The sequence below is a fragment of the Solidesulfovibrio carbinoliphilus subsp. oakridgensis genome, from assembly GCF_000177215.2.
Lineage (GTDB): Bacteria > Desulfobacterota > Desulfovibrionia > Desulfovibrionales > Desulfovibrionaceae > Solidesulfovibrio > Solidesulfovibrio carbinoliphilus.
In genome coordinates this window covers 455617-511953 of the sequence record NZ_CM001368.1, presented here as the reverse complement: position 1 = coordinate 511953, position 56337 = coordinate 455617, and the positions used below count along the sequence as shown (strand labels likewise).

Annotated in this window: 55 protein-coding genes (2 of these 55 cut by a window edge); 31 read left to right on the top strand and 24 right to left on the bottom strand. The window is 67.5% G+C overall.

The features are described 5' to 3' along the window. From DFW101_RS02215 to DFW101_RS02170, 10 genes are all read left to right on the top strand, one after another. A protein-coding gene (locus tag DFW101_RS02215; RefSeq protein WP_009179905.1) for a hemolysin family protein crosses the window boundary here: on the top strand, positions 1-47 show its end. The gene continues 769 nt to the left of window position 1, outside the view; the window shows 47 of its 816 coding nt (coding positions 770-816); its start codon lies beyond the left edge, outside the window; it ends in the stop codon at positions 45-47. A gap of 93 nt (positions 48-140) precedes the next feature. Then, entirely contained in the window at positions 141-1667 is a 1527-nt protein-coding gene (lnt, locus tag DFW101_RS02210; protein WP_043642625.1) for an apolipoprotein N-acyltransferase, read from the top strand. Positions 1668-1679: 12 nt separating this feature from the next. Then, a protein-coding gene (gene prfB / locus DFW101_RS02205; protein ID WP_009179903.1) for a peptide chain release factor 2 occupies positions 1680-2781 on the top strand; the annotation gives its coding sequence in 2 pieces (ribosomal slippage) (positions 1680-1754 and positions 1756-2781; 1101 coding nt in all). After that, the gene (locus DFW101_RS02200) at positions 2778-3644 is read left to right on the top strand and encodes a GGDEF domain-containing protein (RefSeq protein WP_009179902.1); all 867 of its coding nucleotides are present in this window, start codon (positions 2778-2780) and stop codon (positions 3642-3644) included. Before prfB ends, DFW101_RS02200 begins: the two co-directional genes overlap by 4 nt. 8 nt (positions 3645-3652) lie before the next feature. After that, the gene (locus tag DFW101_RS02195; protein WP_009179901.1) at positions 3653-4483 is read left to right on the top strand and encodes a MinD/ParA family protein; all 831 of its coding nucleotides are present in this window, start codon (positions 3653-3655) and stop codon (positions 4481-4483) included. Between the two features lie 108 nt (positions 4484-4591). After that, positions 4592-4867 carry an HU family DNA-binding protein gene (locus DFW101_RS02190; RefSeq protein ID WP_005993416.1) on the top strand — a complete coding sequence of 92 codons (276 nt, stop codon included), beginning with the start codon at positions 4592-4594 and terminating at the stop codon, positions 4865-4867. Positions 4868-4875: 8 nt separating this feature from the next. After that, on the top strand, positions 4876-5742 hold the full coding sequence (locus DFW101_RS02185) for a UshA-like (seleno)protein family 2 (RefSeq protein ID WP_009179900.1): 867 nt from the start codon (positions 4876-4878) through the stop codon (positions 5740-5742). Between the two features lie 59 nt (positions 5743-5801). Further along, positions 5802-6686, top strand: coding sequence for a UshA-like (seleno)protein family 2 (locus tag DFW101_RS02180; RefSeq protein ID WP_473243941.1), 885 nt, complete (start codon positions 5802-5804; stop codon positions 6684-6686). A 348-nt stretch (positions 6687-7034) separates the two neighbouring features. Then, positions 7035-7913: a 4-hydroxy-tetrahydrodipicolinate synthase gene (gene dapA, locus DFW101_RS02175; protein WP_009179897.1), complete on the top strand. Its 879-nt coding sequence runs from the start codon at positions 7035-7037 to the stop codon at positions 7911-7913. 69 nt (positions 7914-7982) lie between these two features. Then, positions 7983-9491 carry an ATP-binding cassette domain-containing protein gene (locus DFW101_RS02170; protein ID WP_009179896.1) on the top strand — a complete coding sequence of 503 codons (1509 nt, stop codon included), beginning with the start codon at positions 7983-7985 and terminating at the stop codon, positions 9489-9491. Positions 9492-9494: 3 nt separating this feature from the next. On the opposite strand, the gene DFW101_RS02165 is transcribed toward DFW101_RS02170, so the two are convergent. The 6 genes from DFW101_RS02165 to DFW101_RS02140 all read right to left on the bottom strand — a co-directional run bounded on the left by DFW101_RS02165 (position 9495) and on the right by DFW101_RS02140 (position 16747). Then, positions 9495-10643, bottom strand: coding sequence for a mechanosensitive ion channel domain-containing protein (locus DFW101_RS02165; protein WP_009179895.1), 1149 nt, complete (start codon positions 10641-10643; stop codon positions 9495-9497). A 168-nt stretch (positions 10644-10811) separates the two neighbouring features. After that, a complete protein-coding gene (locus tag DFW101_RS02160) occupies positions 10812-11261 on the bottom strand; it encodes a flagellar basal body-associated FliL family protein (protein WP_009108771.1) in 450 nt (149 codons plus the stop codon). A gap of 135 nt (positions 11262-11396) precedes the next feature. After that, on the bottom strand, positions 11397-13568 hold the full coding sequence (locus DFW101_RS02155; RefSeq protein WP_009179894.1) for a malate synthase G: 2172 nt from the start codon (positions 13566-13568) through the stop codon (positions 11397-11399). A gap of 145 nt (positions 13569-13713) precedes the next feature. Next, entirely contained in the window at positions 13714-14334 is a 621-nt protein-coding gene (locus tag DFW101_RS02150; RefSeq protein WP_009179893.1) for a nitroreductase family protein, read from the bottom strand. 155 nt (positions 14335-14489) lie between these two features. Then, positions 14490-15260, bottom strand: a complete 771-nt coding sequence (locus DFW101_RS02145) for a TlyA family RNA methyltransferase (protein WP_009179892.1) — start codon at positions 15258-15260, stop codon at positions 14490-14492. Positions 15261-15406: 146 nt separating this feature from the next. After that, positions 15407-16747 (bottom strand): sigma-54 interaction domain-containing protein, encoded by a 1341-nt coding sequence (locus DFW101_RS02140; protein WP_009179891.1) that lies wholly within the window; start codon positions 16745-16747, stop codon positions 15407-15409. A gap of 239 nt (positions 16748-16986) precedes the next feature. On the opposite strand from DFW101_RS02140, the gene DFW101_RS02135 reads away from it, so the two are divergent. Then, positions 16987-17556 (top strand): hypothetical protein, encoded by a 570-nt coding sequence (locus tag DFW101_RS02135; RefSeq protein WP_009179890.1) that lies wholly within the window; start codon positions 16987-16989, stop codon positions 17554-17556. A 156-nt stretch (positions 17557-17712) separates the two neighbouring features. On the opposite strand, the gene thrC is transcribed toward DFW101_RS02135, so the two are convergent. The 7 genes from thrC to rpsF all read right to left on the bottom strand — a co-directional run bounded on the left by thrC (position 17713) and on the right by rpsF (position 24040). Next, positions 17713-19164 carry a threonine synthase gene (gene thrC, locus DFW101_RS02130; protein WP_009179889.1) on the bottom strand — a complete coding sequence of 484 codons (1452 nt, stop codon included), beginning with the start codon at positions 19162-19164 and terminating at the stop codon, positions 17713-17715. Positions 19165-19176: 12 nt separating this feature from the next. Continuing rightward, positions 19177-19683 (bottom strand): DUF456 domain-containing protein, encoded by a 507-nt coding sequence (locus DFW101_RS02125; RefSeq protein ID WP_009179888.1) that lies wholly within the window; start codon positions 19681-19683, stop codon positions 19177-19179. A 59-nt stretch (positions 19684-19742) separates the two neighbouring features. After that, a complete protein-coding gene (locus DFW101_RS02120; RefSeq protein ID WP_009179887.1) occupies positions 19743-21041 on the bottom strand; it encodes a phenylacetate--CoA ligase family protein in 1299 nt (432 codons plus the stop codon). Positions 21042-21495: 454 nt separating this feature from the next. After that, a complete protein-coding gene (dnaB, locus tag DFW101_RS02115; protein WP_009179886.1) occupies positions 21496-22953 on the bottom strand; it encodes a replicative DNA helicase in 1458 nt (485 codons plus the stop codon). After that, positions 22925-23458: a 50S ribosomal protein L9 gene (gene rplI, locus DFW101_RS02110; RefSeq protein ID WP_009179885.1), complete on the bottom strand. Its 534-nt coding sequence runs from the start codon at positions 23456-23458 to the stop codon at positions 22925-22927. The genes dnaB and rplI overlap by 29 nt, the downstream gene beginning before the upstream one ends. Before the next feature lie 12 nt (positions 23459-23470). Then, positions 23471-23728, bottom strand: coding sequence for a 30S ribosomal protein S18 (gene rpsR / locus DFW101_RS02105; protein WP_009108782.1), 258 nt, complete (start codon positions 23726-23728; stop codon positions 23471-23473). Positions 23729-23731: 3 nt separating this feature from the next. Next, positions 23732-24040 carry a 30S ribosomal protein S6 gene (gene rpsF / locus DFW101_RS02100; protein ID WP_009108783.1) on the bottom strand — a complete coding sequence of 103 codons (309 nt, stop codon included), beginning with the start codon at positions 24038-24040 and terminating at the stop codon, positions 23732-23734. Between the two features lie 201 nt (positions 24041-24241). Here rpsF and DFW101_RS02095 point away from each other — a divergent pair, with 201 nt between their 5' ends. Further along, complete coding sequence (locus DFW101_RS02095; protein WP_009179884.1) at positions 24242-26368, top strand: SpoIIE family protein phosphatase; 2127 nt, start codon at positions 24242-24244, stop codon at positions 26366-26368. Positions 26369-26441: 73 nt separating this feature from the next. On the opposite strand, the gene DFW101_RS02090 is transcribed toward DFW101_RS02095, so the two are convergent. Then, positions 26442-27230: a nitroreductase family protein gene (locus DFW101_RS02090; RefSeq protein ID WP_009179883.1), complete on the bottom strand. Its 789-nt coding sequence runs from the start codon at positions 27228-27230 to the stop codon at positions 26442-26444. A gap of 200 nt (positions 27231-27430) precedes the next feature. On the opposite strand from DFW101_RS02090, the gene DFW101_RS19385 reads away from it, so the two are divergent. Both DFW101_RS19385 and DFW101_RS02085 read left to right on the top strand, forming a co-directional pair. Continuing rightward, positions 27431-27571 carry a hypothetical protein gene (locus DFW101_RS19385; RefSeq protein ID WP_157137609.1) on the top strand — a complete coding sequence of 47 codons (141 nt, stop codon included), beginning with the start codon at positions 27431-27433 and terminating at the stop codon, positions 27569-27571. A gap of 149 nt (positions 27572-27720) precedes the next feature. Then, the gene (locus DFW101_RS02085; RefSeq protein WP_009179882.1) at positions 27721-28122 is read left to right on the top strand and encodes a response regulator; all 402 of its coding nucleotides are present in this window, start codon (positions 27721-27723) and stop codon (positions 28120-28122) included. A 60-nt stretch (positions 28123-28182) separates the two neighbouring features. Here the strand turns inward: DFW101_RS02085 and DFW101_RS02080 are convergent, their stop codons facing one another. From DFW101_RS02080 to DFW101_RS02060, 5 genes are read right to left on the bottom strand one after another with little or no spacing between them, the layout of a single operon-like run. Beyond that, positions 28183-29022, bottom strand: a complete 840-nt coding sequence (locus DFW101_RS02080; protein ID WP_009179881.1) for a sulfotransferase family 2 domain-containing protein — start codon at positions 29020-29022, stop codon at positions 28183-28185. Between the two features lie 60 nt (positions 29023-29082). Continuing rightward, positions 29083-30834, bottom strand: a complete 1752-nt coding sequence (locus DFW101_RS02075; protein WP_009179880.1) for a dynamin family protein — start codon at positions 30832-30834, stop codon at positions 29083-29085. 21 nt (positions 30835-30855) lie between these two features. Further along, entirely contained in the window at positions 30856-31506 is a 651-nt protein-coding gene (locus tag DFW101_RS02070) for a hypothetical protein (protein WP_009179879.1), read from the bottom strand. Between the two features lie 35 nt (positions 31507-31541). Then, entirely contained in the window at positions 31542-31877 is a 336-nt protein-coding gene (locus DFW101_RS02065; RefSeq protein ID WP_009179878.1) for an STAS domain-containing protein, read from the bottom strand. Positions 31878-31895: 18 nt separating this feature from the next. Next, entirely contained in the window at positions 31896-32312 is a 417-nt protein-coding gene (locus DFW101_RS02060; protein WP_009179877.1) for an ATP-binding protein, read from the bottom strand. A 237-nt stretch (positions 32313-32549) separates the two neighbouring features. On the opposite strand from DFW101_RS02060, the gene DFW101_RS02055 reads away from it, so the two are divergent. Continuing rightward, entirely contained in the window at positions 32550-33359 is an 810-nt protein-coding gene (locus DFW101_RS02055) for a YkgJ family cysteine cluster protein (protein ID WP_009179876.1), read from the top strand. A 171-nt stretch (positions 33360-33530) separates the two neighbouring features. Here DFW101_RS02055 and DFW101_RS02050 read toward each other — a convergent pair whose 3' ends face one another. Beyond that, complete coding sequence (locus DFW101_RS02050; RefSeq protein ID WP_009179875.1) at positions 33531-34727, bottom strand: hypothetical protein; 1197 nt, start codon at positions 34725-34727, stop codon at positions 33531-33533. Next, complete coding sequence (locus DFW101_RS02045; protein WP_009179874.1) at positions 34724-35269, bottom strand: hypothetical protein; 546 nt, start codon at positions 35267-35269, stop codon at positions 34724-34726. The genes DFW101_RS02050 and DFW101_RS02045 overlap by 4 nt, the downstream gene beginning before the upstream one ends. A gap of 345 nt (positions 35270-35614) precedes the next feature. Here DFW101_RS02045 and DFW101_RS02040 point away from each other — a divergent pair, with 345 nt between their 5' ends. The 5 genes from DFW101_RS02040 (at position 35615) to DFW101_RS02020 (ending at position 41348) form a co-directional block, all read left to right on the top strand. After that, positions 35615-36163 carry a chemotaxis protein CheW gene (locus tag DFW101_RS02040; RefSeq protein ID WP_009179873.1) on the top strand — a complete coding sequence of 183 codons (549 nt, stop codon included), beginning with the start codon at positions 35615-35617 and terminating at the stop codon, positions 36161-36163. 122 nt (positions 36164-36285) lie between these two features. Further along, positions 36286-38403, top strand: coding sequence for a methyl-accepting chemotaxis protein (locus DFW101_RS02035; protein ID WP_009179872.1), 2118 nt, complete (start codon positions 36286-36288; stop codon positions 38401-38403). A gap of 59 nt (positions 38404-38462) precedes the next feature. After that, a complete protein-coding gene (locus DFW101_RS02030; protein ID WP_009179871.1) occupies positions 38463-40634 on the top strand; it encodes a chemotaxis protein CheA in 2172 nt (723 codons plus the stop codon). A 26-nt stretch (positions 40635-40660) separates the two neighbouring features. Further along, positions 40661-40993 carry an STAS domain-containing protein gene (locus tag DFW101_RS02025; RefSeq protein WP_009179870.1) on the top strand — a complete coding sequence of 111 codons (333 nt, stop codon included), beginning with the start codon at positions 40661-40663 and terminating at the stop codon, positions 40991-40993. After that, on the top strand, positions 40986-41348 hold the full coding sequence (locus tag DFW101_RS02020; protein ID WP_009179869.1) for a response regulator: 363 nt from the start codon (positions 40986-40988) through the stop codon (positions 41346-41348). Before DFW101_RS02025 ends, DFW101_RS02020 begins: the two co-directional genes overlap by 8 nt. 156 nt (positions 41349-41504) lie before the next feature. Here the strand turns inward: DFW101_RS02020 and DFW101_RS02015 are convergent, their stop codons facing one another. The 3 genes from DFW101_RS02015 to DFW101_RS02005 all read right to left on the bottom strand — a co-directional run bounded on the left by DFW101_RS02015 (position 41505) and on the right by DFW101_RS02005 (position 44094). Beyond that, positions 41505-42863 (bottom strand): glycerate kinase type-2 family protein, encoded by a 1359-nt coding sequence (locus tag DFW101_RS02015; protein WP_009179868.1) that lies wholly within the window; start codon positions 42861-42863, stop codon positions 41505-41507. 218 nt (positions 42864-43081) lie between these two features. After that, positions 43082-43606 (bottom strand): quinol:electron acceptor oxidoreductase subunit ActD, encoded by a 525-nt coding sequence (locus DFW101_RS02010; protein WP_009179867.1) that lies wholly within the window; start codon positions 43604-43606, stop codon positions 43082-43084. Between the two features lie 23 nt (positions 43607-43629). Next, the gene (locus DFW101_RS02005) at positions 43630-44094 is read right to left on the bottom strand and encodes a BON domain-containing protein (protein ID WP_009179866.1); all 465 of its coding nucleotides are present in this window, start codon (positions 44092-44094) and stop codon (positions 43630-43632) included. A gap of 739 nt (positions 44095-44833) precedes the next feature. On the opposite strand from DFW101_RS02005, the gene nudC reads away from it, so the two are divergent. From nudC to DFW101_RS01950, 11 genes are all read left to right on the top strand, one after another. Beyond that, on the top strand, positions 44834-45718 hold the full coding sequence (gene nudC, locus DFW101_RS02000) for an NAD(+) diphosphatase (RefSeq protein WP_009179865.1): 885 nt from the start codon (positions 44834-44836) through the stop codon (positions 45716-45718). Between the two features lie 92 nt (positions 45719-45810). Beyond that, entirely contained in the window at positions 45811-46248 is a 438-nt protein-coding gene (locus tag DFW101_RS01995) for an RrF2 family transcriptional regulator (protein ID WP_009179864.1), read from the top strand. A 182-nt stretch (positions 46249-46430) separates the two neighbouring features. Further along, positions 46431-47732: a cytochrome ubiquinol oxidase subunit I gene (locus DFW101_RS01990; RefSeq protein ID WP_009179863.1), complete on the top strand. Its 1302-nt coding sequence runs from the start codon at positions 46431-46433 to the stop codon at positions 47730-47732. A 78-nt stretch (positions 47733-47810) separates the two neighbouring features. Continuing rightward, on the top strand, positions 47811-48839 hold the full coding sequence (cydB, locus tag DFW101_RS01985; RefSeq protein WP_009179862.1) for a cytochrome d ubiquinol oxidase subunit II: 1029 nt from the start codon (positions 47811-47813) through the stop codon (positions 48837-48839). A 206-nt stretch (positions 48840-49045) separates the two neighbouring features. Then, complete coding sequence (locus tag DFW101_RS01980; RefSeq protein ID WP_009179861.1) at positions 49046-49339, top strand: hypothetical protein; 294 nt, start codon at positions 49046-49048, stop codon at positions 49337-49339. A gap of 27 nt (positions 49340-49366) precedes the next feature. Next, entirely contained in the window at positions 49367-51613 is a 2247-nt protein-coding gene (locus DFW101_RS01975) for a heavy metal translocating P-type ATPase (protein WP_009179860.1), read from the top strand. Then, positions 51594-52037 carry an HMA2 domain-containing protein gene (locus DFW101_RS01970; protein WP_009179859.1) on the top strand — a complete coding sequence of 148 codons (444 nt, stop codon included), beginning with the start codon at positions 51594-51596 and terminating at the stop codon, positions 52035-52037. The genes DFW101_RS01975 and DFW101_RS01970 overlap by 20 nt, the downstream gene beginning before the upstream one ends. Positions 52038-52061: 24 nt before the next feature. Continuing rightward, on the top strand, positions 52062-52754 hold the full coding sequence (locus DFW101_RS01965) for an HD-GYP domain-containing protein (RefSeq protein WP_009179858.1): 693 nt from the start codon (positions 52062-52064) through the stop codon (positions 52752-52754). Positions 52755-52794: 40 nt separating this feature from the next. Then, positions 52795-53799 carry a GGDEF domain-containing protein gene (locus DFW101_RS01960; RefSeq protein ID WP_009179857.1) on the top strand — a complete coding sequence of 335 codons (1005 nt, stop codon included), beginning with the start codon at positions 52795-52797 and terminating at the stop codon, positions 53797-53799. A gap of 75 nt (positions 53800-53874) precedes the next feature. Further along, the gene (gene feoB / locus DFW101_RS01955; RefSeq protein WP_009179856.1) at positions 53875-56061 is read left to right on the top strand and encodes a ferrous iron transport protein B; all 2187 of its coding nucleotides are present in this window, start codon (positions 53875-53877) and stop codon (positions 56059-56061) included. A gap of 94 nt (positions 56062-56155) precedes the next feature. Then, positions 56156-56337 carry the 5' portion of an outer membrane homotrimeric porin gene (locus tag DFW101_RS01950; RefSeq protein WP_009179855.1) on the top strand. It continues 1252 nt past the right edge of the window, so 182 of the gene's 1434 nt are visible here — the first part of the coding sequence; the start codon lies at positions 56156-56158; the stop codon falls past the right edge of the window.

Genomic DNA, 56337 nt, shown 5'->3' with positions numbered 1-56337 from the left:
CCGACCGCCGCCAGATCCGCTGGATCGTCATCGAGCCGGCCGCGTAACAGGGCTTCGGCGTCCAGGGCCCCGGACGGCATGCCTTCCGCCCGGGCCGGCGCATCGCCACGCAACCTTCAGGCGTCCTCCAAAGAACCACCGTGACAACAGCATCCCTTCTGGCCGTGCTCGGGGCTTGGCTCGGCTTTGCCAACCCGGTCTACCGTCTGCCGCTCCTGGCCCTCCTTTTGCCCATGGGCCTGTTCCTGGCCGCCGCGCGCGCCCCCTCGGCCCGGGCCGCGGCCAAGGCCGGGTACTGGATCGGGGCCTTGGCCGCCGGCGGCAACCTCTATTGGACGGCCCTGCCGATCCACGACTACGGCAATCTGGCCTGGGGTCTGGCCCTGCCCGTGCCGATGCTCATGGGCCTGGTCCTCGGGCTCTACACCATGGCCCTGGCCCTGATGGCGCGGCTGGCCGCCCGCCGTTTTTCCCCGTGGCTCTTCGGCCCGTTTTGCGCCGTGGCCTGGGCCTCCATGGAGATGGCCCGGGGCGCGTTCCTGTCGGGATTTCCCTGGCTGACCCTGGCCGCCGCCTTCTCGCCCTGGCCGGCCGCCATCCAGGGCGCGGCCTTTGTCGGCGCCTACGGCCTGTCCGGGGTCCTGGCAGGACTGGCCGCCTGGCTGGTGGTGCCCGGGCCGCTCAGCCGGCCGGGCCTTGCCGCCCTGGTCCTCGGCGCGGCCCTCTTTTTCCTCGGCAACAGCCGGGCCGGCGAACCGGCCCCCAAGGACGCCGCCATCCACGCCACCATCATCCAGGGCAATGTGGACCAAAGCCGCAAGTGGGACCCGGCCGCCCAGCAGGAGACCGTGGAGAAGTACCTGGACATGGCCACCCAGGCCATCAAGGACGCGCCGACCGATCTCCTCGTGTGGCCCGAGACGAGCATGCCCTTTTATTACCAGGACGGCGGGCCCCTGGCCAAACATCTGGCCGATTTCGCGGCTGCGGCCAAGGTCCCGATCATTTTCGGGGCCCCGGCCTACGAGCGGACGCTCGGCGGCCACGCCCTTTTCAACCGGGCCTACCTGCTTTTGCCCTCGGGAACGGAATCCTCCTACGACAAGGAGCACCTGGTGCCCTTCGGCGAATACGTGCCCTTCGGGGAATACCTGCCGTTTATCCACAAGCTGGTGGAAGGGGTGGGCGACTTCAAGCCCGGGCGCTCCGAGGCGCCCCTGGCCGACGGCCGTCTTGCCCTGGGGCTCCTCATTTGTTATGAAGCCATCTTTCCGGAACTGGCGCAGCAGCGTGTGGAGGCCGGAGCCAACATCCTGGTCAACATCTCCAACGACTCCTGGTTCGGCGATTCCGCCGCCCCGCGCCAACACCTCGATCTGGCCCTGCTTCGGGCCGTGGAGCAGGGACGGGCCATCATCCGGGGCACCAACTCGGGCATTTCCGCCGTGATCGACCCCAGGGGACATATCATGGCCCAGGGCGGACTGTTCACCGCCCTGTCCCTTCCCTGTCCGGAGGTGCCCATCGTGTCGGAAACGACTTGGTTTCACCGCCACTACACCCTTGTCACCTGGGCCATGCCGGTCCTGTTTCTGGCCCTATGCCTGGCCTGCGCCCTGTTGCCCGACCGCCCGTCCGGCCCGGCCGGACGCGGCAAAATCCATTAAGCGAGCCCAACCATGTTGCAATATTCGGAACTGCGGACCCAGGGTACGGAACTTTCCAGCAAATTCGAAGAGTTCTGGAGGCGTCTTTGACCTCGACCAGAGCCGGCATCGCCTCGCCGAAATCGAGGCGGAACTGTCCAAGGAAGGCGCCTGGGACAATCCCGAACGCATGACCCCGATTCTCCGGGAAAAAAGCGTGCTGACGGCCAAAGTCACCGGCGGGGAGAAGCTGCTCGCCGCCAAGGCCGACCTTGACGAATGGATGAGCCTGGCCAAGGACGATAACAGCCCGGAAATCCTCGACGCCCTGGCCGAACAGATCGTTTCCCTTGGCAGCGAACTGGCCGACGCGGAGCTGGCCGCCTTTTTCGGCCCCGAGGACAACGCCGACGCCATCCTCGAAATCCACCCCGGCGCGGGCGGCACCGAGGCCCAGGACTGGGCCGAGATGCTCCTGCGGATGTACCGCCGCTGGGCCGAACGCAAGCAGTTCGGGATCAAGGTCCTGGACTTCCTGCCCGGCGACGAGGCGGGCGTCAAAAGCGTCACCTTGCAAATCTCCGGCCCCTACGCCTACGGACTGCTCGACGCGGAAAAAGGCATCCACCGCCTGATCCGCATCTCGCCGTTCGATTCCTCGGGACGCCGCCACACCTCCTTCGCCTCGGTGGATGTCTATCCCGACGCCGGCCTCGACATCGACATCGACGTCAAGGAGGAAGACCTGCGGGTGGACGTGTTCCGGGCGTCTGGCCCCGGCGGCCAGCACGTCAACAAGACCTCCTCGGCCATCCGCATCACCCACCTGCCGACGGGCATCGTGGTCCAGTGCCAGAACGAGAAGTCCCAGCACCGAAACCGCGAGTCGGCCATGAAGGTCTTGAAAGCCCGGCTCTACGACCTGGAACTCAAAAAGATCCAGGCCGAAAAGCAGGAAAACTACGATTCCAAAAACGCCATCGGCTTCGGTTCCCAGATAAGGACCTACACCATGCAGCCCTATCAACTGGTCAAGGACCATCGCACCGGCGTCGAAGTGGGAGACGTCGGAGCCGTGATGGACGGCGAACTCGACAAGTTCATCCGCGGCTACCTGCTCGCGGGCCGGCAATGAAGCCTGACGTCCCCCCCCTCATCGACGCGTCCCATGAGGAGATGCTGGCGGAGTTGGAGACGCTTCGTGGCATGCTGGCCGAGATGGAAAAGCCGGACTGCGCCACCGATGGCGACGGGGTGGTCATCATGCGCCTGTGTTCGGGCCTGAGCCTGGCCGGGTGGGAGGCGCTTTGCAACCACCAGGACCTGCGCGACTGGCTGGCCCTACCCCTGTCGGCCAATCCGCTGCCGTATCTCTCCCGCATCCAGGAGACGCTCAAGGAGCTGGTCTTTCTGTCCGAGCACGATCCTCTGACCAAGCTCTACAACCGGGGGGCCTTCGAGCGGATCCTGTCCGCCGAACTCATCCGGTCCTCCCGGGCCGGCCAATCCCTGGCCCTGGTCCTTTTCGACCTCGACGACTTCAAAGCCATAAACGACACCTACGGCCACCCCTGCGGCGACCGGGTCCTCGAAACCATCGGGGCCCTCCTTTTGGCCGAAAAGCGGACCTACGACACGGCGGCCCGGGTCGGAGGCGAGGAATTCGCGCTGATTTTGCCAAGTGTCGGCCTGGTCCGGGCCGCGATGGTCATCGAGCGGATCGTCGCCGCCGTCCGCTCGCTCAAGATCGTTTGCGACGGCGTGGACACGCCGCTTTGCATCACCATCTCCGCGGGTCTGGCCATCACCAAGGGCAAGATGGCCACCACCCTCGACAAGCTTTACGCCCTGGCCGACGGGGCCCTCTATGAGGCCAAATCCGGCGGCAAGGACCGCATCGTTGCCGCCCCCATCGCCGACCTGACCTCCCCGCCCGAGCGAACGCTCGTCCGCTCCGATGAAAAAAGATTTCTCTTCACAGGCTTAACCAAAGGATAAGGCGACGTATGTCCCACACCGTCAATCCCCGGGCCTCCCTGTCCATCGCCATCCTGAGCGGCAAGGGCGGCGTGGGGAAAACGAATCTGGCGCTGAACCTGAGCTACGCCCTCTACCGGGCCAGCCACCGCGTCCTGGTCATGGACTTCGACGTGGGCCTGGCCAATATCGACGTGCTCCTCGGCCTGTCTCCGGAAAAAAACCTGCAGGACCTCTTCCGGCCGGGCGTCATGGCCGAGGACGTCATGCTGGCCGTGGAACCCGACGGTTTCGACTTCCTGCCGGCAGCCAGCGGCGTGCCGGAACTCCTGGAAATGGACGACGACATGCGCGAAATCCTTTTCCAGAAGCTCAATACCGCTTTTGGCAACTACGACTACCTCATGCTCGACCTCGGGGCCGGCATCTCCCAGACCGTCCTGTCCGTGGCCGCCATGAGCCATCTGCGCGTGCTCGTGGTCACGCCGGAGCCCACGTCCCTGACCGACTCTTACGCCGTCATCAAGGTGCTCCACACCCAGTACGGCATCACGGACTTTCACATTCTGGTCAATCAGGTCGCAGGGCCGGACGACACCAAGGCCACCTTCGGCCGGCTGGCGGCCGCCTGCCAGCATTTCCTGGGATTTTCGCCCACGCTCCTTGGCGGGGTGCGGGCCGATCCGGCCCTGCCGGACGCCGTGCGCCGCCAGATTCCGCTCCTGCGCCACGCCCCGCGCAGTCCGGCCGCCCAGGACATCCTGGCCGGCGCCGTGAAACTCCACCGCATCCGGCAGCAACGCCAGGAAACGCTCCTGGAGATGCCGGTGCTCGGGAAAATTCCCCCGGTTCGCAAGTAACCCTTGACGGATGGGCGCTTTTTTCGGCAATGGTATGAAATAGATGGACGATTGCTTGCCCGCCGCCGCAGGCGGCTTCCGGCCAACCGTCAACACCGAGGACCCGCCATGAACAAAAGCGAACTCATCAAAACCCTGGCCGAAACCAAGGACCTGCATATCGACGAGGCGGCCGACATCGTCAACGCCTTTGTCGATTCCGTCAAACAGGCGCTTATCAACGAAGACCGGGTGGAAATCCGGGGATTCGGCAGCTTCAAGATCAAAGGCTACAAAGGCTACACCGGCCGCAACCCCAAGTCCGGGGACGTGGTCACCGTGGCTCCCAAAAAGCTGCCCTTTTTCCGCCCCGGCAAAGAACTCAAGGAATACCTTAACAAATAAGAACGCCTATGCGCACATCCTCCATCCTCTTCGGGGTCATGGCCGCGCTGGCCATGACCGTTTCCCAGGCTTTCGCCGCCGACCCGGCCCTGACCATCGTTTTCGCCGGCAACACCTACGGCTACTACGACCCCTGCCCGACCTGCGGGGCCCAGAAGCTCGGCGGGTTGGCCAAACGCTCCACCTATCTGAAGGCCCTGCGGCAGAATCCGGCCACCGCCGGCAAGATCCTGGCCGTGGCCGGCGCCTGGGAATTCCTGCCCGAAGTCTCGTCCGCGCCGCCGGAGCCCGAGAAAATGCCGGCCGTGGTCAAGGCCCACGAGGCCCTCGGCTACGACGTCATGGCCGTCACCCCGGACGAGGTGAAGCTCCTCGCCGACAAGAAGGCCGCCCCGCCCAAGGGCGCGGTGGTCCTCGACCAGGCCCCGACCGCCAAAATCGTCACCATCGGCGGCAAGGCCGTGGGACTGGTCTTTTTCCCCATGCCAAGAGACGTCAGCGCCCCGGTGCCGGACAAGCTCATGGACCAGACGGCCAGGGCCGCATCCGAACTGCGCGGCAAGGTCGCCCTGGTTGTCGGCATAAGCCCCTGGGGTGCCCTGGACGAGGAAACCTTTGTCAACACCCGCGGGGGCGCCGTGGACGTGCTGCTTGGCAGCGGCGGCGGCTCGGGCTTCTCCTCCCGGACCTCCAAAGACGGCAAGACACTGTGGACCCGGGCCTACATCAAGGGCAAGACCGTGAACCGTCTGGACCTGCTGGCCCTGCCCGGACAGCCCGGTTTCGCCTGGAAAGTGGGCGAGAACTTCGTCGCCAAGGTCGATCCCCTGGACGAGACCGTCACCCAGGACCCGGCCGTGGAGCAGCTCTTCTAGGCGCACTCCCCCACTGTCCCTGCCCCCAATGCCCAACCTTTCCTCCGAGGCTTTTCAAGGTGCAACAGACGTTTTCACGCGCCGTAACGGCCGCCCTCGCCTCCGCTTTCGTCCTGGCCCTGGCCGCCCTGCCGGCCCGGGCGGCCGAACCGCTTCTCACCGTCCTTTTTACCGGCAACACCTACGGCAACTTCGCGCCGTGCCCCTCCTGAGGCGGCAAGCTGATCGGCGGGTTGGCCCGGCGGGCCGCCTTCATCAAGACCCTTCGCGACGCCCCCTCCCTCAAGGACAAGGTGCTGCTCCTGTCCGGCCCCTTTGAAGTCCTGCCCGACGGGCCGGAACAAAAGCCCGATCCCAAACGCCTGCCCGCCCTCAGCCAGGCCATGACGCTGCTCGGCTACACCGCCGGGGCCCTGAACCCGGACGAGGCGGCCTATTTGAAAAAGGCCGACGCGCCGTTGCCGGCCGGCTTCACCGTCCTTGGCCAAAAGCCTGAGATCGCCATCGTCCAGGCCGGCGGCCTGCCCGTGGGCATCGTCTTTTTTCCGGTCTCGCCCGACCCCAAAACCGCCGTGCCGCCCGAACTGGCCACCGCCGTGGACGCGGCCGCCAAGAGCCTGCGGCCAAAGGTCAAACTGGTCCTCGGCATCAGCGGCTGGGGCATGGGCGACGAGCAGGCCTTCCTCGACAGCCACCCCGACGCCCTGGACCTGCTCCTTGGCAGCGGCCCCAACGCCGGCACCGCCGGCCGCACCTCGGCCAGCGGCAAGACGCTGTGGTCCCGGGCCTACATCAAAGGCAAGACCCTAAACCGCCTCGACATCCTGACCCTGCCCGGCACGCCCGGCTTCGTCTGGAAATCCGGAACCGACTTCATCGCCGACGTCGTCAGCCTCGACGACCAGTACCCCGCCGACCCGGCCATCCAGCAGATGTTCCAGTAGAGAGGGGAAGAGGCCTCCGGCGGCCGGGGGGGATCATCCCCCCCGGACCCCCTGGGCGGGGATTCTGGGTAATCGGGTGTGGGTGTGGTCGTGGGCGGATGTGCGTCGGTGTGGCCCGTCGCCCCGAAGACGGGGCGGGTTTAGCGGCCGACAGTCCGCCCGACTTCGCCGTCCCTTCCACTCGTCCATCACCGTTGGGGAGGGTCCGGGAGGGGATCATCCCCTCCCGGCCGCCGGAGGCATCCTCCCTGACTTTCTCCCCGTCACCCTCCTCTGGCGCGTGGCGCTTGCCGGGCGGCGAAAAACATTCTAGGAAATGGCGGGGTTTATTCTTCCAAGGAGGTCCGTATGGAGTTTCGGGGCGCAATCACCGCACTAGTGACGCCATTTCGAAACGGCGAGGTGGATGAAGAGGCGTACCGCGCCTTTATCGAATGGCAGATCGAGCAGGGCATCCATGGCCTTGTTCCCTGCGGCACGACGGGCGAATCCGCCACGCTTTCCCACGACGAGCACAAACGGGTGATCCGGATCTGCGTGGACCAGGTCAAGGGCCGCGTGCCGGTCCTGGCCGGGGCCGGGTCCAACAATACCCGCGAGGCCATAGAGCTGACCCAGGACGCCAAGGACGCCAAGGCCGACGGTGCGCTTCTGATCACGCCCTACTATAACAAACCCACCCAGGCCGGGCTGGTGGCCCATTTCAAGGCCATCGGCGAGCGGGTGGACATGCCCTTTATCGTTTACAACGTGCCGGGCCGCACGGCCGTCAACCTCCTGCCCGAGACGCTGGCCATCCTCAAGAAGGAGATCCGGCAGGTGGTCGGGGTCAAGGAGGCGACCGGCGACCTCAACCAGGTGTCCCGGGTGCTGGAATTTTGCGGCGAGGACTTCATGGTCCTTTCCGGCGACGATTTCACGGCCCTGCCGACCATGGCCATCGGCGGCCGGGGCGTCATTTCCGTGGTCTCGAACTTTATGCCGCACCAGATGTCGGCCATGTGCGAGGCCGTGGCCGCGGGCGACCTGACCAAAGCCAAGGCGCTCCACTACGCCATGAGCCCGCTTTTCCGGGCGGCCTTTCTCGAAACCAACCCGGTGCCCGCGAAAATGGCCCTGGATTTGATGGGCCGGTTCCCGTTCGAAACGCGCCTGCCCATGGTGCCCTTGCAGCCCCAGAACCTGGAGAAGCTGAAGGCCGCCCTCACCGAGGCCAAACTGGTCTGAACCGGCCGAACCTCAAGCCACGCCTGACGGGCCTTCCGGTGGGGAGGCCCGTTTTCCGTTTGTATCACCATGCTCGAAACACCCTTTCGCATCACCCTGGAACATGCCTCGGTCACGCTCGGTGGCAAGCCGGCCCTGTCCGATATTTCCGTCACCATTGCCCAGGGCGAGACCTGGCTTGTGCTCGGGAGCAACGGCTCGGGCAAATCCACGCTCCTGCGCCTGTTGCGCGGCGACATCTGGCCCGACGACGACGGCCGGGGCGCCCGGCTCTACCAGTCCGGCGACGGGCCGGGCCGGGCCTCGCCCATAGGGCTTCGGCCCCGGTTCGGCATGGTCTCGCCCGAGGTCCAGCGGGCCACCAAACGCCTGTGCGGCCACCTGCCGGCCCGGACGGTCATCCTGGCCGGCCCCCGCGACGCGGTCTACGTCCAGGGCCGGCCGTCCAAGGCCGAACTGGCCATGCTGGACACGGTCCTCGACCGGCTCGGCATCGCCCATCTGGCCGACACCAAGGTCGAAGCCCTGTCCAACGGCCAGATCCGGGCCGTGCTTCTGGCCCGGGCCCTGGCCGGCAAGCCGCTTTTCCTTTTCCTCGACGAGTTCCTGGACGGCCTGGACGACGCGGCCCGGGCCACGGCCGACCGGGCCGTGGCCGAGGCGTCCGGGTTCGGCGCGGCCGTGCTCGTCACCAGCCACCTGGGCGCACCCCTGCCCCCCGGGCCGGCCAAGGGCCTGACCCTGGCCGGCGGCCGGATCGTGGACACCGGCCCGGCCGCGTCGGTGCTGGCCCGCTACCGGGAGGCCACGGCCTCCGGGCCGGCCGTGGGGAGCGCCGTCCCGGCCCCGCGTCCGACCGAGGCCTGGCCGGACGCGCCCGATCCGCAGGGACCGCCGCTGGTGGTGCTGGAGCATGCCTCGGTCTTCCTGGAGCGGCGCGAGATCCTGCGCGACATCAACCTGACCGTACCCCCGGGCGGCCACCTGGCCATCCTCGGGGCCAACGGCGCGGGGAAGTCGACGCTGTTAAAACTTGTGGCCGGGGAGCACCATCCGGCCCTGGGCGGGCGGGCCGTGCGGCCGGGGCTGGCCGCGCCCGAGGGGCTGACGGATCTGCGCGACATCCGGCGGCGCATCGGCATGGTGTCGTTCGAGCTGGAAGCGGACTACGACAAGGAGCTGCCGGCCCTGGAGCTGGTCCTGTCCGGGATCGCGGCCACGGTGGGACTCTATGCCGAGCCGTCCGCCCGCGATGTGGCCAAGGCCCGGCGGTGGCTGGAATTTTTCGGCGTGGCCGATCTGGCCGGACGCCGGTTGGGCCAGCTTTCGGCCGGCCAGACCCGGCGCCTCTTCCTGGCCCGGGCCATGGTCGGCCAGCCCCGGCTCTTGCTGCTGGACGAACCGTTTTCCGGGCTCGATGCGGCCTCGCGGCGCCTGGCCATGGCGGCGGTCTCGGCCGCGGCCCGCTCGGGCGTCACGGTCCTGACCGTCGTCCATCGCCGAGGGGACGTCATCCCGGAAATCCAGACCGTGCTGCGGCTCGTGCGGGGCCGCCTCGAACCGGAGCCCCCGGCCTGACCGCTACTCCCCGACCGGCGTCTGGGCCGCGCCGACCACGATGATGTTCCCGGCGATCTTGGAGTTGGGGACGATGATGGTGTCGCCGGTGTCGGAACGGATGATGGTGCTGAAGACGTCGATGGAGGCCACGACACCCGTGGCCCCGGCCACGCCGGGCAGACTGACCCGGTCGCCCACGCGGAAAAACCGGAAGAGGAGCAGCATGATGCCCGAGGCGAAGTTGGCCAGCGTGTCCTTGAGGGCCAGACTGACCGCGAGGCCCGCCGCGCCGAAAAGGGCCAGAAGGGACGTGATGTTGAGCCCGAGCTGCCCCAGGCAGGCGATGAGCACCACGAGGTAAAGACTGTAGCGGGTAAGGCTGCCAGCAAAGGACACGACCTCCTGAGGCACGCCCCGGCCAAGGAGCACCCGGGCCAGAAGCCTGCCCACCCGGCTGGCCAGCCACAGGCCCACGACGAACATCACGGCGGCCGACAGGAGCCGGCTTCCCAGATCGAGGGCCCAGGGAAGGATCTGGTCCGCGAAAAATGCCTTTCCCCCGAGGGCGATCCGGGTGCGCTCTCCAACTTTTTCCACGGCCACGGACGGGACCGGCGACAGCGGCGCGGTCTCCCGCACGGCCGCCGTTTCAGCAGCCTTGGCGTCGGCCGCAGTCGCCACGGGCGGTGCTGGCGGCGTTTCGGCCGGGGGTGGGGTTGTCCCACGGGTTGGCGGGATGGTTTCGGGGGGCGAAGCGGTCCGGGCCGGCGCGTCGGGCAGGTCGTGCCCGACCGGCTCCGTGGCTTGCGGGGCCTTTTGCGGCCGCAGTTCCAGGCCGCCCGGGGCCGGGGCGGCGGAAACGGCGGGGGGCGCCGGCTCCGGGGCGGCGCGGCCGGCGGCCGGAATGACGATTTCCTTGCCGAGCTGCAACCGGGCCGGATCGAGGCCCGGGTTGGCCTTGAGGATGGCCGCCGCCGGCACGCCGTAACGTTGGGCCAGAAGGCTCAGGGTGTCGCCGGCCTTGATGGCGTGCCTGGCCGGTCCGGCCGCCAGCACCAGGACCGGCGCGGGCTGGCCGGTCCGGGAAAAGCAGGGGCCGGCGTCGGTCGCCAGGACGCACAGGGCCAGCACCACCGACAGCCCGAAAATTTTCGCCGCATCACCCATCATCGTCAACCTCCCTGATTCCATACCGGTCTCTTTTTCGGGCACCCGCCGACCGGCCACGGCCGTGGACCGCCACAGGCGGCGCGGGCGTCGGCGTCGAAGCCATGCAACAGAGGGCCTCGTTTTCCCGGCCATAGGGCCGGCACGGCGTTTCGGGGCCGTTCCCGTTTCCTACTGAAAAACGAACTCCGTGAAAAAGATGTTTTTCACCTTGCCCGCACCGGCGTACTTGGAAAAAAGCTCGGTCAGGTCACGGCGCAAGATCATTTTACCGGGATTGCCGAGCAGATCCTCGGCCATTTTCGAGGAGAGGAAAAAGACCAGATCCTCCTTGGCGTCGGGCAGGGTGAGCCGTTCGGCCTCCTCGTTGGTCTCGCACTGGACCTGCATGGACAGGCGCAGGAACCTGAATCCCCGGTTGCTCAGCACATTGACGGTCACCGGCCCGAGGTCGATGACGCCGTCCACGGCCTTGCCCGCCTCCTTTTTGTCGCCCTTTTTCTCGCTCTTCTTGGAATCCCCGCCGTGCCCGCCTTCGGAAGAGGCGTCGAGCCGGCCGGTTGCCGGCGGCACCAGCAGAAAGGCGAGCAGGAGCAGGCCGATTTTGAGAAGATGGTGCATGGCGAATATTCCTCTCGTCCCCAAATCCGAGGTCCCGGGGCCAGGATTCGGGGCTCGGGGTTCGGGCGGCGGGAAGCGGGGCAAAAGAGCCGGGCCGCCCCGCCGCCTTGGAACCGTTGCCGCCGGGGCCGGGCCTTAGCCCCGGGCCTTGGCCTGCCGGCGGCGGGCGGTCAGGATCGGTTCGGTGTAGCCGTTTGGCTGGGTGCGGCCCTCGAAAATGAGGTCGCAGGCCGCGGCAAAGGCGACGCTGGCCTCGAAATCCGTGGCCATGGGCCGGTAGGCCGCGTCCAGGGCATTTTGGCGGTCGACCACGGCGGCCATGCGGCCGAGCACTTCGCGGACCTGCCCCTCGGTGCAGAGGCCGTGGCGCAGCCAGTTGGCGATGTGCTGGCTCGAGATGCGCAGCGTGGCCCGGTCCTCCATGAGCCCGACGTCGTCCAGGTCCGGCACCTTGGAGCAGCCGATGCCCTGGTCCACCCAACGCGACACGTAGCCGAGGATGCTCTGGACATTGGTTTCGAGCTCATGGGCCACGGCTGCGGCCGTGGGGCGCGCCTCGCCGAGGAGCGGCGGAACGAGCAGGGTTTCGCGGTCGTGCCGGACCGTGACGGCAAGTTCCCGCTGGCGCTCGAAGACGTCCACGGCGTGGTAGTGCATGGCGTGGAGGGTGGCGGCCGTCGGCGACGGCACCCAGGCGCAGTTGGCCCCGGCGCGCGGGTGGCCGATCTTCTCCGCCACCATCTCGGCCATGCGGTCGGGTTTGGCCCACATGCCCTTGCCGATCTGCGCCCGGCCGGAAAAGCCGCAGGCCAGGCCCACATCCACGTTCCGATCCTCGTAGGTCGTCATCCAGGGCTCGCGCCGCATGTCGTTTTTCCCGACCACGGGCCCGGCCTCCATGACGGTGTGGATCTCGTCGCCCGTGCGGTCGAGAAAGCCGGTATTGATGAAAATGATCCGGTCCCTGGCCGCGCGCACGCACTCCTTAAGATTGAGCGACGTGCGCCGTTCCTCGTCCATGACCCCGATCTTCATCGTGTGGCGGGAAAGGCCCAGGGCGTCCTCCACCCGGTCGAAAAGCTCGCAGGCGAAGGCCACTTCCTCGGGTCCGTGCATTTTTGGCTTGACGATGTAGATGGCCCCGGCCCGGCTGTTGCGAAGGGGCCCCTTGCCCCGCAGGTCGTGGAGGCCGACCAGCCCCGTGACCATGGCGTCGAACATGCCTTCCGGGATCTCCTCGCCCGAGGCGTCGAGGACCGCGTCCGTGGTCATGAGATGCCCGACGTTTCGCACCAGAAGCAGGCTTCGGCCGGGGAGCGTCAGCGCCGAGCCGTCCGGGGTGGTGAAGGTCCGGTCCGGGGCCGGACCCCGATCGACCGTACGCCCCGCCTTCTCGAACCGGGCGGTCAGATCGCCCCGGAAAAGGCCGAGCAGGTTGCGGTAGGCGGCCGCCTTGTCCGGGCCGTCGACCACGGCCACGGAATCCTCGCAGTCGAGGATGGTGGTCAGGGCCGCTTCCAGGACCACGTCCTTCATGCCGCATGGACTGGCCGCGCCCACCGGATGGGCCCGGTCGAAAAGGAGCTCCACGTGGAGGCCATTGTTGCGAAGGAGCACGGCCTTGGGCGTTTGCCTGCCGCCGACAAAGCCGACGAACTGGTCCGGCCGGGCCAGGGCCGTGGCCTGGCCGTCGGCCAGGCTGACGGTGAGGCCCGCGTCTGTGACGGCGTAGCCGGCCGCGTCGGCGTGGCTGCCCGCGGCCAGGGGGACGGCCATGTCCAGGAAGGCGGCGCCGTAGGCCACGACGGCCGCGCCGCGCACCGGGTTGTAGCCCGGTCCCTTGGCCGCGCCGCCGGTCTCCGGGATGACATCCGTGCCGTAGAGGGCATCGTAGAGGCTGCCCCACCGGGCGTTGGCGGCATTGACGGCAAAGCGGGCGTTGGTGGCCGGCACCACGAGCTGGGGGCCGGACACGAGCGCGATTTCCGGGTCCACGCCCACGGTTTCGATGGCGAAGTCCGGGCCTTCGGGCAGCAGATAGCCGAGGCCGACCAGGAAGCACTTGTAGGCCTCGGCCTCGTGGGGCTGTCCCCTGCGCTCGTTGTGCCAGACGTCGATGGCGGCTTGATAGGCGTCGCGCTTGGCCAAGAGTTCGCGGTTCCGGGGACCGAGGTCGGCCACGATGGCGGCCAGCGAGGCGAAGAACGCCTCGGCCGCAAGGCTTGTGTCGGGCAGGATTTCGTTGACGATGACGTCGTGGAGGGTCTTTTCCACGGAAAGGCCGGCGACAACGACACGCTTGGGCATGGCGGCACTCCTTGCAGAACTGGCTCGGCGCCCGATGGGGCGGAATTGTCGGGAGTGTACGGAATTTGGGGAGAAGCGGAAAGGGGAAAGGGCAACGGGCGGACGCAGGCGGCCGTCCGTTGCCCCCAAACGCGGCGCAAGCCAACTATTTGAGGACGATCTCCTCCAAACTCTTGCGCTTTCTGGGGTAGACCGTCGGCTCGTCCGGGGTGCCGACGGCCAGGATGTTGACGATGCGCCAGCCGGCCGGAATACCGAAGCGGGCCTTGATGTTGGCCTCGTCGAACATGCCGACCCAGCAGGCGCCAAGGCCCATTTCCACGGCCCGCAGCATCAGAAACGCTTCCGCCAGGGCCACGTTCATGGCGCAGGCCCCGAATTTGGCCTGCTCGACCGCAGCCGCCTCCCGGGCCACGTAGGCGTCGATGCCGTCCATGGGCTCGCCCGTTATGATGTCGTTGTCGCGGTAGAAAAAGGCGGCCGCCTGGGAATCCTTCACGTAATGCTCGAGGTCGGCGCAGCAGAGGAAGATCGCGGCCGCGCCGGACAGCCAGCTTTGCTTGCGGGAGGCTTCGCTCGTGCCGAACCAGGCGATATCGGCCGCGTCGGTGACGACCCGAAACCGCCAGGGCTGGCTGTTGAGGCTCGACGGCGCGTTTCTCGCGGCTTCGAGCAATTCGGTGATCTGCCCCTCGGTCAACGGTTTCCTGGCAAAGGCGCGCACGCTGTGGCGCGCGGCAATGGCTTCTTTCACGCCCATGGACATGGTGTGCCTCTCCTGTGGTTTCGTGGGTGACGCGCCGGACGGGCTGTCCGTCGCCAAAAACCTTCTTCTCTCCGGCCCGGCCGGGGCACAAGGCCGATCCTCCCGGAGGCCTGCCTCTTCCCGCTCCGGGAGGAGCCGGCTTTCGCGCCGCGGGGCTACTGCCCCGTTTCGGCGGCCGGCGCGGCAAAGACCACCAGGTATTCCTGGTTGCCCTTGGGTCCCTTGACCTTGGACGGCACCACGCCGGCAAGCGTCAATCCCAGCGCCTCCCGGGCGAAGTCCGTGACCCTGTCCACGGCCTCCTGGCGCCAGGCCTCCTCGCGGACCACCCCGCCGTGCCCCACCTTTTCCGGCGGCAGCTCGAACTGGGGCTTCACCAGCGCCACCACCCGGCCGCCGGGACGCAGGAACTGCAGGCAGGCCGGCAGGACCTTGGTCAGGGAAATAAACGAAACATCGGCCACCACAAGGTCCACGGGTTCAGGGAGGAGGTCGGCCGGGGCGTGGCGCAGGTTGCAGTTTTCCATGGACACCACCCGGGGATCGGCCCGGAGCTTCTCGTGGAGCTGGGCCGTGCCCACGTCCACGGCGTAGACCTTGACCGCCCCGTGCTGGAGCAGGCAGTCCGTGAAGCCGCCGGTCGAGGCGCCGGCGTCCAGGGCCGTCACGCCCGAAACGTCGAGGCCGAAGGCGTCCAACGCCGTGGCCAGCTTGCCGCCGCCCCGGCTGACGTAGGGGTCGGTCGCGGCCAGGGAAAAGGCCGCGTCGGCCGGAAACATCCGGCCGGGCTTGTCCACGGCCGCGAGCTTCCCCTTCTGCTCCACCCGGACCAGGCCGGCCATGACCAGCCGCAGGGCCGCTTCCTGGGATTCGGCCAGCCCTTGCTCGAAGACCAGGCGGTCCGCCCGAAATTTTTCCTTGGCCATCCTCTTCCTTCCCCACTCCACCAGACGCGTTTCGCGTCCGACTACTCCCCCAAAAGACGCACTCCGCGTCCCATCGCCCGTCCCTCCCCATCGGGGGGGGCCGGGGGGAATCATTCCCCCCGGCCGCCGGAGGCATCTTCCTTTCTTTATCCTCTTTCCTCGTCGCGCCGGCCGAGGATGCGGCGCAGGGTGTCCTTGGAGATGCCGAGTTCGCGGCAGGCGGCGTTGCGGTTGCCGCCGCACCGCGCGACCGCCTCGCGGGCGGCGAGGAAGCGGATCTCGGCCATGGTGCGGCCGTTTTTGAACGGACAGGCCGGGGCCGGGCCGCGCAGGTGCTCGGGCAGGTGGCACAGCTCGATGGTACGGCCGGGACTGAGGATGGCCGCGTATTCGAGGATGTTTTCGAGTTCCCGGATGTTGCCGGGATAGTCGTGGGCCAGCAGGCGCTCCATGGCCTCGGGGCTTATGGCCTCGATGCGCTTGGTGACAGCCATGCGGCAGCGGCCAAGGACCCGGTCGACCAGGAGCGGCACGTCGCCCGGCCGCTCGCGCAGCGGCGGGATGCGGATGACCACCACGCTCAGGCGATAAAAGAGGTCCTGGCGAAAGGCCCCGTCGGCGACCATTTTGCCGAGATCCCGGTTGGTGGCGGCAATGACCCGCACGTCGGCCGGCAAGGTGGCCACGCCGCCAAGCGGCTCGTAGGCCCGTTCCTGGAGGGCGCGCAGGATCTTGGCCTGCATGGCGTAGGGCAGGTCGCCGATCTCGTCGAGCAAAAGCGTCCCGGCCTCGGCCAGGGCGAAGCGGCCGGGCTTGTCTTTCCGGGCGTCGGTGAAGGCCCCGGACTTGTAGCCGAAAAGCTCCGACTCCATGAGCTGTTCGGGCAGGGCCCCGCAGTTGACGGCCACGAACGGCCCGGAACTGCGCTCGGACAGCTTGTGGATGGCCCGGGCAAAGACCTCCTTGCCGGTGCCGGACTCGCCAAGGAGCAGGACCGTGGAGTCGCTCTGGGCGATCTGGGGCAGCATGCGGACGATTTCGGAGAGTTGCGGGTCGCGGGTGCCGAAGTCGTCCAGCGGCTGGAGCCCGGCCAGCCGGCTGACGAACCCCCCGCCCGACAGGTCGCGAAAGACCTGCACCCCGCCGATGACCGCCCCGCCCATGGCCCAGATGGGCGCGGCGCTGATGGTGACCGGCACGTCCGGGCAGCCTTGGCGCTTGAGCGTCACGATCCGGTTGGCGATGGGCCTGGCCTCTTCCATGCTCTGGCGCAGCACGCAGACCGACCGGCAGTTGGACACGCCGAAGACCTCGCGGCAGGTCCGGCCGATGGCCTCGGCCGGGTCGATGCGGGCGATCTCGCCGGCGGCCAGGTTGCAGTAGCGGACGAGGAAGTCCCGATCCACGGCAAAAACGGCGTCGGCCACGTTTTCCAGGGCAAAGGCGCTGGCGTCGTCCCCGGGAAAAGGGCCAAGGGGCCGCTTCACGGCCGGCTCCGGCCAAAAAGGGATGTCGGGCGCAGGCGGCTCATGGCGCCAGTGTGCGCCCCTGGGCCGATCCGGTCAACGCCGCCGGAAGCAAAAATCGTCCCCACCTCCCGGCCGACAAAAAGCCTGAAACGCAATATCCTGGAATAACTATCTAAGTGAAACGGCATGAAAAGTGCTTTTTTTCCCATTGACCGAACGGTGCCACCACCCCGCAACACGCTCCAAGGAGATTGCATATGGACCTGACCCTGACCCTCACCGGCTTCTGCTGCGACTTGGCCCTGCACCCGGTGGATACGGAAACCGCCGCCCGCGTCTGCGCCCTAGGCGAAGACCTCTACAAGACCAATTCCATCGAATGGTGGCGGGCCAACACCAACAACACCTGCGGCATGCGCCTGGCAGCCGATTCGCTGCTCGAAGTCACGGTGGACGGCGCCCCCGTGCGCCTGGAGACGGCCCGCATCGCCACGGCCGCGTCCATGGTCACCCAACGGGCCTTCCTGGACAGCCCGGAAAGCCAGCTGTGCCTGCTCGGCTACGACGACGAAGCCTGTTCCCGGACCTGGACCTGGAAGAACGTGGCGCGCTACGACCCGGCCCTCTTCCAGTTCTTCGTGCAGCGCTGGGACCACATCCTCGGCGTGCCGGACTACCTGGTGCTCGACGACGTCTGCTACGACGGCCGTCTGGCCGATACGGCCGCGTGGGGCCAGAGCCGGGGATTTTCCTTCCGCGAACCTCTTGTCGTCGCCATGGACGCGGCCCGGGCCGCTTTCGGGACTGCCACGAAAAAGGCGGCCTGACCGCGCCCTCGCCGGGAGACGCCCCCCTCCCGGCCCGGATCGGCCGCAAGCCCGCCACTTGCCGGCCGCAAAAACACGCCGGCCCGGAGACGCATCTCCGGGCCGGCGTTCTACTTGCGGCGTGTGGGCAGGCCGCTGCCGGCTGCCCCGCCCTTCTTACTTGCGGGCCAGCCCCAGGGCCTCCACGATGGCGGCCGAAGCCTTGGCCGTATAGTCCTCGGGCGAGAGGGCGGCCTTGTCCGCGTCGGTCATGATGGAGCGCGGCCGGTTGACGTATTTCGCATCCGGGGTGATGCCGTAGGCGGCCGGGAAGGAGTTTTCGAAATACATCTCCTGGAAGCCGATGAATTTGAGGTGGTGGGCCGTGGCGTCGAGGATCGAAACCTCCGACGGCTCGACGAGCCCCAACTCCCGGGCTTTGAGGAGCCCGGCCAGGCATTCGCCACCCTGGGTGCAGCTGATATGCCCGTGGCGGTTGGCCAAGAGCATCCCCTCGATGATGGCCTGCTCGGTCACCTGGACCACCTGGAAGCTGCCCGGGCCGCCGATCTTCTCGTACTCCCTGGCGTAGTGGGCCACGCGCGGAAAGGAGACCGGATTTCCGATCATGGCCGCCTGGGCCACGGACGGGGTGACCGGCACCGGCTCGAAGCGGCGCTTGGCCGGATCGGCCTCGTCGTAATACTGGTAGACCGGGTCGGCGTGGTGGGACTGGACGCCGAAGATGCGGGGCAGGGAGCGAATGACGCCGAGCTTTTGGAGCTTCAGAAAACCGCTCATGATGGCCGTCACGTTGCCCGCGTTGCCGATGGGCACGAACACGCACTTGCGGTAGGTGTCCCAGCCAAACCACTGGGCCACCTCGAAGGCGTAGGACTCCTGGCCGAGGATGCGCCAGGCGTTTTTGGAATTTAAAAGCGCCACCCGGAAGTTGTCGGCCAGGTGCTCGACCACCTTCATACAGTCGTCAAAGACCCCCGGCACCTCGATGACGGTGGCCCCGCTGCCGAGCGGCTGGGCCAGCTGCTGGGGCGTGACCTTGCCCTTGGGCAGGATGACCACGGACTTGATCGGCCCGCCCACATAGGCGGCGTAGAGCGCGGCCGCGGCCGAGGTGTCGCCGGTGGAGGCGCACACGGTCAGAACCGAATCCCAATCGTTCACCCGGACCAGGTGCTTCAAATAGCTGAAGGCGCAGGCCATGCCCCGGTCCTTGAAGGACGCGCTCGGGTTCTGCCCGTCGTTTTTGTAGTAAAAGGGCGCGCCGACGATGCCGGAGAGGGCCTCGTTGGCGGCGACGAGCGGCGTGTGGCCCTCGCCCAGGTAGACGATGTCCTCCTCGTCCACCACCGGGGCCATCAGCTCGTAAAACCGCAGCACCCCGCGCAACGCCGTGACCCGGGTGGCCGCGCGCTTGTCGAACAGCGACTGCCAGTAGCTGGCCGGGTATTCGAGGAGACTGTCGAAGGACGTGTCCTCGAGGATGAAGACGCCCCCGCAGTGCGGACAGGTGTAGTAGAGTTCGCGGATGTCGAACCGGGCCTGGCAGCCCAGGCAGACATATTCCATCGTGCCCCGATAGGTGGGGAAATCGCTGACCGTGATCATGCCGCTCCCTTGTTAGGCGGGCCAGAGCTGTCTTGCGGCCGCCGTCCACATGACGACGCCGCAGGCCACCTTGGCCGTGATCCCGAAGACCTTGCCGTACATGGCCCCCATGGCCGCCCGACGGGCCTCGGGGTCCGTGCGCCCATGGGCGCGCTCAAACACATAGCAGCCGACAAAGGCCCCGGCAACGGCTCCGAAAAGCGCGCCAAGGCCCAGGAAAAAAGGCGCGCCCAAAAGCGCCCCGGCGAACGCGCCGAGAAATCCGCCCAGGTTGCCCTTGCCCGTGGCTCCGTAGCGCCTGCCCCCGAAAAGCTGGGCAAAAAGCTCGGCCGCCTCGCCGGCCAGACCCACCCCGACCACCAGGGCGTAGAAGCCGAACCCGAAATGGGGCTCCGGCTGGAGAACATCCCACAGGACAAGCAGGCCGACGAGCAGCCAGTTGCCGGGCAGGCCGAAAATGTTGAGCCCCAGGCAGGCGAGCAGGAGAAGCAAAAAAAGACTGACGTAGAGCGTGAGCATGTTCGTATTCCTCTGCCCCGGGTCACGCTTTGCGGCCGGGGTCCCGGGCGGAGACGGGCCTAGGCCCCCTCCCCCCGCCTGTCGCACACCCGGGCGGCCTTGCCGTCGGACTTGGGCAGGGAATTGTGCTCCACCAGCTCCACCCGGGGCGTCACCAATATCTCATCGCGCAGCCTGGAGGCAATGCGCTTTTGCAAAACAGCCAGCGTCCGCATGTCTTCCACGAAGTATTCCTCGCGGATCTCCACCTTGATGCGGATGTTGTCGATGTAGCCGTCGCGCTCCAGGATGATCAGATAGTCCTGGCCGACCTCGGGCATGGACATGAGAATGCGCTCGATCTGCATGGGAAAGATGTTCACGCCCTTGACGATCATCATGTCGTCGCAGCGGCCCTGCAGCCGGTCGATGCGGCGGTGGACCCGGCCGCACGGGCACTGGCCGGTCAGAAACCGGGTCAGGTCCCGGGTCCGGTAGCGGATGATCGGCATGCCCTCGCGGCCGAGGCTGGTCATGACCAGTTCCCCGAGCTCGCCGTCAGGCAAAGGCTCGCCGGTCTGCGGATCCACGATCTCGGCCAGGTAGGCGTCTTCCCAGACGTGCATGCCGTGCTGTTCCTGGCACTCGAAGGCCACGCCCGGGCCGTTCATCTCGGACAGGCCGTAGGAATTGTAGACCTTCATGTCGTACATCGCTTCCAGGCGGCGACGGGCCTCCTCGGTGTAGGGCTCGGCCCCGACCAGGGCGATGCGAAGGGGCAGCGTCCTCGGGTCGATGCCGAGTCCGGCAAAGACCGTGGACAGGTGCAGGGCATAAGACGGGATGATGTGGATGCCCGTGACCTTGAAATCCATGAGGAGCTTTATCTGGCGCTGGCTGTTGCCCGCCCCGGCCGGAATGGTCAGGCAGCCGAGCTTTTCCGCGCCGCAGTGGATGCCAAGGCCGCCGGTGAAAAGACCGTACCCGGACATGTTCTGGAAGACGTCGGTCTTTCGCAGGCCCACCATGTGCATGCAACGGGCCATGAGCGAGGCCCACCAGTCCAGGTCTCTCTTGGTGTGGTAGATGACGGTCGGCGTGCCGGTGGTGCCGGAGGAGACGTGCATGCGGACCATCTCGCTTTGCGGCATGGCGAGCAGCCTGTCCGGATAGCTGTCGCGCAGGTCCTGCTTGGTGGTGAAAGGCAGCCGGCGGACGTCGGCGAGGCTCGTGACCTTTTCGGGGTCAACGCCGCGCTCGCGGAAAAGCGCCCCGTAAAAGGGCGATTTCGCCGCCTGCCTGAGCGTCCTTTGCAGCCGCATCAGTTGCAGCCGCTCGATCTCCAGCCGGGAGAGCTTCTCCGCCTCGTCGTAGTACACGCTCGCTCCTTTCGGAATGTGGGGAGGGAACCCCCTTTTTGAAAAAAGGGGGTTCCCTCCCCACACCCCTCCTTCCCCGAAAAACTTTCAGCGGGCCGCAGTGTTCGGCAACCCGAGTGTGAGAGCAATACGGGCCTGGGTGCCGGTCCAGGCCGGAACGGCTCCGGCAAAACACGTTCTTTCGTCCGCAGGCGAATGCATCGGCCCGAAGCCGATCCTGCCCGGGTACGCCGAGGACACCCGGGCGTCCGTCACCCCTGGCGGGCCCCACAGCCGGGGGGGCCGGGGGAATCATTCCCCCCGGCGGGTCCAGGGCAACGCCCTGGCGGGGTCCGGGGCAGCGTCCCGGCAAAGCCCCGGCCGATCCGGTGGGCTGGCTATACCCCTGCCTGGGGCGTTCATCAAGTCGGACGGAGGGGGCAAACGGGGGCTTTTGGCCGGAAACGGCCGGAAATCAGCCCATGCTCAGTTCGGACGGGGGCGGGATGTCGGAAAGATTCTCGAAGGAGGTCGATTCCTTGAGAAACGTCAGCCGGACCATGCCGGTCGGGCCGTTACGCTGCTTGCCGATGATGACCTCGGCCACGTTGTCTTCCGGGGTCAGTTCCTCTTTTTTCTTGTAGGCCGCGGCCCGGTAGAGGAAAATGATGACGTCGGCGTCCTGCTCAATGGCCCCGGATTCGCGCAGGTCGGACATCATGGGGCGCTTGTCGGCCCGCTCCTCGACCTTGCGGTTGAGCTGGGAGAGGGCGATGACCGGCACATGCAGTTCCTTGGCCAGGGCTTTGAGGCTTCGGGAGATCTCGGAAATTTCCTGTTCGCGCGATTCGATGCGGCGCGAGGCCCGCATGAGTTGCAAGTAGTCGACCACGATGAGGCCGAGGCCGTGCTCGGCCTTGAGGCGCCGGCACCGGGCGCGCAGGTCCATGGTGGTGATGGCCGGGGTGTCGTCGATAAAAATGGGCGCGGCGGAAAGGTGGTTGGCGGCGTCGTAAAGCCGCGACCAGTCCTCGTCGTCGAGCCGCCCACGACGGAGCTTGGACAGGTCGACCTTGCCCCAGCAGCAGAGCATGCGCTGCATGATCTGCTCCATGGACATTTCGAGCGAAAAAATAGCGGTGGGCGCGCCGTGCATGGCCGAGCCGCGCATGGCCACGTTCATGGCAAAGGCGGTCTTGCCCATGGAGGGCCGGCCGGCGATGATGATGAGGTCCGAGGGCTGGAGCCCGGCGGTGTATTCGTCGAACTGGTAGTAGCCGGTGGGGACGCCGGTGACCAGTTCCTTGTTTTCCATGCGTTTCTCGATCTGCTCGAAAACGCGGGTCACGAGGTCCTTGGACGAATGCAGGCCCTTGGTGGTGCGCGAGTCGGCGATGGCGAAGATGGCCTGCTCGGATTCGTCGAGCAGGTTTTCCGTCTCCTGGCCGCCTTCGTAGCACTTGGTGATGATGTCCACGGCCGCGCTGATGAGCTTTCGCTGCACCGCCTTTTCCCGGACGATGCCGGCGTGGTGCAGGGCGTTGGCCGCCGAGACCGTAGAGGAGGTCAGCTCGGCCAGATAGGCCGGGCCGCCGACTTCTTCCAGGCGTCCGGCCGTGCGCAGGGCCTCGGCCAGGGACACGAGGTCGATGGGGGCGTTTTTGCGCGACAGCTCGAGGATGGCCTGAAAGACGAGGCGGTGGGCCGGAGAGTAGAAATCGTCTTCCCCGACCAGATCGACGAGATTGAAAAGGACGGAATTCTTGAGTAAAATCCCCCCCAGAACCGCTTGCTCGGCTTCGAGGTTCTGGGGGGGGACTTTTCTAAGGACGTCTGAAGAGACCCGCTCCAGGTCCTGCCCGGTCAGCGTGGTACCGCTTCCGGCCGGACCAGAAGACTTGGCGTTACGCGGTTTCTTCCTCGGGCTGTCCACTGGCTTCGGCCTCGGTCACAGGGGCTCCCGCCGGGGCGAGAACGGGTTCTTCCTCGGCACCGCCCTGGCGTTTCACGGTCACCCGGACCAGGCCGCGCAGTTCGGGCAGGAGTTTCACCGGGACCTCGTACACGCCAAGGGACCGGATGGGCTCGTCGAGGACGATCTTCTTGCGGTCGATCTCGATGCCCTTCTCGGCCAGCCGGTCGGCGATGATGCCGGAGGTGACGGAGCCGTAGAGCTTGTCGCCCTCGCCCACGCGGACCTCGATGACGATCTCGGCGGCGGCCAGCCTGTCGGCCAGGGACTGGGCGGCGGAGGCCAGGGCGTCGCGCTTGGCCTGCAGTTTTTTGCGCTCGTTTTCAAAACGGCGCAGGTTGGCGTCAGAGGCCAGCATGGCCAAGCCCTGGGGAATCAGATAATTGCGGCCGTAGCCCGGCTTGACGGCGACCTTGTCGCCGAGGCGGCCCAGGTTTTCCACGTCCGCGCGCAAAATAAGTTCCATGGCGTCCCTACCTTACATTTTCTTCAGAAGATCGGCGCTGTGGGTGGCCGTATAGTACAGCATGGCCATCTGGCGGGCCCGCTTGATTTCCAAGGTCAGCTTGCGCTGGCACTTGGCGCAGGTGCCGGTGATGCGCCGGGCGATGATCTTGCCGCGATCCGTGACGAAATCCTTGAGGATGTCAGGGCGCTTGTAGTCGACGGGCAGGTTCTTGTTGGCGCAGAAGCGGCAGAATTTCTTCTTGGGGGTGAATTTCTTCTTAAAGGCCATGACTTACGCTCCCTCTGGCACGAACTTGTCGGCGAGCTTGACGGTGATGAACTTCATGATGCCGTCGGTGATGCGCACGATACGTTCGAATTCCGCGATGGCCGTGGCCGGAGCCGCGAATTCAAAGCGGGTGAAGTGGCCGCGGGACTTTTTCTGGACGGGGTAGGCAAGATCGCGCATCCCCCACTCGTCGACGAGCAGAATGGTGGCGCTTTGACGCTCGAGAACACCTTTCAGGTTCTCGATGATCTCCTGCCGATTGTCGGTTGCCAACTCCGGAGAGAGCAACAGCAAGGCTTCGTACTTCCGCATGGTTCCTCCTTCTGGTCCATGGCCCTTTCTCCCGGGCAAAACCCATCGGAAAGAGCAAGGCAAGAGCGGGCAATTACCTCCCCTCCCCGTTCTTGTCAAGAGCGGCGGCCGCTTCTTGCCAAAGGCGCCGCCGCCGGCATACACAATAGCCTACCGGAAAAAAACGGCTTTGGCGGCCCTGGCCCCGAGCCCGAGGACCCCATGCGCATTCGCACCAAACTGCTCCTCTTTCTCCTGGCCCTGGTGCTGCCGCCGCTGGTGGCCGTCAGCTACTACGCCCTGCGCCAGGGGCGGCTCCTCGGCGAGGAACTGGCGGGCACGGCCGCCGATTCCTCGCGGCACGCGGCCGCACAGGAGCTGGCCCTCATGGTGGAGCTCATTGGCGAGGACGTAAACGACAACCGGCAGATGCTCGAACTGTCCCTGGCTTTCCTGGCCCAGGAAGCCGGCCGGGTCCTGGCCGCTCCTGCGCCGGACGGCGCCACCGTCTTTTCGAGCGACGCCTTTGACGCGGCCCGCGGCCTGCCCGCCGGGCTGACCCCGCTCGCCGGCCTCGGCGTCCCGGCCACGGCCGACGCCCCGTCCTTCAGCCGGCCGGCCGGTAGCGCCGGAATCTGGCCCACGGACGACGCCCGCCGCCTGACCCGCCTCCTGCCGACCCTCGCCACCCTCCAGGCCAAGCTGGCCGGGAACATGCTCTGGGCCTACGTGGCCCTGCCGAGCGGACTCCTTTGCACCTTTCCCGGCCATGGCCGCATGCCGGCCGGCTACGATCCCCGGGAGCGGCCCTGGTACCAGGCGGCGCTCCACCGGGGCGACGCGGCCTGGACCATCCTGCGCGACGCGTCCACCGGCCGGCTGACGGCCACGGTGGCCGCGCCCATTCCGGGGCCGGACGGAAAGCTCCTCGGCGTGGCCGGCATCGACGCGCCCCTCGAGACCCTTTTGCCGGAAAGCGACCTGTCGCGGCGCTGGGGCGAGGGGGTGCGGGCCCTTGTCGTCCGCAACGCCCCTCCGTCCGGCAGGACCGAGGGCGGTGCCGGGACGGGGGTGGAGGTCCTCGGCAGCCGCGATTTTCTCGCCGCCACGAGCGGCTGGAACACGCCCCTGGCGCCGGTTCGGCTGGCCTCGCCGGATGCGGCCGCCCTGGCCCGGCTGGCCGCCGCCATCGACGGCGGCCAGCCGGAGCAGATGGAGCTGTCCCTGGAAGGGGATCGGTATTTCGCCGTGTACAAGCCCTTTCCGGACGCGCCGGCCGGCCTGCTCGTGCTGGTGCCCAGCCAGGCGGTGCTCCGCCAGGCCGCTTCGGCCGAAGCGGCCATCCGCACGCGCACCCAGGGGATGCTGACCGTGGTGGTGTCGTTCGCACTCCTCGCCGTGGCCGGCGCGGCCGGGATGGCCTATTTCGGTGCCAGGGCCGTGACCCGGCCGGTGACATCCCTGTGCCTTGCGGCCGAGCGGCTGGCCCAGGGCGACCTGGCCGCCCGGGCCCCGGTCGCGGGCCGGGACGAACTGGCCACCCTGGCCGCGACGTTCAACGACATGGCCCCCAAGCTGGCCGAACGGCTGCGCCTCAAGCAGGACATGCTCCTTGCCATGGAGGTGCAGCAAAACCTCCTGCCCAAGGCCCCGCCCGTCCTGCCCGGCCTGGACATCGCCGGTGCCACCAGCTTTTGCGACGAGACCGGGGGCGACTATTTCGACTACCTGCACCTGACGCCCCAAGGCGGCGGCATCTGCGACGTGGTCGTCGGCGACGCCACGGGCCACGGCGTGGCGGCGGCCCTTTTCATGGCCACGGGCCGGGCCCTCCTTCGGGCCGGACGCGGCGGCGAGCCCGGTCCGGCGGCCCTGCTCACCCTGGCGAATGGACTTTTGTGGCAGGATACCATGGAATCGGGCCGCTTCCTGACCCTTTACTACCTGCGCCTCACCGACGGCGGCCTGGCTCCCGACGGCGGGCTGACCTGGGCCCGGGCCGGCCACGACCCGGCCCTGCTCTACGATCCGGCCACCGACGCCTTCGAGGAACTCATGGGGCCGGGGCTGCCGCTTGGCGTGCTGCCCGACTATGCCTACGAGGAGCAGTCGCACTCCGGGCTCGCCCCGGGCCAGGTGCTGGCCATCGGCACGGACGGCATCTGGGAAGCCCGAAATCCGGCCGGCGAGATGTACGGCAAGGAGCGGTTCCGGCGGGTGCTGCGGGCCACGGCCCGGGGCACGGCCGAAGCCATCGTGGCCGCGATCCACCAGGACGTGGCCGGGTTCCAGGCCGGCGCCCCCCGGGACGACGACATCACCGTGGTTGTGGTCAAGGCCCTGGGCTGAACCGGCGGCGGGCCACCCGGCAAAACGGCAAGGCCCCCGGCGGGGGGAAAACCGGAAACCTTGCCGCCCAGCCCTAGACCCAGTGGATGACGGCCGGATTTCGCGGCGGCACGCCCATGAACCGGGTCTTGGGATAGCCGAGCATGAGCCCGCCGTGGACGGTGTGCCCGTCCGGCACGCCGAGGGCCTGCCGCACGGCCGGATCGCCGTTGGCGGCGTAGGTTAAAAGTCCGGCCCAGCAGGTGCCAAGGCCCCGGGACACGGCGGCCAGTTCCAGGAAGGTCAGCGCAATGCCGCAATCGGCCGCGCCAAAGGGTGCGGCGTCGTGGGTGTAGGTGACGGCCAGGGCCGGCGCGCCCCGCAGGAAGTAGTCGCGTCCCTGGTCCCACATGGCCGAATACTGCTTCCGCTGGCCGTTGCCCGCGAACCAGGCGGCGGTCAGTCCGGCCAGGGTGGCCACCTTGTCCTTGTCCGGCACCACGATCCAGCGGACTTCCTGGGCGTTGGAGGCCGTTGGCGCGAAACGGGCCACGTCGATCAGTTCCGCCAGCATCTCGCGGGACACGGGCTTGTCCTTGTAGGCCCGGATGGAACGACGGCCGCGCAAAAACCCGTCCACCACCTCGGGCGCCGGCCAGGCCCGGACGTTTGGCGACACGTCCCCGCCCACGGCGGCCACGCGGGAATTCACGATTGCGTCGTGGGGGCACACGGCCACGCAGTGGCCGCAGGCGTTGCACACGGCCGGATCGGCCGCCACCGGTCCGCCCTCGGCGTCGGCCGCAAGCGCCCCGCTCGGGCACTCGGCCACGCACAGGCCGTCTTTTTTGCACCGCTCCCAATCCACTTCGATCAAATCCATGCCATGCCTCCTGTCCGGGAAAATTCCGCGCCCGCCCTGTCCGGGCGTCGCGTCCGGGGCAGGATCCGACCCTACCCCGACCCGGGGCTTTTGCAAGCAGGCACGGGGAAGTGGCGTGATACCCTTCAGGAAACCGGCTTTGCAGCGTGTCGGGCGAAAAAAAGCGGCCGTTGAAGTCAGAACGTCCGGTTGGCGCGCGTGTGCCGGTGGCTGTGACCGGCATGGACGCCCGCCGGCAAAGGGAATGCCCCCGGCTCTCCATGATGGTCGGGCTTTTGGCCGTAGTGTCTTTGCGTATCACCGTCATGGAACGCTCCTTGGAGCTTTGCGCCATGCCGTAAAGCAGGCGTGGAAACGTTCCCAGGCACAACGTGGCGCTTTTCAGAAGAAGCGTGACCGGACAAGGCCCGACGGCCCGTGCGGACAGGTTTTTCTTGAGAAGCGGTACCCTTTGGCTTATAGTCATCGACAAGATTTTTGTGGAGGCTTCATGCGGGCCCTTGTGGTGGACGACGACCCGGCCAGCCGACATGTGCTGGCCGCCCAACTGGCCGGCCTGGCCGAGTGCACACTGTGCGCCTCGGGCACCGAGGCCGTGGCCGCCGCTTCCTCGGCCATCGCGGCGGACGCGCCCTTCGATGTGATCTTCCTGGACATCATCATGCCTCACATGGACGGCCACGAGACCCTGGTCCGCATCCGCGAGGCCGAAGAGGCCGCGGCCGTGCCGCCGAGAAAGCGGGTCCGGGCCGTCATGGTCACCTCCATGGACGACGAGACCAACACCATGACCGCGCTCTTCGACGGCCAGGTAGCCGCCTATCTGGTCAAACCGCCCAACCGCTCGGAACTCCTCGGCAAGTTGGAGACCCTCGGCCTTCTGTCCCGGTAACGCCACCGGCCGATCGAACCCGGCGCCCGGACTCTCCCGCCGCCGGCAGCGGCGCGCCCCCTACCCTTTGGGCTTCTCGATCGCGCCGGCCATCATCCCGCTTCGGGCCTCGAGCAGGCCGCACACCTTCTGGAACCTGGCCAACACCCGCTCGTGGCGGGCCAGACGTCCGGCAAAGGCCGGCCCCTTGGCCGCCACCCGTTCCTCGAACAGCGTTGCCGCAAAGGCATGGAGATCGGCATCCAGGCGGTTTCGCTCCGCCACAAGGGCCCGCTCCGCCTCGGTCGCCCGGTCTCCGGCCGGACGGCGCAGGGCGTTTTGCCGCTCGTAGAGCAGGTCGCCAAGGCCCAGGGCGTCGGCCAGCACAAGGAGGCTGGCGTCGAACCGCTCGGTCAGGCCGAAACAGACGAACCGATCGCGCAGGTTGGCCTTGGCCCGGGCCAGCGCCTCTTGGGGACGTTCCTCGGGGTCCAGGCCGGAAAGGACCCGGGTCATGAAATTCGAGCCCTTGTAGCGCAGGAGCCGGTTTCGGCTGGTGACGTAGTCGGAAAGGGTCACCTTCTCCCGGTGCAGGTATTCGTAGACGTGCTGGTCCGGCCAGGTGCGCAGGAAGAAGTACTCGGACACCACCCGGGACACCGGCTCGCGCAGGAAGGTGAAGGCCCGGACCGGCCGGTCGTACAGGGTGAAGCGGTCGTAGTCGCCAAGAAGGATATGCCCCTGGATCAGACGCAGCCGGTCCAGGCGCTCCGGGTCCAGGACGGCGTGGCGGCTGAAATCGTCGCGGGTATAGAGGGACAGCACGGCTTCCGGCGGGAAGTGGCGCTCGAGCAGCCTGTTGAGCGTGGTGCCGGCCGTGCGGGGGATGTGCAGGAACAGAAAAGGCGGTTCCACGGTCACGGCCGCCTCCCACCCGAACCGGGGCGTGGCACGGGGGAAAGGCGGCCGGACACCGGACGTTCAGGAGACGGCGGCAACCGCATCGACATGGGCATCGGGGTCCGCGTCCTCGGGCTGAAAGGCCGTCAAGGCGGCGTCGAGGGCGGCGCGCCGGGCGGACAGGTCGGCAAGCGAGGCCCGGCGCGCCTCGATGTCCGCGAAAAACGGCTCGAATCGCTCCTCGATCTCCCGAAAGATCCGGTCCACCCGGGCGCTCAGGCGCTCGTCGATCTCCAGGCGAAGCTTCTCTCCGCCGGCCGCCAGCTGCCGGCGCAGGGCGGCCAGGACGCGCGGCCGCTGCCAGAAAAGGGCGCTGCCGGCAAGGAGCGCTCCGCCGGCCGCGATCACGCCGCCGGTCACGTCGATGACAGCACTTTTGACCGCCAGGGCGAAAATGGTGCCAAGGACCACCAGGGCTCCGCCGAGGGCCGCCTTGGGGTCGAGGCCGGACACGCTTTTGGGGTCGATGCCGGCCATGGGCCCGCCCGAGGCGAGCAGGGCCTCCACCCGCTCGGCCACCTCGGCCAGCACCCGGTCGCGCTGGGCGGTCAGGGCATCGGCATCGGGCCCCGGGCCGGCGCTTCGCCGCTGGCGCAGCTCGTCGAGGATCATCCGGACCGAGTTGCTGACACTCTCGAAAATATGGACCGCGCCCTGCCGGGCGATGCCTTCCACCTCGCGCTCCAGATCCCGGGAGAAGACCTCGCCGAGCTCCCGCAGCCGGGCCGCCGGGCCGGCCTCCTGTTTGCGCCGCCAAAGGCCGGTGAAGGCCCGGCCGATCATGCCGCCAAACCGCAACTCCCCGGCAAAGGCCTGCTCGAACTCCCCGGCCAGACGGGCATAGGCCGCCTCCACCCGGGTCCGCAGGACCTCGGCCTCGCGTCCGGCGGCCAGCCGGGCCGCGTCCAGGCGCTTTCTGATCCGCCCGGCCTCGGCCGTGTCCGCCTCGTGCTCCCGGGCCAGGGTGTCGAGCGACTGGCCGAGGTCGTCCAACAGGCGCCGGGCCGACCGGCGGGTGGCTTCGAGCTTGGCCGCGAAATGGCCGCCCGAGGCCGTCAACTGCCGGATGTGGCCGCGCAGGGCCGCGATGCCGCCGGCCTCGGGGTCGGCCAGGCTCCTGGTCGAGGAAATGAGGAAAACCAGGGGATCGGCCAGACCGTGGGCCCCGGCCAGTTCCCGCAGCCGCCGGGTGTTGACCTCGACCTGCTCAGGGCTGGCCAGATCGGCCTGGGTCAGGGCAAAGGCCACGTTGCGCCGCCAGGTGGTGGCCATGAGGTCGAAAAAGTCCCAGGCCGAGCGGGAGTAGGGATTGAGCGCCGAAAAGACGAAGAGCACCAGATCGGCCCGGGGGATGAACTCCTCCGTGATCTCCTGGTGGCGGTCGATGATGCTGTCCACGCCCGGCGTGTCCACGATGGCCAGCCCGTCAAGCAGCGGATTGTCCAGGGCCACGTGCCGCACCAGCGGCCCCTCGGGCGGGGCCCCGGCGGCTTCGCCCCGGCTGATGATGTGGATGCGGTCCGTGCACGGGTCCGGAGCCACATCCGTGACCGGGGCCCCGAGCAGGGCGTTTATGAGGCTGCTCTTGCCGGTCTTGACCTCACCGACCACCACGAAGAGGAACGGCTCGGACACATGGGCCAACAGTTCCCGGGCCGTGGCTTCGAGGTCCGTGCGGCCGCACCGGGCCAGCAGTTCGCCGAGACGTCCCAGGAGGCCGGCCAGTTCGGACCGGTGGGCAAGATAGCGGGATTCCAGAAGCGTTGGTGTCACAAGACTCCCCCGGCCCGGCCGTCAGCGCGGCAGGAACCAGTCCGGGCCAAGGGCTTGGGCGTCCCTGGCCTCGCTTTGGGCGTTGGCGCGCCCTTGGATGGTGGCCTGCTTTTCGGCTTGGCACCGCTCCTCCTCGCGCACCAGCGAGGTGGCGGCGATGCGGATGGAGTTGCCCTCGGTAAAGGCCCCGTCCTCGCCCTCGTAGTGCATGAGGATGAGGCTGACCGGCTGGCCGTCGCCGGACCGAAGGCCCCACTTCCAGGTCCGAAGCGTGCCAAAGGCGTTGCCGCGCCACTCCTTGGGCTCGCCGTAACGCTTCGTCAGGGCGGCCATGACCCGGTTGAAAAAGGCCAGCGAATCGTCGCCGTAGTGCATCTTGATCCGCACGATCCGGCCGGGCTTGGCGCAAAGGCCGTAGTCCACGTAGCCGCTGCGGTACCCCGGCACCGGGGCCACGGGCATGATGCCGATAAAGGGCCTGTGGAGAGCCCGATTGGCGCCGGCGGGGACGAGCTTGTCCCCCATGGCCTCGACCGTCTGGCCGAGCCGGATGCCGGCCAGCTCCTGGGGCGCGTCCGCGGCCCGGGCCGGGCCGGGGCCGCCCCAGAGGGCCAGGGCCAGGACGGCGGCGCACGCAGGCAATCGCAAGATGGGGCAAATCCGAAACATCATGGCCTCTCCTTTTCCGGCCCGGGCACGGCCCGGGCTCAGGAAAAATGCGCCAGGCCTTCCTCCTGGGTGGCGTAGATGGGAAATATCTCGGTGTAGCCGGAAATTTCGAACACTTCCTTCATGTAATCCTTGATGGTGGACAAAACAAGCTTGCCCTGGATCTTTTTGAGCTGCTGCAGGGCCAGGAGCAGGACGCGGAGACCGGTGGAATTGATGTAGTCCACGTCCTTGAAGTCCATGAGAACTTTCGTCTTGCCCTGCCCCAGGATCTCCATGACCTTGTCCTCCAGCACCTTGGAGGTGTTGCTGTCGAGCCTGCCGCCAAGCTCCAGCACCGTAACCTCGCCGCTCTCCTTCTCCACGAGTTGCATCTTGCCACCCCTTTTGCGTTAGTCGATGTCTTTTTCGAGTATGAGCCGGTTTCTATCGTCCACGCGCTCGTAGGCAACGCGGTCCATGATCGTGCGCACCAGATGGATGCCGAGCCCGCCGATACGGCGTTCTTCGGGGGTCCCCGTGGTGTCGGGCGTCCTTGCCGTCAGCGGGTCGAAGGGCTGGGCGTCGTCTTCGAGCACGAAGCGCAGGCGGGTCCCTTCCTGCCCCATGGCCACGGTGATCAGATGGTCGCCGTCTTCGGGGTAGCCGTAGCTTATGATGTTGGTGAGCAGTTCGTCGAGGGCGAGCCGGATCTGGAAACGCAGTCTGGCGGGAAGGCCGTGGGCCTCGCCAAAGGCCTCGACCGCGTCGGCCACGCGGTCGAGTTCCAGCAGGCGGTTGTGGAGTCGCAAGGAAAAGCCCGGCTGCATCCTGTCCCCGGGGCCCGGGAGAACTTCCGAGGCCCGTCGTGTCCAAGCGGTTTCGCCGCGCGCCCAACGCGCCAACGAGCGGTGCGCGGGCCGGTCGGCCCTGGCCGGAAATCCCGGACGGCGCATGACCAATTGGCGCAAGCTTCCTGTTTTTTCAAGGCCTGTCAAGGCGAAGGGGCAAAGGTTGCCAAGGCGCTCCGCCGGCATTAGAAGGCCCTGGCAAGGAGGCACGCCGCCATGAAAGACCTAAACGACGCACTCATCGAAAACGAGGCCGACGCCACGGACGCCTTTCTCAAATCGCTGCCGGAGCTCAAACCCGGTGAGGCCTTTCGCTTTGCCTGCCACCCGGACGTGCCGTGCTTCAATGCCTGCTGTTCGGACCTGACGCTCATGCTCACACCCTACGACGCCCTGCGCCTGCGCCGGGCTCTCGGCATTTCGGCCGTGGATTTCATCAATCACTTCACCACCCGGTTCACCGCCCCGGATACCGGCTTTCCCATACTGCGCCTGGCCATGCGCGACGAACGGCTCAAACGGTGCCCCTTCGTCTCGCCCGAAGGGTGCAAGGTCTACGCCGACCGCCCCGGGGCCTGCCGCACCTATCCCCTCGGCCGGGCCACCCGGCTCGACGCGGACGGCACCGTGGTGGAACAGTTCTTCGTGGTCAAAGAGCCCCACTGCCGGGGCTTCGAGGAGGCCGCCACCTGGGACGCGCCCGGCTGGCTGGCCGACCAGGAACTGACCACCTACAACCACTACAACGACCGGTACATGCGGCTCATGGCCCTGGCCCGGGGCAAGGGCGCCGTCCTTTCGGACAAGCAGTCCCAGATGGTCTGGCTGGCCCAGTACCAGCCCGACGCCTTCCAGGAGTTCATCGGCAAGATGGGGCTTTTCAGGCTCGTGGAAATCGACGACGACCGCCAGCGCAAGGTCCTGGCCGACGAGGAGGAGGCCCTCATTTTCGGCCTCGACTGGCTGGAGCTGGCCTTTTTCGGCCGGGAGGACTATCTGCGCCGCAAACGCCAGCCCATGCCCTAGACAGGCTCACGTGCTCAAAATTCGTGCATACGAATTTTGAGACCATATTTTTAGCGAACGCCAGACGAGGCCGCGGGTCCGCGACCGTAAAAATTGCGCCGCGACCGTGCGGCAAGGCCCGTCCGCTCCGCCTGCCGGGGCAGACGGGCCTTTTTTTGCCGTTTCCCCAGGCTAGGGCAGGCCCCAGGCCGTCTGCCGCTCCTGGTAGGCCTTGGCCGGCAGGACGGCCAAAAGGGGCCCGGCCGCCGGATCGAGCCAGGCGGCCAGGGACGCGGCCACGGTTTCGGGACAGCCGATGCTGCCGCCGGTCGGCGGCCCGCCGGCCGGACGGACGTTGACGAAAAGGCACGATCCGGCCTCGGCGTCGGGACGGTCCAGGTTGTGGCCGATGCCCACACCCCAGACGTTGGCCCGGTCGTCGCGGACCATCCGGTCCTGGCCTCGAAGGCCGGCCGGCCGCGCCTCGGGCCCGACCACCCGGCCGAAGAGGTCGGAGGCCGGATCGGTCACGCAGGCCGTGCGGTCGGTGACGGCCACGTACGGCAGGCGCACACCGACCGTCCGGGCCGCCTGGGCGTCGGCGTAGCCAAAGGCCAGGGGCAGGGGGAACAGGCCGGCCGGCGTGCGGCCGTCGCCCTGCCGCTTGGCCGGGCCGGCCAGGGGCGGCGTGAGGCCCCGCCCGGCGCCAAGGCCCTTGCGGCCGAGCACGCACGGCGACGGGGCCCCGGCCTCGACCCAGGGACTATCCGGCCCCTGCCGCTCGAACCGACGCAAGGTCCCCCGGTCCGCCTCGAAGGTCGGGGCCACCACCAGCACCAGCTGCCGGCAATTGGGCACGGGAAAGCTCCCCGAGGAAGGATTTCGGCCGGAGTCGGCTGCGGCCGAAGCCGGAACGGCCGGAAGCGGGCTTTCGGGCCGTCCCGGAGCCAGGCCGGGAGTCCGGCCGGCCGCATCGCCGGGACGGGCGCCCACGGCGGCCGCAGGGCTCGTCGTCATGGCCACGGCGGGCTGGCCGGCCACGGATTGGCCGCCGGCAAGGCTGGAAACAGGGGGAGCGGTCCGGGACGCGTCCGGTCCGGCCGCCGCCACCGCAGTCGGGCGGGACGGCTTTTTCTCCGCTTCGGCCGGGAGATCGGCGGCCAGGCCCTGGCGATAGTCCGGGGCCAGCACGGCCGCGCCGCCCGTCCCCCGGACATGGACGTCCTCGGGCCGCACCACCGGAGTCTTGCCCGTGACCGCATCCGGGCTTTCAGGGGGCGCGTCGTCGGAGCAGCCCGCCAGGAGGAGAAAAAGGAAAAGGGCCGCCAGCCCAAGGGCCACGGCCTGCCCACGCCGCGAGGCACGCGGCCGCGCGTCCGGCCCGCTCATGCCTGTTCCAGATCCCCATGGCCGGCCGGTGTTTCGCTGTCTTCCCCGTCGTTTCCGGCTTCCGAAGCCTGGGACGCGTCCGGGGCACCGGACGCCTTGTCCCGCTTCTTGGGACGTCGCGAGCCCGGCAGGAGGGCGGCCAGCTTGTCCGCCGCCTTCTGGGCGTCGTCGGTCTTGCCGAGAAAATGCATCTCGCCCCGCGGGGATATCCAGTGCCAGCCGGCCGGCTTGACCAGTTCGGTCGCGCCGTGTTTTTCCAAGAAATCCACTGACTTTGCCGCCTCGAGCTCCCCGGCGAGACCCTCCATGAGGGTCTCGGCCTCAAAGGCGGCGGCGGCGTTGCGGAAAATTTCAAAAGCGCCGTGGGCCACGTCGAAAAGGGAAAAGTCCCCCTTCCTGCGCCGTCCTGACAGCACGGCCTCCAGGGTGGCGAGATCGGCGCGCAGGGCCTTCAACTCTTTGAGAGCCGCATCGCGGGCGGCATCACGCCGGTCTTCCAACGTTTTGCCGACGGCAGCAGTGGTGGCGCGTTTGGGGGGCATGGGATCCTCGCTGTTTTGGCCATCCTAGGCCCAAACCCAAAAAAAGTGGAGCCCAAAGTGGGCGTACCAGGAGGCCTGACGCGTGCGCGGCCTGCCGTGGCCGGGGGCTGCGGGCCAGGGCTGCGCCGTCGAGGCCGACGCTGCCCTGCCGCGGCTGTCCGGTCACCCCATTGCCGCACCTTTGCCGTAAATGTGAAGCATAATGAGAACCAACCCTTTTTTCAAAAAAATATTGTCATCCCATCACTTTGGTTGTATATTGGGGCCATAGAAAATCTTATAAAGATGCAAGAAAAAAGATGCGAACTGTTGTTCACAATACAATGCAAGGGAAAAGGGACCACCATGGCCGCAGGCACCCAAACCGGAAGCCAACGTTTCCTTACCATGACGCTTGGCAACGAAATATTCGCCATTGATATTTTCTCCGTCCGCGAGATCCTCGACTACACCGACATCACCCGCATCCCCCAGACGCCGGAATTCATGCGCGGGGTAGTCAACGTGCGTGGCAATGCCGTGCCTGTCGTGGACCTGAAAATGAAGTTCGGCCTGGGCCGCGTGGAACAGACGCTCAACACCCGGATCGTCATCGTGGAAATCAAGCGGGACGACACCGTCTCCATCATGGGTGCCCTGGCCGATTCGGTCAAGGAAGTGCTGGAACTCGAGATGGACCGCATCGATCCGCCGCCGCGCATGGGGGCGGCCGTGCGCACCGATTTCATCCGGGGCATCGGCAAGCACGGCGACCGTTTCATCCTGATTCTCGAAGTGGAAAAGGTTTTTTCCAGCGAGGAGATCCAGGACATTTCCCAGGTACTCGGCGAAGCTTCCCAGGATGACACGTCTCTCCCACGCCAGGAGGGACCGGACGAAGCATTTCTCCGTTAAGCGTTTTCACCTGACGGTTTGGCGCCGGCAGAATATTCTTGACGTTTTGGACTCATCCTTGGCCCATGCCTGTGCCGACGGAAACGTCGTGTACGTCCGAAACTTGAACTCCGGAGTCCATCATGTTTAAAAATCGAGGATTGGCCTTCAAGCTCGGCCTGGGATTCGGCCTGCTCATCCTTTTCACCCTCGCCGTGGCCGTGATCGGCTACATGAGCCTTGACCAGCTGCTGTCGCGTTCGGACAAGATGGAAGCGGTCAACGACATCAGCGACAGCATCACCAACGCCCGCATGAACATGCTTTATTTCACCAATTCCAAAGACCCGGCGCGCCTCGACGCCTTCCGCAAGGACCTGGGCAAGGCCAAGGAAAAGGCCCAGGCCCTGAAACATACCCTCGCCATTCCCCGCAACCGGGAAATGATGGACACGCTTATCGCCAATGTGACCGACTACGAAGCCGGCGCGGCCAAATACCTTGATAGCGAGAAGGCCCGCGAGGAAACCTTCAAAGCCGTGGTCGAAGCGGCCGGAGCCCTGCAGAAGCTGGCCGAGGACCTGTCGCGACGCGAGGCGGAAACCCAGGAAAAGGCCGGCGGCCTGGGCGTCGAGGCCGTGCAGAAGGCCTCCGCCGCGCAGTACCGGGTCGAGCAGGTGGTGCAGCAGTTCCTGCGTTCCCGGATCGAGGTCCTTTATTACCTGTGGCGGGGCGACAAGGCCCGCATGGACACCGCCCGGGGCCTCCTGGACGGGCTCGTCGCCGCCGGCCGAGAGACCCAGCAGATCATGGCCTCGACCGAGGAACGGTCCATGATGGCCGAGATCATCACCCGGGCCGAGACTTACAAGGCCCGCATGGACGGCTTTGTCGTGGCCGCCGAGACACAGGCCGTGGTGGTCAAGGAGATGGCCGCCACCGCCGACAAGGCCTCGAAAGTGGCCGCCGAAGCCGTGACCGTCCAGCAGGAAAGCATGGCGGCCGAATCCCGCACCGCCAACTTGGTGAGCATCGCCTCGGCCGTGGCCGGAACCCTTCTTGGCATCCTGTTTGCCGTGCTGATCACCAAGGGCATCCTTCGCGGCATCAAAAAGGCGATTGCGGCGGCCGAAGCCGTGTCCCACGGCGACTTGGACGTGGACGTGTCCGTGGACAGCCGCGACGAGATCGGTACGCTCCTGCTGGCCATGGAACGCATGATCGAGGCCGAGCGGACCACGGCCGACGTGGCCGGCCGCCTGGCCGAAGGCGATCTCACGGTGACCGTCACCGCCCGGTCGGAAAAGGACGTCATGCTCAAAAGCATGGCCGAGATGATCGACCGGCTGCGCGACGTGGTCGGCGAGGTCCAGTCCGGGGCCGAGAACGTGGCCTCGGGCAGCGAGGAAATGAGCGCCTCGGCCGAATCCCTGTCCCAGGGCGCCACCGAGCAGGCCTCGGCCGTGGAGGAATCGTCCTCGGCCATGGAAGAGATGGTCTCGAGCATCAGCCAGAACGCGGACAATGCCAGCCAGACCGAAGCCATCGCCGTCAAGGCGGCGGGCGATGCCCGCGAATCGGGCCAGGCCGTGACCCAGGCCGTGGCCGCCATGAAGGAAATCGCGGGCAAGATCTCGATCATCGAGGAAATCGCCCGGCAAACGGACCTGCTGGCCCTGAACGCCGCCGTGGAGGCGGCCCGGGCCGGGGAACACGGCCGGGGATTCGCGGTCGTGGCCTCCGAAGTCCGCAAGCTCGCCGAACGCAGCCAGACCGCGGCCTCGGAAATCACCCAGCTGTCGCGCACGACCACCAGCGTAGCCGAACGGGCCGGGGAGCTCCTCGGCAAGCTCGTGCCCGACATCCAGCGCACGGCCGACCTGGTCCAGGAAATAAACGCCGCCAGCCAGGAACAGTCCACCGGCTCCGGACAGGTCAACAAGGCCCTGCAGCAGCTCGACCAGGTCATCCAGCAAAACGCCTCCGCCTCCGAGGAGCTGGCCTCCACCTCCGAAGAGCTCTCGGCCCAGGCCGAACAGCTGCAGGCCAGCATCGCCTTCTTCCAGGTGGACGCCTCTTCCCGGCCGGCCCGGGCCATCGCCCCGGCCACGGCCAAGGGCAGGCCCTCCGCCCGGCCGGCGGCCATCGGCAAATCCGCGGCCGCACTGAAGCCAGCGGAAAGGCCGCTGGCGCCCAAATCCAGGGCCACGGCGGTCTCCCTCGACATGGACGGCGACGATGAACAGTTCGAACGGTTCTAAGGCGGTGTTGGCTCCGGTTTCCGCCGGTGGCCAAACCCTGACCGCCGCCGAGGTGCGCCATGCGCGATATTGATCCGTCCATCGGGCTCTACGTGGAGGAGACGCGGGAGCTGCTCGGCGAACTGGAACGGGGACTGCTCGACCTCGAAAAGGACCCGACAGACATGGAGGGCGTGGACGCCTGCTTCAGGGCCATGCACACCATCAAGGGCGGCGGGGCCATGTTCGGGTTCGAGGAGATCTCGCGCTTCACCCACGATGTGGAGACGGTCTACGACCGGGTCCGTTCGGGCCAGCTGACCGTGACCCGGGAGCTTTTGAGCCTGACGCTCGCGGCCAAGGACCATATCCTGGCCCTGCTCGACGCCCCGGCCGAGGCCGTGGGTCCGGAACTGCGGGCCGCCTCCGACGAACTGCTCGCCTCGTTCGCCGCCTTCCTGCCCGCCGGCTCCCAGCCGGGAAAACCCGCGGCCGCCGCCCCGCAAGCCGCCGGGGAGGCGGTTGCGTCCGCCAATCCCGACCAGCCGGCCTACGCCTGCGAAGGCCGGCCCGGCCCGCCCGGCATCTACTGGATCCGTTTCCGGCCGGCCCCGCGCATCCTGCACACGGGCAACGATCCGGTGCGCATTCTGGCCGACCTCGACGCCATGGGCCTCGTGCGCGTCCTGCGCCACGGTCCCCTGCCCGATCTGGACGCCTCGGACTTCGAGCCCGAGGAGGCCTACGGCGTCTACGACATGCTGGTGCGCACGCCCTGCGGCATCAACAGCCTGCGCGACGTGTTCATCTTTGTCGAGGGCGACTCCGACGTCACCATCGAGCGCATCCACGAAGGCGCCCTGCGGGACGACGATCTGACCGCCCTGCTCGGCAACCTGGCCGGACTCGACGCCGCGCCCACGGACGTGGTCCTTGAAACCCTCGGCCGGGCCCTGGCCGCCATGCTCGCCTCCATCAGCCAGGCCAAGGCCCAAGTGCGGTCGAAAGTGGCCCGCATCGGGGCAATCGAGGCCGGGGCCCAACGCCAGGGCGCGCCCGCCGCCGCGACCCTCCGGGTGGACGCGGCCCGGCTCGACAGCGTGGTCACCATGGCCGGGGAGCTGGTCATCCTCCAATCCCGGCTGCGCCAGGCGGTGCAGGCCCGGGACCTCGACGCGGCCGCGGCCGTGGACGAGGACCTGGAGCGCCTGACCGACGCCATGCGCGACGTGGCCCTCGGCCTGCGCATGCTGCCGATCGGCACGGTGTTCAGCCAGTTCACCCGGCTCCTGCGCGACCTGTCGGCCTCGCTCGGCAAGGAAGTGGACTTCGAGGCCCTCGGCGGGGACACGGAACTCGACAAGACCGTCATCGACCGGATCAAGGACCCGCTCGTCCACCTGCTGCGCAACAGCCTGGACCACGGCGTGGAGCCGCCGGACGCCCGCCAGCGGGCCGGCAAGACCCCGCATGGCCGCGTCACCCTGTCCGCCAGCCACTCCGGCGGCAACGTGGTCATAAGCATCATCGACGACGGCCGGGGCATCGACCCGGCCGTCGTGCGCCAGAAAGCCGTGGAACGGGGGCTCCTCGCCCCGGACGCGGACCCCTCGGAAAAGGAACTCTTCGACCTGATCTTCGCCCCCGGCTTTTCCACGGCCGCCGCCATCTCCGACGTTTCCGGCCGGGGCGTCGGCATGGACGTGGTCAAACGCAACATCGAGGCCTTGCGCGGCACGGTGGAGGTGGAAAGCGTCCTTGGCCGGGGCACCACCGTGACCATCAAGCTGCCGCTGACCTTGGCCATCATCGACGGCTTCAACGTGGTGGTCGGCCGGGACTCCTTCATCGTGCCCCTCGTCACCCTGCGCGGCTTCCAGGAACGCTTCGTCACGGGCGAGGCCCGCACCGTGGAGAACATGGAGCGCATGGGCGACCTGATCCCAGTGGTGAGCCTGCGGCGCCTCTTTTCCGTGCCCGGCGAGCAGCCCGGCTACGAGCGGGTGGTGGTCACGGAAGTGGAGGGCGAGATGGTCGGATTCTGCGTGGACCGGGTGGTCGGCCGGCAGCAGGCCGTGATCAAGAGCCTCGACACCTGCTACCGCCACCTCAAGTGGATTTCCGGCACGACGATAAACGGCGACGGCAGCATTTCGCTCATCCTCGATGTCCCGCAACTCGTGCGCTTCGTGCGCGGCCAGGAGGACTCCCGCTTGCACGCGGCCAAAGCCTCCCGTACACTGGCCCAGTGAGCCGGATCACGTGAAGGAGTGGCCCCATGGAACTGACCCGCAGCGAAGACGACGCACGGCTCGTGCTCGGCATTTCCGGAAAATGCACGGTGGAGCATGCCGCATCCCTGCGCGAAGCCCTGCTTGACGCCGTTTCTACGGGCAAGGGACTGGCCCTTGACGTCTCCGACGTGGCGGAAGTCGATGTCACGTTTTTACAGCTCTTGCTGTCCACGGCCCTGACCCTGGCCCGGGACGGCAAAAGCCTGGAACGCTCGGGTCCGGTCTCCGTCGCGGCCAGCCAGGCGGCCCGGATTTCCGGCTTTGCCCAGACGCCGCAACTAGCAACCTTTTTCGCCGATGAGGAACGCGATGGCTAAACGAATCATGACCGTGGACGACTCGGCGAGCGTGCGACAGATGGTGGCGTTCACGCTCAAGAAGGAAGGCTACGACGTCATCGAGGCGTCCGACGGCAAGGACGCCCTGTCCAAGCTTTCCGGCACCGTGGACATGGTCATCACCGACCTCAACATGCCGAACCTCGACGGCATCGGCCTCATCAAGGGCATCCGCGCCCAGGCCGCCTACAAGTTCATCCCCATCGTCATGCTGACCACCGAGTCCCAGGCCGGGAAAAAGGCCGAGGGCAAGGCCGCCGGGGCCACGGGTTGGATCGTCAAGCCCTTCACCCCGGACCAGCTCGTGGCCGTGGTGAAAAAAGTCCTGCGCTAGTCCCGCCCCCTTTCCCCTGGCTGGCTCGGCCGGCACGAACGGCCCCGGTGTTTCCGGGGCCGCTTTCGTTGCCGCAGGCTCCCTTGGCCCTGTCGGCAAGCCCATACCGGTCACCCGCGCCGTGCCGGTGCCGCCCGGCCCGTCCAGTACGCCGGCCTACGGGGTCAAGAGCACCTTGATGTCGCAGACGTTGGTGTTGGTGGGGCCGGTCTTGAGCAGCCGGCCCACGGCCTCGAAATAGTGGTAGGCGTCGTTTTCGACCAGATAGAGGGCCGGGTCGAGGCCGAGTTCCAAGCCCCGGCGCAGGATGTCCAGGGAGGCGAAGGCACCGGTGGCGTCGGTCGGGCCGTCGGAGCCGTCGGTGGAAGCGGCCAGGAACACGGCCTCCTCGGCGCTTTTGGCCTGGCGCGCCAGTCCGGCCAGGAAGGCCAGGGCCATTTCCTGGTTGCGGCCGCCCTTCCCCGGCCCGCGCAGGGTGACGGTCGTCTCCCCGCCGGCGATGACGCAGGCCGGCCTGGAAAGCGGCACCCCGTATTCGGCGATGTCCCGGGCCATGCCGAGAAAGAGGTTGGCCATCTCCCGGGCCTCTCCGGTCAGGTGCGAGGTCAGGACCACGGTGTCGTAGCCGAACTCCCGGGCCTTGTCCCTGGCCGCCAGCAGGGCCTGGAAATTGGTGCCCACGAGCACGGTGCGGGTGCGGGCGAAGACCGGGTCCCCGGGCTTGGGCGTATCCGGGGCCCGGCCGGCGGCCACGTCGTCGAGAACGGCCAGGGCCTCGGGCGCGACCTTGTCCGTGACGCCGTAGCGGGCCAGGACGGCCAGGGCGTCGGCCCCGGTGGTCGGATCGGCCACTGTCGGGCCGCTGGCGATGACGTCGAGGTCGTCGCCGACCACGTCCGAGAGAAGCAGCCCCAGGCACCGGGCCGGACTTATGGCCGCAGCCAGCCGGCCGCCTTTGACGGCGGACAGCTTTTTGCGCACACAGTTTATTTCCTGGATGGTCGCGCCGCTGGCCAGGAGCACCCGGGTGGTTTCCTGCTTGTCGGCCAGGGTCAGCCGACGGCCCGGCAGGTCGACGGGCGCGGCCAGGATGGCCGAGCCGCCGCCGGAAACCAGGACGATGACCAGATCGTCCGGGCCGGCCTGCCGGGCCATGGCCAGGACTTCCCGGGCCGCGGCCACGCCGCGTGCGTCCGGCACGGGATGGGACGCTTCGAGCAGCCGCACGCGCGAGAGCCGTTCCCGGTAGCCTTCCTTGACCGCCACCACCCCGGCCGTGATCCGGTCCCCGAGCAGGCGTTCCAGGCCAAGGGCCATGCGGGCCGAGGCCTTGCCCGCGCCGAGGACGAAAATGCGTTTGACGCCGGCCAGGTCGTACTGGTGGCACTCGGTTTCGGTGGCCACCCGCAGGACGTCGCCCGTCAGCGACAGCACCCGCTCCATCATGGCCAGCGGATCGACCCGGGCCAGCCCGGCCCGGAAAATGGCTTCGGCCTCGGCAAGGCAGTCGCGCATGGTGCGCCTCCTCGGTGTGCGGCAGTCTCCTGGCACTGCCAGGGCCGGACCGGGGCGTCAAGCGGCCTTTGCCGGGCGGGCCGGAGACAAAAAAGTGCCCCGCGCGGGGCCCGGTCCCGGACACGCGGTTGCCGCGCGCCAGGGGCCGGCCCGTTGCGGGGCGGCGTTTCGGTGGGTCGCTTCCGGACAGCCGGCGGCCGGCGTGCCCGGAGGGGCGGCTAGGCTTCGTCCTTGCTCGAGATGTCCTGGGCCCCGGTGGACTCCATGATCTTTTTGGCCTTGTCCCGCCAGTCGCTGTTGTCGGCATGGACGGACAGGAGGATCTTGCCTTCCCGCACCCGTTCCTCATACCGTTTGGCCTCGTATTCCGGCACGCCGAGGCCGACCAGGGCCCCGGCCACGCCACCAAGGGCGCCGCCGGCGCCGGCGCCGGCGAGCAGGGCCATGATGGGGCCGGCCGCGATCAGCGGACCGACGCCGGGGATGGCAAGCATGCCGATGCCGGCCAGCCACCCCAGGGCCCCGCCGATGACCAGGCCCGCGCCCGCGCCGGTGGCTGCGCCTTCCGGAGACTTGGTGCCTTTTTCATGGCCGACCGATTGGCCGCCGTCGAGCTCGCCCGGGAAGACCACCGAGATGTCGGAATTGCGGTAGCCGGCGGCGCGCAGGGCATCCACGGCCTCCTCGGCCTGAAGGCGGCTGGCATACAATCCGTAAACCGCGATTTTATCGTCCTCGTGCATGGTACAACTCCTTTTCGTTGCGGCTATTTCTTGGGTGCGATCGTAAGCGAGTTGGTCACGTTCTCGGCGCCGGCCACGGCAGCGGCCTTTTCGCCGATATTGGTCCGCTCCTCGGCGGTCCGCACCGGGCCCTTGAGGAAGACCTTGCCGTTTTTGGTGATGATCTTGACATTATGCGCGTAGGTGGACAGGGATTTGTCGTCCGTCACCGCCTCGCGGATCTGACGCGTGATCTCCGTATCCGCCTTCTGGTTGCCTTGCTTGTCCGCATTCATCTGTCCGGGATGCGAACTCATCTGGTTTTGCCTGCTGTTGTCCGCGTCACTCGGCGGAACGGTTTTCATGGTCGCCGGCGGCGCGGCTTGGGCCACCCGCAGGTTTGCATCATCCGGCCCGACCACAATGGTCTTGGCGGCCATCGCGCCGGGACTCCAGAGCAACGCCGCGACAGAGAGCGCGGAAACTCCCCATGTTGCTGTCTTTTTCATGATAAACCCTCCTTTAGGGAAGTGGGAACGCCGATTGCGGGAATGACCCGATTAATGGAACAGGAGATAGAGAATGATCAGCAACCCGGCCGGAACTCCGAGCAACCAAGCGAGAAAGTACTTTCCCATAACCACATTCTCCCGTTGAGGTTGCATCTGCTGTTTTTTAAATTATTATTCGAAAGTTTATCCGATACAAGATTGCCACAGTTTTCAGGAAAAACAAAATTTCCGATCGCTTTGCAATCATCAGCCATAGAGAAGGCTTCACCTGTCCTGCGTCCTTCTAGAGAAGAATAAACCACCCCCCGCCTCAACTGAGTCGTATTGCTACCATTCCTTCTGCTTCGCCCTTGCATATGGCAGGACTTGTATCGATGGATACCATGCCATGAACTTTTTTGGCTACTCTTTTTTCCGGGACCATGAAAAAAACACCCCACGGAAGACATTTCCGCAAGGCAACCGGTTTTTGCCCCCGGCCTTTCCTCAGAGAAAAACCGACTCCCGCGTGGAGCAGGCGCTGCCAGGCCTGAAACGGGAGCCGGATCGACCAAGGCCGGACCGCGGCCCGCGGTCCCGGCACCGGGACCCAACCCGTTCGAATCGGAAGCCGGCAGGCCCGTCTAGCCAAGGCGGCCCCTGTGGCGTAGCATCGGGACCACTCCAAAGCTTTCCGCCCGCCGGCACGCCTCCAGCCACGCCGGCCCACGGCCCGGGAAAAAGGACGGCCCGAACCATGCCCCAGCCGCACGAGGTCCATATTCCTTATAACCAAGCCATCATCCGCCATGATTTTCGCCCGGGCACACCGGACCGCGACCGGGCGGAAACGCCCGGCTTCTGGCTCATCCTTCGCGAAGGAGGATTGGTGATGCGGCAAAACGGCCACGGCCCGGTCCTGCCCCGCGGCCCGGTCCCGGTGCCCGGGCCCTTTGCCGTGCCCCCGGTCTACGTGGGGGAGTGGCAGGGAAGCCCGCTTCGCGCCGCAAGGCTCATTCCCGAGGCCTCCATCCCCGCCCCCCTGGCCCTGATCCCGGCCGGCTACCGGTCCCCGATCCTGGACGACCGGATGCTGACCCTGGCCGGACTGGCCCGACAGGTCCTCCACTGGCGAGACCGCAGCCGCATCTGTCCGGCCTGCGGCGGCCTGCCCCGCGAGATCCCCGGCAACTGGGGCATGCGCTGCCCGGCCTGCAACCGGGAGTACTATCCGCGCCTGCATCCGGCCGTCATCGTGCTCATCACCCGGGGCGAGGAGTTCCTGCTCGTGCGAAAGCCCGAGTGGCCGGCCGGCCAGTTCGGCTTGGTGGCCGGATACCTCGAATTCGCCGAATCCCTGGAAGAATGCGTGGCCCGGGAGGTCAAGGAAGAGACCAACCTCGCCCTCACGGATATCCGGTATCTCGAAAGCCAGAACTGGCCCTTCCCGAGCCAGATCATGGCCGGATTCACGGCCCGCTACGCCGGGGGCGACCTCGTCCTCGACCGGACCGAACTCGAGGACGCGGCCTGGTTTTCCGCCGACCGGCTGCCGCCGTTGCTGCCCCCCCGATCGAGCATCGCCCGGCGCCTCCTCGACCGCTACGCTCCGGGTTGCGAAACCTGGCGCGGCCGGCCCTAAAAAGCCGCCCCGCAAAACAAAAATCCGTTGACAGCCCTGGCCGGCCCGAATATAGGATCAATCATGTCCGATTAATCCAAATTGAGGCCCCCATGCGTCTGACCAGAGCCGGCGAATATGCCATCCGGTGCGTCCTGCACCTTTCCATGCACCGGGACCGCCCGGTCATCACCCGCAAGGAAATCGCCGAGGCCATGGACATCCCGGCCCAGTTCCTGGGCAAGGTGGCCCAGCACCTTGCCCGGGCCGGCATCATCGCCATCCGCCAGGGAGCCCAGGGCGGCTACGAGCTGGTGCGGCGGCCCGAGGACATCACCCTTCTGTCCCTGGTCGAAGCCATCGACGGCGAAATCTTCTTGAACGACTGCATCAGCCGGCCGGAGAGTTGCGACAGGCGCAAACTCTGCTCGGTGCACCGCGTCTGGGACAAGGCCAGAAGCCAGCTGCGCGAGACCCTTGGATCCACGACCCTGGCCGCACTGGCCGAAACCGAAAGCAAGGCCTGCGCCAAACGGCCCGACGGGCCGTGACGATAGACGTTTTCGCACCTTTCAAACGTGGTTGAGGGGTGCGTTTTTCCTGGCCGGGTGGTAGAAACGCGACAACGACTTTCAAAGGACCACACCCCGGCCGGCACATCCGGCCCGGGGCCGTACGCCAGGAAACACGCACGAGGGGTTCACGGACAACACGGAGGAAAAGGAGACAGACCATGGACGTATTGATGCTTTCCCGGTTGCAGTTCGCCTTTGCGACGTTCATCCACTTCATCTTTGTCCCGCTCACGCTCGGGCTCTCCATCATCGTGGCGGTGATGGAAACGCTCTACGTGCGAAGCGGCGACGCGACCTACAAACGGATGGCCAAGTTCTGGGGCAAACTTTTTCTGATCAACTTCGCCCTGGGCGTCGTGACCGGCATCACCCTGGAGTTCCAGTTCGGCACCAACTGGTCGCGCTATTCGGCCTTTGTCGGAGACATCTTCGGCTCGCTTCTGGCCATCGAGGCCACGGCCGCCTTTTTCCTGGAATCCACCATGGTCGGCGTCTGGGTCTTCGGCTGGGAAAAGCTCTCGCCCAAGCTCCACGCCACGGCCATCTGGCTGGTGGCCTTCGCCGCCAACCTCTCGGCCCTGTGGATCATCCTGGCCAACGGCTTCATGCAGCACCCGGTCGGTTACGTGATCCAGAACGGCCGGGCGGAACTGAGCAGCTTCATCGAGGTCGTGACCAACGGCTACGGCTGGAACGCCTTCATGCACACCGTGACCGGCGCCTGGGCCCTGGCCGGCTTTTTCGTGGTCGGCATCTCGGCCTGGCACCTGCTGCGCAAGCACCACGTCGACTTTTTCACCAAGTCCTTCCGCGTCGGCGCGTCCTTCGCCCTGGTCTTCTCCCTGCTCGTGGCCGTGGTCGGGCACCGGCAAGGCAACATCGTGGCCGAGGTCCAGCCGACCAAGCTCGCGGCCATGGAGTCCCACTGGGACACCGAAAAGGGCGCGCCCATGTACCTGCTGGCCATCCCCGATCCGGCGAACGAGCGCAACAGCGTCCAGTTCGGCCGCATCCCGGCCATTTTGAGCCTCATGGCCTTCAACGACCCCTCGGCCGTGGTGCAGGGGCTCAAGGATTTCCCCAAGGAAGACCGCCCGCCCGTCACCCTGACCTTCGCCTCCTTCCGGCTCATGGTCGGCCTTGGCACGCTGATGATCCTCATGGGCGTCCTGGCCTTCATCGCCCGCCACCAGCCGGTGGAAAGCACGCCAAAGCTCCTTCGGGCCTTCGTCTGGACCATCCCGCTTCCCTACCTGGCCCTGCAGGCCGGCTGGGCCGTGGCCGAAGTCGGACGCCAGCCATGGATCGTCTACGGCATCATGCGGACCAGGGACGCGGTCTCGCCCTTGGCCACTTCCCAGGTGGCCGTCAGCCTGGCCGCCTTCTTCGTGGTCTACATCCTGCTCGCCGCCCTCGACATCTACCTGCTGGCCAAATACGCCCGCCAGGAACCGGCCTAGGCCCGACGCCACGCGGCGCAAACTTTCACACGCAAGTCCGAACCCGGCCCGGCCGGTCCGTTACGAAGGAGAATGGCCATGGATCTCGGTACCATCTGGTTTATCCTCTGGGGAGTGCTCTGGGCGATCTATTTCATGCTCGACGGCTATGACCTCGGTCTTGGCACGCTACGGCCCTTTTTCGCCAAAAACGATGTGGAGACCCGCATCATCTACAACACAATGGGCCCCTTCTGGGACGGCAACGAGGTCTGGCTCATCACGGCCGGCGGCGTGACCTTCGCCGCCTTTCCCAAGACCTATGCCGTCATGTTCTCGAGCCTCTACACGCCGCTCATGCTGCTCCTGTTCGGCCTGATCCTGCGGGGCGTGACCCTGGAATTTCGGGCCAAGAACCTGAGCCTGCGCTGGAACAAGTTCTGGGACGCCATGAACTTCGTCGGCAGCTTCCTGCCGGCCCTCCTGCTCGGCGTGGCCTTTGCCAACATCTTCAAAGGCATTCCCATCGACCAGGACGGCATCCTGCAAGGCAACCTGCTGACCCTGCTCAATCCCTACGGCCTGGCCGGGGGCGTGCTCTTCGTGCTGCTCTTTGCCCACCACGGGGCCCTGTGGCTGGCCTTCAAGTCCGAGGGCGACATCCACGCCAGGGCCATGGCCCTGGCCGGCAAGCTTTGGCCCATCGTGGCCGCGGTCATCGTGCTCTTTCTGGCCATGTCCTACGGCATGACCCACCTCTTCACGAACTACCTCGTCAGTCCGGTCCTGTTCGGCCTGCTGCTGATCCCCGTGGCCGGACTGGTCCTGACCTTCCTCTACCGTCGCCAGGGGCGGGCCCTGGCCGCCTGGATCGGCTCGGCCGTGCTCATCTTCGGCACCGCCCTTTTCGGGGTGGTCGGCATCTTCCCGGCCCTGCTCCCGTCGAGCCTGAACCCGGCCTGGTCCATGACCATCGAAAACTCCGCCTCCACGCCGCTGACGCTTTCCATCATGCTCGGCGTGGCCCTGGTCTTCGTGCCCATCGTCATCATCTACCAGGTCTGGACCATCCACCTCTTCCGCCATCCCGTGACGGAGAAGGACCTGGAGTACGACGAAGCCTATTAGCCTTCCCCCTGTCCCCCGACAAAGCCGCCGGCCGGGTCTCCCCGCCGGCGGCTTTGTTTTGGCCGCCGGGGCGGTTATTTGATATTGACAACAATTATCAACGTCGTTAAACCGAATCCAGTCCCTGCCCATATGACAAAACGGTTACAGAGTTCGATGCTGGTTTGAACCCTCTTCTCCACGCGATGACGACACAAGGAGGACACATGAACGACTACATGAAAAACGGACTGTTTCTGGCCGCCGGCGTGGCCATCGGCGCGCTTGGCGCGGTGGCCCTCGGCAAGGGCAAGTTCTCCATCCGCCCGGCCATGACCGATCTCCTCGCCCACGGCCTGGAACTCAAGGAAAAGACTGCGGCCGTTCTCGAACGGGCCAAGGAAAACATGGAAGACCTGATGGCCGAGGCCAAACACGCCAAGGAATCCCGGGAAACCCCCAAAACCCCAAAAACCGATGGCGCGCCCGAATCCGTGGCCCCCCAAGGGGAAACCGCCTAAGCCGGGCCTCGGCTGGAGCCGTATCGCATGACGCACTGCGAAATCGTCCACGACATCGCGGGCCGCATCCGCCTGCGCTTTGCTTCGGCCGCGGACTACGCGGCCAAGGCTGCGGCGCTCGCCTCGGCCGTGTCCGCCCTGCCCGGTGTGGGCGAGGTCACGACCTCGCCCCGCACCCGGGGGATGCTCATCCGCTACGACGGAGAGCCTGTCCGGCTGGCCATCCTGGCCATCACCCAAAACGGCGTGTCCCCGTTCGCCGGCCGGCCCAAACCCCGGCTCGCCGACATCGTCGCGGGGAGGACCGTCCTGGCCGAAGCCGGCCGCGCCGCCAAGGCCCTCAAAATCGCGGCCGATCCCAGGGCCCGGGCCGCAGCCAAGCTGTCGACGCACCTGCCGGCCACGGCCCCGGACGACCCGCCGGCCACCACGCCGGGAGCCGCCTTCCTGCGCGAGGCCGGCCTTTTCGTCCTGCGCCGGTTCCTGCCGGCGCCGCTTAGGCCGCTCTTTCTCCTGCGCCGGGTCCTGCCGTACCTGCGGCGCGGGGCCTCGGCCCTTCTGCGCGGCAAGGTCAACGTGGAGGTCCTCGACGCCATGGCCATCGGCGTGTCCATCGCCCGCCGCGACTTTCGGGCCGCAGCCGGCATCGCCATCCTGCTCGGCCTCGGCGAGATGCTCGAAAGCTACACCCGCAAGCGGTCGCGCGAGTCCCTGGCCGAGACCCTGTCCGCCTCCTTCGACGCGGTCTGGGTCCGGCGGGGCGGCGAGGCCGTACGCATCCCGGCCGCAGAAGTCGTGCCGGGCGATCTGGCCATCGTGGACATGGGCACCGCCATTCCGGTCGACGGCGTGGTGGCCGAGGGCGAGGCCCTCGTCAACCAGGCCTCCATGACCGGCGAGCCCCTGCCCGCCCACAAGCGGGTCGGGCACACGGTCTTCGCCGGCACGGTGGTCGAGGAAGGCGGGCTTGTGATCCGGGTGGAGCGGGCCGGCGGCGAGACCCGCATCCAGAAGATGGTGGCCGTGATCGAGGAATCGGAAAACTACAAGGCCAAGGCGCAGGACCTGGCCGAGCGGTTCGCCGACGCCCTCGTGCCCTGGACGCTGCTCGGTTCGCTCGGCGTCTTTCTCCTCACCCGCAACCCGAGGCTGGCCTCGGCCGTGCTGCTGGTCGATTTTTCCTGCGCCATCAAGCTCTCCGCGCCGCTGGCGGTCCTTGCCGCCATGCGCGAGGCCGCGGCCGGCGGCGTACTGGTCAAGGGCGGCAAGTTCCTGGAAGGCGTGGCCTCGGCCGACACCTTCGTCTTCGACAAGACCGGCACCCTGACCAGGGCCCGGCCCAAGGTCGCGGCCGTGCTGCCCCTTAACGGCCACTCCCGTTACGACGTGCTCAAGCTCGCCGCCTGCCTGGAGGAGCACTTCCCCCACCCCGTGGCCCGGGCGGTCGTCCGGCTGGCCGAGGAGGAAGGGGTCGTCCACCGGGAGTTCCACGCCGAGGTGGACTACATCCTGGCCCACGGCCTGTCCTCCATGGTCGGCGCCGAGCGGGTGCGCCTGGGGAGCCGCCACTTCATCAACGAGGACGAGGGCATCGACGTGGCCGAGGCCGACGCCGTGCTCGCGGCCAAGGGCCTCTCCGGCCTCTCCGCCCTCTATCTGGCCATCGACGACGCCGTGGCCGGGGTGCTCGCCATCGAGGACCCCCTCGTGCCCGAGGCGCCGCGCGTTCTTGGCGAACTCGCCGCCCGGGGCGTCACCCGGATGGTCATGCTGACCGGCGACGCCCCGGAGCCGGCCGCCATCGCGGCCAGACGCCTTGGCATCACCGAGTTCCACGCCCAGGTCCTGCCCGAGGACAAGACCCGGATCGTGCGCGAGCTGCGCGCCGCCGGCCACGTGGTGGCCATGGTCGGCGACGGCATAAACGACTCCCCGGCCCTGTCCGCAGCCAATGTCGGCATCGCCCCGCGCCACGGCGCGGACATCGCCAAGGCCGCCGCCGACATCCTCCTCGCCGAGGGCCGGCTCGAAAGCGTGGTTGGCCTTCGCGACATCGCCTCCGGGCTCATGGACCGGCTGCGCGCCAATTTCCGCACCATCTGCCTGGTCAATTCCGCCATCCTCGGCCTTGGCCTCATGGGCCGGTTCACCCCGGGCGTCTCGGCCCTGGCCCACAACCTGGCGACCGTGGGCGTGGCCCTTTCCAGCCTGCGGCCCTATCTGCCCAAACCCCTTCCCAGCGGAGACAATCCCCATGATAGCCAGCTGCATTGAAGGCCGCCTCCGGCTGCGCCACCCGGCCCTGACCGACGCCACCCTCCTTCGGGAGGTGGCCGAGCAAGTGGCCGCCCTGCCCGGCATCACCGGCGTCGAGGCCAATCCCCGCACCGGCAGCCTGCTTGTGACCCATGACGAGTCCATCGCCACGGCAGACCTCGTGGCCATGGCCGAGCAGTATGCCGCCAGCCACGCCGCAACCGGCGCGACTGTCCCGGCCAAGCCCGCCCGGGACGGAAAGATGGCCAACGTCGCCAAGATCAAGCGCCGCACCCAGAAGATCGGACTGGCCACCTGCATGGCCGGCGCCGTGGCCACGGGACTGGCCGACACCAAGGCCGCCCACCTGGTCTTCGGCCTGGGGCTGGCCGGCTTCGCCGCCTGGCATCTGACCATGTACCGCCGCCGGTTCCTGGCCTAGGACCCGCCGCCATTCGAGATGCCCATGCTCAAAAGCCCTCTCCTCGACGCCGCCGGACTGGTCGGGTCTCTGGCGGCCCGGCAGGCCGCGCCGGACCAGGACGCAGTCATGCTGCTCGTCCACGAACTGGCCACGTCGCTCGGCAAGGCCATCGACGCCAAGGACCCGCACACCCTGGCCCATTCCGAGGAAGTGGCCGAGGTGTCCCGGGTCCTGGCTGTCGGCATGGGCCTTGGCGACAAGCTGGCCCAGGCCGTCCACGTGGCCGGCCACCTGCACGACATCGGCAAGATCGGCGTGCCGGACGCGGTCCTCGGCAAGCCCGGCCGGCTCGCCCCGGACGAATGGGAACGCATGAAGACCCACCCCGCCATTGGCGCCGAAATCCTGGCCCCGCTCTCCTGCCTGGCCGAGATCGGCGTGGTCGGCATGGTCGGGGCCCACCACGAACGCTTCGACGGCCAGGGCTATCCCCATGGCCTTCGCGGCCAGAGCATCCCCCTCGGGGCCCGGGTCATCGCCGTGGCCGACAGCCTGTCGGCCATGCTCCAGGCCCGGCCCTACCGGCCGGCCATGACCTTCGAGGACGCGGACCGCGAAATCCGGCGCTGCGCCGGCACCCAGTTCGATCCGGCCGTGGTCGAAGCCTTTGTGGCCGTGCGCGAGGGGCTCGCCCGCCTGACCCGGGCCTTTCGCCGGGCCGACGACGCGGCCTAGCCGGTCCTTTTTCATGTCACGTCCCGCAAAGGATGGCTCCATGCAGACCGCAACCACCACCTCCCGGAGTCTCGGCCGCGACGTAGCGGCCACCGACCGCGCGGCCCGGGCCCCGGGCCGGCCGTCCCGGGCCGCCCTGCTCGGGGTCACGGCCCGCATGCGCCTGACCCTTTTCCTGCTGTTGGCCCTGCCGCCGGCCACGGCCCTGTACCTGGTCGAAAACGGCCATGTCGCCTCGCCGGGGCGGATGCTCGGCCTGTGGCTGGCCCTGTCCCTGGTGCTCCTGCTGCCGGTCTCGCGCCTGGTCGCCCGGTTCGTGGCCCTTGGCGACATCGCGGCCCTGAACGCCTTTTGCGGGGCCCTGCGCCGGGGCGACTACCACCGCCGCCTGCCCCTGCCGCCCCAGGGCGACGACGAGCACGAAATCCTGCGCTTGAAGCGCGATCTCAACTGGCTGGCCCACAGCGTGGAGACCCGCGAAACCTGGCTGCGCGCCCTCCTGGACGAAACCAAGGAGCGGGAGCGCCACTTCGAGGGCCTCTCCCGCACCGACGGCTTGACCGGCCTTGCCAACCGCCGCCACTTCGACGCCATGCTTCCGCCGCTCGCCGACGAGGCCGTGGCCCGCAACTTTCCCTTCTGGCTGCTCCTCATCGACTGCGATGCCTTCAAGGCCATAAACGACCGGTTCGGCCATCCGACCGGGGATACGGTCCTGGCCGCCATGGGCAGGACCCTTCGCGACTCCACCCGCGAGGGCCTGGACATGGCCTTTCGCCTGGGCGGGGACGAGTTCGCCGTGGTCCTCACCCGCCTGCCCCGGTCCGGGGCCCTGCGCGTGGCCGAGCGGATCCGGGAGCGGTTCGCCGCGGCAAACCCATACGGCGCCACGGCCAGCCTCGGCGTGGCCTGCCTGGACCCGCGCCGCGACCCGCCGCCCCGGCTCGAATCCCTGGCCGCCCGTTGCGACGCGGCCCTCTATCGGGCCAAGACCGCCGGCGGCGACCAGGCGGCCCTGGCCGGCCCCGAGGCTCCGGCGGAGTGAACCGCGCCCTGTTCTACAATTGATAATGACTGTCGTAATCTGCTTCAAATAGCCACGGCTCCCAAAGGATTCCCGATGTCACCGACGTTCACCTTCGCCCTGGCCGGCAACCCCAACTGCGGCAAGACCACGCTCTTTAACGCCCTGACCGGGGCCCGGCAGCACGTGGCCAACTATCCCGGCGTGACCGTGGAAAAACGCGAAGGCCGGTGTCACGCCGGCAATCGGGACCTGACCGTGGTGGACCTGCCGGGCATGTATTCCCTGACCGCCTATTCCGCCGACGAGCGGGCGGCCCGGGCCTTTCTGGTCGAGGAAAAGCCGAGCTGCGTCATCGACGTCCTGGACGCCGGCACCCTGGAACGGGGCCTCTATCTGGCCGTGCAGTTCCTGGAACTCGGCGTGCCCTTGGTCCTTGCCGTCAACATGATGGACGAGGCCCGGCGCAAGGGCATGGTCCTCCATTCGGGGCGCCTCTCGCGCCTCCTTGGCGTACCCGTGGTCGAGACCGTGGCCCGGCGGGGCGAGGGCAAGGACGAGCTTGTGCGCGAGGCCCTGGCCTTTGCCGAAAAACGCCGGGGAAGCTGGAAGCCGCTTCACCTCTCCTACGGGCCGGACGTGGACCGCACGCTCCTGGCCATGCAGGCCCGGATCGAAGCCGACCGCTTCCTGACCGACCGGTTTCCGGCCCGGTGGCTGGCCCTCAAATATATCGAGGGCGACGAGGAGGTCATGGGCCTTGGCCGGGCCTCGGGCCCGACCGCCGACGCGCTCGAGGCCCTGGCCGGACGCCTTGCCCGGCACATCCGGGAGACGACCGGAACCTACGCCGAGGCCGTCATCTCGGACTACCGCTACGGCTTTATCGCCACGCTCCTGCGCCGGGGGGTGCTGAGGAGAAACGGCAGCCCGGACCGCGTCGCTCTGTCCGACGCCGTGGACCGGGTGCTGACCCACGCCGTCCTTGGCCCGGCCATCATGCTGGCGGTGCTCTTCGGCATGTTCCAGCTGACCTTTCTGGCCAGCCGCTATCCCATGGACTGGCTGGAGGCCGGATTCGCCTTTTTCGGGGACCAGGCCGCCGCCGCCCTGCCGCCCGGGCTTTTCCGGTCGCTGCTCGTCTCCGGGGTCATCGCCGGAGTCGGCGGGGTCCTCGGCTTCGTGCCGCTCATCTGCATCATGTTCTTCCTGCTCTCGTGCCTGGAGGACCTCGGCTACATGGCCCGCATGGCCTACATGCTTGACCGACTCTTCCGGGCCTTCGGCCTGCACGGGGCCTCGGTCATGCCGTTTATCATCTCGGGCGGTATTCCGGGCGGCTGCGCCGTGCCCGGGGTCATGGCCGCCCGGACGCTGCGAAGCCCGCGCGAGCGGCTGGCCACCATCCTGTGCGCCCCGTTCATGGCCTGCGGGGCCAAGATCCCGGTCTTTTTCCTTCTCATCGCCGCCTTTTTCCCCGGGCATCCGGGCACGGTCATGTTCGCCATCACGCTGGCTTCCTGGGCCGCGGCCCTGTGTGTGGCCAGATTGTGGCGGTCGACGGTCATCCCGGGCGAGGCCACGCCCTTTCTCATGGAACTGCCGCCCTACCGCCTGCCGACCCTGCGGGGACTTGCCATCCACACCGGCGAGCGGGCTTGGCAGTACGCCAAGAAGGCCGGCACCACCATTCTCGCCATCTCCATCATCATGTGGGCGGCCATGACCTTTCCGGGCCTGCCGGCCGACCAGGCCGCCGGATTCGAAGCCGAGCGGGCCGCCCTGGCCCGGGAGGCGGCCGGGCTCGGCTCCGGTCCCGCAACCGAAGCCGCGGCCAAGGACCTGGAGGCCCGGGCTGACGCGCTTCGAAACCTTGAGGCCGAGGAGGCCCTGCGCCATTCCCTGGCCGGACGCCTGGGCGTGGCCCTGGAGGGCGTAAGCCGCCTGGCCGGCTTCGACTGGCGGATCAACATCGCCCTGATCGGGGGCCTGGCCGCCAAGGAAGTGGTGGTTTCGACCATGGCCACGGCCTACGCCCTGGGCGATGTCTCGCCCGAAGCGCCGGACGCCCTGTCCGAACAGCTCCGGGCCGACCCGGCCTTTTCCCCGGCCACCGCCCTGGCCCTCCTTGCCTTCACCATCCTCTACGCCCCCTGCTTCGTGACCGTCGCGGTCATGGCCCGGGAGGCTTCCTGGCTCTGGGCCGGCTTCGCGGTGGTCGCCAACACGGCGCTGGGCTTCGCGGTGGCCGTGGCCGTTTACCAGTTGGGGAAGAACCTCTAAATCGGAGGGAGGAGAGCCTTGAAGACATAAAAACCCACTCCCCGTGTCACCAAAGATCCATGCGCACGCGTTCACGTCTCAGGGAGTACTCACCATGCGTTTACGGATTCTCGCGCTCGCCCTGGCCCTGGTGGCCGTGACGGCGCCCCAGGCTCTGGCCGCCACCGAAGTGAAAATGGCCGGCGACGCCCGCATCTACGGGGTCTTTTTCGCCAACCGCAACTTCACCGGCTGGGACGAAACCGGCACCCGGACCGAGGACCGCACCACCATCTG

What these genes read in the sequence shown, in the direction of transcription:
- DFW101_RS02200 (WP_009179902.1), top strand. Translation starts at nt 2,778, where the DNA reads ATGAAGCCTGACGTCCCCCCCCTCATCGACGCGTCCCATGAGGAGATG.
- DFW101_RS02195 (WP_009179901.1), top strand. Translation starts at nt 3,653, where the DNA reads ATGTCCCACACCGTCAATCCCCGGGCCTCCCTGTCCATCGCCATCCTG.
- DFW101_RS02190 (WP_005993416.1), top strand. Translation starts at nt 4,592, where the DNA reads ATGAACAAAAGCGAACTCATCAAAACCCTGGCCGAAACCAAGGACCTG.
- DFW101_RS02185 (WP_009179900.1), top strand. Translation starts at nt 4,876, where the DNA reads ATGCGCACATCCTCCATCCTCTTCGGGGTCATGGCCGCGCTGGCCATG.
- dapA (WP_009179897.1), top strand. Translation starts at nt 7,035, where the DNA reads ATGGAGTTTCGGGGCGCAATCACCGCACTAGTGACGCCATTTCGAAAC.
- DFW101_RS02170 (WP_009179896.1), top strand. Translation starts at nt 7,983, where the DNA reads ATGCTCGAAACACCCTTTCGCATCACCCTGGAACATGCCTCGGTCACG.
- DFW101_RS02165 (WP_009179895.1), bottom strand. Translation starts at nt 10,643, where the DNA reads ATGATGGGTGATGCGGCGAAAATTTTCGGGCTGTCGGTGGTGCTGGCC.
- DFW101_RS02160 (WP_009108771.1), bottom strand. Translation starts at nt 11,261, where the DNA reads ATGCACCATCTTCTCAAAATCGGCCTGCTCCTGCTCGCCTTTCTGCTG.
- DFW101_RS02155 (WP_009179894.1), bottom strand. Translation starts at nt 13,568, where the DNA reads ATGCCCAAGCGTGTCGTTGTCGCCGGCCTTTCCGTGGAAAAGACCCTC.
- DFW101_RS02150 (WP_009179893.1), bottom strand. Translation starts at nt 14,334, where the DNA reads ATGTCCATGGGCGTGAAAGAAGCCATTGCCGCGCGCCACAGCGTGCGC.
- DFW101_RS02145 (WP_009179892.1), bottom strand. Translation starts at nt 15,260, where the DNA reads ATGGCCAAGGAAAAATTTCGGGCGGACCGCCTGGTCTTCGAGCAAGGG.
- DFW101_RS02135 (WP_009179890.1), top strand. Translation starts at nt 16,987, where the DNA reads ATGGACCTGACCCTGACCCTCACCGGCTTCTGCTGCGACTTGGCCCTG.
- thrC (WP_009179889.1), bottom strand. Translation starts at nt 19,164, where the DNA reads ATGATCACGGTCAGCGATTTCCCCACCTATCGGGGCACGATGGAATAT.
- DFW101_RS02125 (WP_009179888.1), bottom strand. Translation starts at nt 19,683, where the DNA reads ATGCTCACGCTCTACGTCAGTCTTTTTTTGCTTCTCCTGCTCGCCTGC.
- rplI (WP_009179885.1), bottom strand. Translation starts at nt 23,458, where the DNA reads ATGGAACTTATTTTGCGCGCGGACGTGGAAAACCTGGGCCGCCTCGGC.
- rpsR (WP_009108782.1), bottom strand. Translation starts at nt 23,728, where the DNA reads ATGGCCTTTAAGAAGAAATTCACCCCCAAGAAGAAATTCTGCCGCTTC.
- rpsF (WP_009108783.1), bottom strand. Translation starts at nt 24,040, where the DNA reads ATGCGGAAGTACGAAGCCTTGCTGTTGCTCTCTCCGGAGTTGGCAACC.
- DFW101_RS02095 (WP_009179884.1), top strand. Translation starts at nt 24,242, where the DNA reads ATGCGCATTCGCACCAAACTGCTCCTCTTTCTCCTGGCCCTGGTGCTG.
- DFW101_RS02090 (WP_009179883.1), bottom strand. Translation starts at nt 27,230, where the DNA reads ATGGATTTGATCGAAGTGGATTGGGAGCGGTGCAAAAAAGACGGCCTG.
- DFW101_RS02085 (WP_009179882.1), top strand. Translation starts at nt 27,721, where the DNA reads ATGCGGGCCCTTGTGGTGGACGACGACCCGGCCAGCCGACATGTGCTG.
- DFW101_RS02070 (WP_009179879.1), bottom strand. Translation starts at nt 31,506, where the DNA reads ATGATGTTTCGGATTTGCCCCATCTTGCGATTGCCTGCGTGCGCCGCC.
- DFW101_RS02065 (WP_009179878.1), bottom strand. Translation starts at nt 31,877, where the DNA reads ATGCAACTCGTGGAGAAGGAGAGCGGCGAGGTTACGGTGCTGGAGCTT.
- DFW101_RS02060 (WP_009179877.1), bottom strand. Translation starts at nt 32,312, where the DNA reads ATGCAGCCGGGCTTTTCCTTGCGACTCCACAACCGCCTGCTGGAACTC.
- DFW101_RS02055 (WP_009179876.1), top strand. Translation starts at nt 32,550, where the DNA reads ATGAAAGACCTAAACGACGCACTCATCGAAAACGAGGCCGACGCCACG.
- DFW101_RS02050 (WP_009179875.1), bottom strand. Translation starts at nt 34,727, where the DNA reads ATGAGCGGGCCGGACGCGCGGCCGCGTGCCTCGCGGCGTGGGCAGGCC.
- DFW101_RS02045 (WP_009179874.1), bottom strand. Translation starts at nt 35,269, where the DNA reads ATGCCCCCCAAACGCGCCACCACTGCTGCCGTCGGCAAAACGTTGGAA.
- DFW101_RS02040 (WP_009179873.1), top strand. Translation starts at nt 35,615, where the DNA reads ATGGCCGCAGGCACCCAAACCGGAAGCCAACGTTTCCTTACCATGACG.
- DFW101_RS02035 (WP_009179872.1), top strand. Translation starts at nt 36,286, where the DNA reads ATGTTTAAAAATCGAGGATTGGCCTTCAAGCTCGGCCTGGGATTCGGC.
- DFW101_RS02030 (WP_009179871.1), top strand. Translation starts at nt 38,463, where the DNA reads ATGCGCGATATTGATCCGTCCATCGGGCTCTACGTGGAGGAGACGCGG.
- DFW101_RS02025 (WP_009179870.1), top strand. Translation starts at nt 40,661, where the DNA reads ATGGAACTGACCCGCAGCGAAGACGACGCACGGCTCGTGCTCGGCATT.
- DFW101_RS02020 (WP_009179869.1), top strand. Translation starts at nt 40,986, where the DNA reads ATGGCTAAACGAATCATGACCGTGGACGACTCGGCGAGCGTGCGACAG.
- DFW101_RS02015 (WP_009179868.1), bottom strand. Translation starts at nt 42,863, where the DNA reads ATGCGCGACTGCCTTGCCGAGGCCGAAGCCATTTTCCGGGCCGGGCTG.
- DFW101_RS02010 (WP_009179867.1), bottom strand. Translation starts at nt 43,606, where the DNA reads ATGCACGAGGACGATAAAATCGCGGTTTACGGATTGTATGCCAGCCGC.
- DFW101_RS02005 (WP_009179866.1), bottom strand. Translation starts at nt 44,094, where the DNA reads ATGAAAAAGACAGCAACATGGGGAGTTTCCGCGCTCTCTGTCGCGGCG.
- nudC (WP_009179865.1), top strand. Translation starts at nt 44,834, where the DNA reads ATGCCCCAGCCGCACGAGGTCCATATTCCTTATAACCAAGCCATCATC.
- DFW101_RS01995 (WP_009179864.1), top strand. Translation starts at nt 45,811, where the DNA reads ATGCGTCTGACCAGAGCCGGCGAATATGCCATCCGGTGCGTCCTGCAC.
- DFW101_RS01990 (WP_009179863.1), top strand. Translation starts at nt 46,431, where the DNA reads ATGGACGTATTGATGCTTTCCCGGTTGCAGTTCGCCTTTGCGACGTTC.
- cydB (WP_009179862.1), top strand. Translation starts at nt 47,811, where the DNA reads ATGGATCTCGGTACCATCTGGTTTATCCTCTGGGGAGTGCTCTGGGCG.
- DFW101_RS01980 (WP_009179861.1), top strand. Translation starts at nt 49,046, where the DNA reads ATGAACGACTACATGAAAAACGGACTGTTTCTGGCCGCCGGCGTGGCC.
- DFW101_RS01975 (WP_009179860.1), top strand. Translation starts at nt 49,367, where the DNA reads ATGACGCACTGCGAAATCGTCCACGACATCGCGGGCCGCATCCGCCTG.
- DFW101_RS01970 (WP_009179859.1), top strand. Translation starts at nt 51,594, where the DNA reads ATGATAGCCAGCTGCATTGAAGGCCGCCTCCGGCTGCGCCACCCGGCC.
- DFW101_RS01965 (WP_009179858.1), top strand. Translation starts at nt 52,062, where the DNA reads ATGCTCAAAAGCCCTCTCCTCGACGCCGCCGGACTGGTCGGGTCTCTG.
- DFW101_RS01960 (WP_009179857.1), top strand. Translation starts at nt 52,795, where the DNA reads ATGCAGACCGCAACCACCACCTCCCGGAGTCTCGGCCGCGACGTAGCG.
- feoB (WP_009179856.1), top strand. Translation starts at nt 53,875, where the DNA reads ATGTCACCGACGTTCACCTTCGCCCTGGCCGGCAACCCCAACTGCGGC.